Origin of the sequence: Leucobacter japonicus (assembly GCF_001273855.1) — a bacterium.
Classification (GTDB): domain Bacteria; phylum Actinomycetota; class Actinomycetes; order Actinomycetales; family Microbacteriaceae; genus Leucobacter; species Leucobacter japonicus.
The window spans coordinates 1-56599 of record NZ_JHBX01000104.1 but is presented as its reverse complement, the minus strand read 5'-3'; the positions used below and the strand labels follow the sequence as shown (position 1 = coordinate 56599).

The window sequence follows — 56599 nt, the reverse complement described above, 5'->3', positions numbered from 1 at the left end:
GCGATCGTTGCGCCGCAGTTCTTTCACGCTATGACCGACGGAGGCGGGGCGTCCATCAGGCAGCTCCGCATGCCTATTCGGTGAGAGCGATGGATGCGGTGTTGGCCGCGGAGATGTGCGCGTCCTCCTCAGCTTCGGCTGCGGCGCGCTTGCGTGCGACCTCGGCACGGACGAGCGCGCGATCGCGGTGGCGGGCCGCAGCCGAGAACGCGAGTCGGTAGAGCGAGCCGCCGAGCGCGATGATCACCGCACCGCCGAGAATGAGCGGCACGAGCGAGAACCAGTGCTCGTTCGCCAGCATGATCGCGATCGGGGCGCCGCCCGCCGGCGGATGGGTCATGCGCAGGGCAGCCATCGCCGCGAGCGCGACTCCGACCGCGAGGCCCAGGCTCCACGGTGCGACGGGCAGCAGCAGGCTCCCGGCAATGCCGACGACTGCCCCGATGACGTGCCCACCGATCACGTTCACCGGCTGCGAGAGCGGCGAGTCGGGCAGCGTGAACACCAATACGCACGACGAGCCGAATGCCGCGACGAGCAGCGGATGCCCCACCGTGCCGCCGTAGACGCTGATCAGGGTGACGACTGCGGTGCCCGTGAGCGACCCGCACAGGATGCGCAGCCACGACGTGCGAGCTTGGGAGCGCGTGATGAGTGATCTGAGCATGAGCACCCCACACTGTACCGTTCGCTCGCCCCGTGCGTGACATCATCGTGGGGTGATTGACCCGCGACAGACCCCGCTCGAAGCGCAGCAAGCCCCGCCCGATCTCGACTTCGTGCTCGCCTGCGTGCACGACGATGCGGTGGCCGGGCGCTTCGCCGACTGGGGCCGATCGACGGTCATCGATGAGCACACCGGCGTGGCCTCGTTCGACCGAGAACTCTTCGAGGTGCTGCACGCTGCAGCGGGAATTTCGGCGGAGTTCCCGATCGGCAACGCCGGCGTCATGCACGTCTACGGGTACTGGTTCTCGGAGGTGCCGACTCCGTTCGGGTTCAAGCGCGACCGCTGGCTGCACGGCGAGGTGGCGCGGGCATTCGGGCTCGCGCCTGATGCGTTCCATCTCACGCGCGGAGCCGCCGACGGCTCGACCCCGCTGCAGCGCCTGTCGCGGGTCGCGCTGCCGGCGCTGCGCTCGCCCGCTCCGGGGACGCCGGAGGGGAACGCCCTGATCGGTGACGGCGCGAGCCGCGTCGTGTTCGCTCAGGTCGCTGGTGACGTCGAGGAGCCTGGCGGAGCCTCGGGCGGGGCTGGCTTTACGGATGCGGCCGGGGTCATCAGTGGCGGATCGCCGGCGCTCATCTACGGCATCGCGCCGACTGCGGGCGCGCCCCTGCAACTCATCACGGCGTTTCCGTTCGGGGGCGAGGTCGAGGCGCTGATCGCCGAATTCGAGGGCGAACCCACCGCGCGTTGGAATGCCGCCATCGACTCGTAACGGTCTGTTCATGTGCTGATGGCCATTTCGTCCATATCGCTCCGTAACTTTGGATGCATCGTCCAAACACTCAAGGAGCGCACATGGCACCGAGCATCGTATTCGACTTCGACGGCACCCTCGCCGTCGGCCACGGCCCGGTGCGCGCGTATGCGCACTGCGTCGCCGCGGCCGCCGCAGCCGGGTACCTCGATCGGGTCGAAGCCGAGCTCGCTCGCTACGACGCGGGTGACAGCGCCTTCCGTGACGGGTACGACATCGTCGGATCGCTCGCAGTCGCTGACGGCGTCACCGCAGAGGCAGCGCAGCGCGCGTACGCCGAGAGCCGGGAACTGCTCGGTACCGCGAGCGCACCCGTCGACGCCGTTGACGGACTCGATGACATGCTCGAAACACTGGGGCGTTCGGCGCGTCTGATTCTCGCGACGAATGCTCCCGAGCCGGGCATCGACCGCGTGCTCGCGTCGTGGGGCGTGCAGCACCGTTTCGACGAGCGCCACTTCACCGTCGGCAAGCCTGCCGGGCTCGCGCCGCTCGTCGAGCGACTCCTCGCTCACGGCCCGGTGCTCGCGATCGGTGACATCGCCGAATACGACCTCGTTCCGGCGATCACCCTCGGCGCGGATACCGCGCTGGTGGGCGCGACCGCGGCGACCTCCACTGTTCCGGTGACGATGCGCGGAGCCTCGCTCGCGCAGCTGCGCACCGAGATCGAAACCTGGGCCGCGCTCGCGGCTTCCAGCACCTCCGCGCCGCTCGGCGCGGGATCCGGCATCGAAAGGTAACCCCACCCATGCGTTCATCCGTTCTCGCAATCGGCGCCCTCACCGTCGCCGCGCTCGGTCTCGCGGGCTGCAGTGCCAGCGACTCCTCGGCGTCGGCCACCGACGAAGCGCAGGCCTGGCCCGACTCCATCACGGTGTCGCTCGTTCCCTCGGTCGAGGGCGAAGACCTCGCCGAGGCGCTCGACCCGCTGACGACGTACCTCTCCGACGGTCTCGGCATCGAGGTCGAAGGCGTTGTCGCGAGCGACTACGCCGCGACGGTCGAGGCGCTCGGCGCCGACCAGGCACAGGTCGTCATCACCGACGCCGGCTCGCTCTACCAGGCCATGAACCAGTATGACGCTCAACTCGTGCTGCGCGACGTGCGCTTCGGGGCGACCTCGTACTCCTCGGTCGCGTACACCAACAACCCCGACAAGTACTGCGAGACCGCCCCGGTCAAGGCGACGTACGCCGCGAGCGACATCGAGCTCTCGTACTGCAACGGCATCGAAGAAGCCGGGAAGAATGCGACCGGCCAGGGCGAAGCCGGCATCGACGCGCTGAAGAAGATCTCGAAGGGCACGAAGGTCGCACTGCAGGCTGCGACGTCTCCCGCCGGCTACCAGTACCCGGTCGTCGCCATGCGCGACGCGGGCATCGACACCGACGCCGACATCTCCCAGGTGCCGGTCGAGGGCAACAACAACGCCGTGCTCGCAGTGGCGAACGGTGACGCCGAGGTCAGCTTCGGCTACTGGGACGCGCGCACCACGGTCACCGCCGAGGCTCCCGACGTCGCCGACAAGGTGACCGCGTTCGCGTACACCGAGATGATCCCGAACGGTGGCGTCGCGGTCTCGAACACCCTCCCGGCTGACCTCGTCGAGCAGCTGACGAAGCTGATGGACGACTACGCCGACTCCTCGGACGAGGCGAAGACCGTGATGTTCGACCTCGTCGGTCTCTCGGACTGGACCAGCGAGACGGCTGACGACGAGATCTCGCGCTACGGCGAGATCCTCACGCAGTTCGCGAAGTGACGTCGCGGCAGCGCGGCACACCACCACACGCAGGAGCACGAAGCACTTCGATGACACACTCACTCGATGAGCACCGCGGGGCGAGCGGTCGGCAGACGCCGGCCGCCGCCTCGTGGCGCATCGCCCTCGACGGGGTCTCCGTCACCTATCCGAACGGTACCCGTGCCCTGCACGATGTGTCGTTGACCATCGAGCCCGGCGAGATGGTCTCGATCGTCGGGCTCTCGGGATCGGGCAAGTCCACACTGATTCGCACCATCAACGGTCTCGTCGGCGCTGCCGGCGGCACCGCGACCGCCGGCAGCGTCACCGTTGGCCCGCACCGCATCTCCGAGCTGCGCGGTCGCGCGCTGCGCGAGGCGCGCGGACACATCGGCATGATCTTCCAGGCGTTCAATCTCGCCGAGCGCACGAGCGTGTACCGCAACACCCTCGTCGGCCGTTTTGCGCACTCGCCCGCCTATCGCACGCTGCTCGGGCTGCCGAGCGCCGAGGATCGCGACATCGCGCTGCGGGCGCTCGACTCGGTCGGCATCCTCGACAAGGTGTGGGTGCGCGCCGGTTCGCTCTCGGGTGGGCAGAAGCAGCGCGTCGCGATCGCCCGCGCGCTGTCGCAGCAGCCGAGCGTCATGCTCGCCGACGAACCCGTTGCGAGTCTCGACCCGCCCACCGCGCACGCCGTGATGGCCGACCTCGAGCGCATCAACGCCGAGCGCGGCCTGACCGTGCTCGTGAACATCCACCTCATGGATCTCGCCCGCCAGTACACGACCCGCATGATCGGGCTGCGCGACGGCCGCGTCGTCTACGACGGGCCCGCGGCATCGGCGACCGACGCCGACTTCGAACAGATCTACGGCCGACCGATTCAACCTCGCGACCGACTGGGGTCGCAGGCATGACGAGCGCGGCTCACACCGAGATCAAGACCGAGCTCGAGGCCCCGCTCGAGGTGCCGCCGCGCCCGCGCCACACGCTCCGCACGGCGCTGATCATCGCGGCGGTGGTCGGCTTCACCGTGCTCACCTGTCTGCCGGCGATTGGCGGCATCGAGCTCGACCTCGCCGCGATTGCGAAGAACTGGCGCAACGGCGTGACGAAGCTCGTGCAGCTGGCGCAGCCCAACTTCGCCTTCCTACCGCGCACCTGGGCGCCGCTCGTCGAGACGCTGCAGATGGCCCTGGTGGGAGCGGCCGCTGCGGCGGTGTGCTCGATCCCGCTCACCCTCTGGGCTGCGGCCCCCACGAACCCGAACCGTGTCACTCGCGGGCTCGTGCGCACCCTCAACAACATCAATCGCGCGGTGCCCGACCTCGTCTTCGCGACTGTGCTCGTGGCGATGGTCGGGGTCGGCGCACTGCCCGGTGTGGTGACGCTCTTCCTGTTCAACATCGGCATCGTCGTGAAGCTCGTCTCTGAGGCGATCGATGCGGCGGATCACCGCTACATGGAGGCCGGCCGCGCCGCGGGTGGCACGCAGTTTCAGATCAACCGCGCCACGGCACTTCCGCAGGCGTGGCCGCTGTTCGCGAACCAGTGGCTCTACGCGCTCGAACTCAACGTGCGCATCTCGGCCATTCTCGGCATCGTCGGCGCGGGCGGCATCGGGCGGCTGCTCGACGAGCGCCGCGGGTTCTACGCCTACTCCGATGTCTCGGTCATCATCCTCGAGATCCTCGTCGTCGTGATCGCCATCGAAGTGCTCTCCAACGTCATCCGCCGGAGGCTCGTATGAGCGCATCGCTCGACACTCGGCCCAAGGCAAGCCCTGCCATGCAGGCGTACGCGCCACTGCAGTTGCCGGCTCGGCCGTCGCGTCTCGCACCCACGGCGTGGGCGGTGGTCGCGGCGCTGGTGATCCTCGTCGCCGGAGGCACGCTGCAGATCACCTGGAGCGACCTCCCCGCCGTGCCGGGGCAGATCGCGCACTACCTCGAACTCATGTTCGCGTCGCCCAACTGGGAGAAGCTGCCGCGGGCGCTCTTCGAGACCTGGCGGTCGATCTCGATGGCGTGGATGGGAGCCATGCTCTGCGTCATCGTGTCGGTGCCGCTCGGCATGCTCGCCGCGCGCTCCGTCGGCCCGGCGTGGCTGCGCGCGCTGCTGCGCGGGGTGTTCGCCGTGATCCGTGCGGTGCCCGAGGTGATCATCGCCCTCGTGCTGCTTACGGTGACCGGCCTCACACCGCTCACCGGTGCCCTCGCGCTCGGCATCGCCGGCATCGGCACCCAGGGTAAGTGGGTGTACGAGACGGTCGAGTCGGCGCACGAAGGGGCATCCGAAGCGGTGCGCGCCGCGGGCGGGTCGACCGCCGAGGTGACCCGCTGGGCGATCTGGCCCGCCGTCGCGCCGGCGCTGCTCTCGTTCGCGCTGTACCGCTTCGAGATCAACATCCGCACCTCCGCCGTGCTCGGTCTTGTCGGGGCGGGCGGCATCGGAAGTATGCTGTCGAACTACACCAACTATCGGCAGTGGGACACGCTGGGAATGCTCTTGATCGTCGTCATCGTGGCGACGATGCTCATGGATACGATCTCGGGCGCGATTCGTCGCCGGATCATGAACGGAAGCAGGTAACGGTGGCCTGGCACGGAGCCCCCGACGCGCGCCCCAGCGCACGCATCGCCTCACTCGCCCCTTCACTGCAGCGCACCGAGCGCCGAGTCGTCGAGGCGATCGCCGCCGACCGCGAGCGCGCCGTCGCCTGCACCGCCCAGTCGCTCGCGGAGTGGGTGGAGGTGGGGCGCACCACCGTGATCCGCGCCGCGCAATCGCTCGGCTACGAGGGGTACCCGCAGCTGCGCGTCGCGCTCGTGCAAGAGCTCGCGCTCGAGGGCGCGGCGGCCGAGGCCGCGGGTGGTTTCGGCGGCGGCTCGGGCGGGGGAGATGGCGCCGGATCGGCGGCGGGCGACGCCACGATCCTCGGCGCGCTGCGCTCGCGCATCGGCCGCCTCGCCGCACGGCTCGACGACACCCTGGCGGCCCTCACCGTCGAGGGGGTCGACGCCTTCGTGCACGCCCTCGACCGCGCCGACCGACTGCTGGTGATCGCGAACGGGCTCTCGAGCCCGCTCGGGCTCGACTTCGCCATGCGCCTGAACTCGGCGGGCCGCTCGGTCGAGCAGTTCGCCGACCCCATGGCGCAGCAGATCGCCGCCCGCCAGCTCGGCACGGGCTCCGTCTGCGTCGTATTCTCGGGGTCGGGTGCGAACCGCGCCACCCTCGAGTCGATGGATGCCGCGAAACGGAGCGGCGCCCAGGTGCTCGCCATCACCTCGTTCGCGCGCTCCGCCGTCGACCGCCGCGCCGACGTCTCGCTCGTCGTGCCGCCCGTGGGGGGCAGCTTCCACGACGAGCTCATCCACACCTCGCGCGCCGCGCTCATGCTTCTCACCGAGCACCTCGTCGACGCGTTCGTCGAGCTGCGGGGCGAACGCGGGCAGGCGGCGCGGTCGGCGGTGCTCGACGTGCTCGCGGGCGCGCTCGAGGAGTAGTTGAGCGCGGGGAGCGCGGACTGACCCCTGGCGCGTACCGCTACCCGCCGAGGTGATCCCGCAGCGTGACGCCGGAGTACTCGCTGCGGAAGATGCCGCGCCGCTGCAGCTCAGGGACCACACCGTTCACGAAGTCCTCGAACGACGAGTGATAGAGCGCCGGCATGATGATGAAGCCGTCGGCCGCCTCGCTCTCGAACAGGTGCTGCAGCTCGTCGGCGATCGTTGCGGGCGAGCCGACAAGCTGCGGGTGCAGCTGATTCAGCGCCTGCTCGATCGCGAGATCCGCCACCGTGAACCCGCGCCGCTCGCTGACCGCGGCGAGCATGTCTTCGAACCCGACGCTGCCGGTCGCCCCGCGGTGGGCGGCGAGCACCTCGGTCGCCCGGGCCGCGGGGTCGAGCGACTCCGCATGCAGCAGTCGACCGAGCTTTTCGAGTGCGCCGGGCAGGTCGATCTGGGCGACGAGGGCCGCGAGCTTCGCCTGCGCCTCGGCATCGGTCCACCCGACCACCGGCTGCACGCCCTGCAGCACGCGGATCGCGTCAGGGTCTCTGCCGTGGTCGAGGCGCGCGCGATCCCGAATCTCGGTGCGCAGCTCACGCATCGCCTCGGGGGAGTCGCCGATCGCGAACACCACCTCGGCCCACCGAGCCGCGAACGCCCGGCCGCGCGGCGACGACCCCGCCTGCATGAGCACCGGAAACCCCTGTGGGCTCTGCGGCAGGGTCAGCGGACCGCGTGAGAGCGACCCCGCGACGCGGTGCACACGGGTGGCATCGGCGAACTCGCCGGTCGCCTGGTCGTGCACCAGCGCTCCAGGCTCCCAACTGCGCCAGAGCTCGACCACGGTGTCGACCACCGCGTCGGCGCGATCGTAGCGATCGGCCGGGGGAGCGATGCCCTCGTGCCCCTGGTTGCGCGCCTCGGCGTCGGTGGTCGAGGTGACGATGTTCCAGGCGGCACGGCCGTTCGAGAGGTGATCGACGGAGAGCAACTGCCGGGCGATCGTGTACGGCGGCACGAAACTCGTCGACACCGTCGCCCCCAGGCCGATGCGCGAGGTGGCCCCCGCGACGAGCGACACCTTCGTGATCGGGTCGAGATAGATGGCGCCCTTGCCCGCGGTTCGCAGCGTCGTTGCGAACCCACCCGCACCGTCTTCGGGCACCGCCAATGCATCCGCGAAGAAGATCATGTCGAAGCAGCCGCGCTCCAGCGTGCGCCCGAGGTCGGCGTAGAACGCCCCGCTCAGCCAGTCGGTGCGTCCGAGCGGGTTGCGCCAGTTCTCGGAGTACTGGCTCGTCGGCGGGTTCACCATGCCGACCAGGTGCATGCCGCGGCCGGTGCTGGTGCTGGTCATACCGTGAGCTCGGGAGCCGGGATGCCCGCGATCGACGGGCTATTGATCGAGACCGTGAGGTGCGTCACGACGTGCTGCACCGTGGCGCCCACGCCGATCCACGCGTTTGCGGCCGTCTCGAGCACCGCCGAGAGGTCGCCGTCGAGCCGGGTGGCGTAGTGATCGGAGCCGGAGTAGACGCCCTCGTGCTTCGCCTGCTCGATCGCCGCGTAGATCGGGGTCATGTGGTCGGCGGGCGCGGAGTCGGCACGCGAGCCGTGCGCTCCGTCGGCGCCGTGCGCGTCGAGCAGCGGGTAGAGCGACCAGTGCGCTCGGGCGCGCACCCCGGTAGGCGACAACGCGATGGGCGACGCAGCGAGCGCGTACACGCCGGGCGGCAGCGCGCACTGCAGCTCGCCGGGGCAGCCGCGCGACAGCAGAATCGCGGCCGAGAGATGCGCGCCGCTCTCCGCAGCCGCCGAGATCACGTCGCGCACGTACTCGAGCACCCGCTGTTCACTGCCGGTGATGAACGTCGAGATGTCGTTCGTCTCGACGGTGAGCCCATCAGCCGAGGCGCTTGCGAGGGCACCCAAGATGATCCGGACGTACTCGGAGTCGTACACGGAGAGTGTGAAGCGCGCCCCGACACCGTACTCCACGGGCGTCATCGGCTCGGTTGCGGCCTGAGCACCGGGTGCGGGTTGAGTGCCTGATGCGGGCTGAGGGATCGGTGCGGGCTGCGTGCTCGGTGAGGTCTGCGTCACGCAGCCCACCCTAGGGGACGAAGCGCGCCACTTGCGCGAATGTTGCTAGGGTGAGTGCCACACGGGAGTCCGGTAGGCCGGGCTGAGAGGAAAGTACTCAACTTTCGACCGTCGAACCTGATCTGGATCATGCCAGCGCAGGGAGACACTCTACGAACCCGTGCCCCATTCACCACAGAAGGGCACGCTTTCATGCGCAACCACCCCACCCATCCACGCCGCAATATGCGCCGGATCGCCACAGGTCTCATCGCCGCGGCGCTCGCCGCAGGGCTCGCGAGCTGCTCCACCGCAGCCGACGCGAACGACTCGGCGAACTCTGGCTCCGACGGAGCGACCCCGGTCACCTTCGCGCTCGACTGGGCGCCGAACACCAACCACATCGGGATCTACGTCGCCGACGAACTCGACTACTTCGACGATGCCGGGCTCGACGTCGAGATTCTGCCCTACGGCACGACGTCGGCGACGCAGCTCGTCTCCGCGGGCGAGGCCGACTTCGGCATCGGCGGGCAGCCGGGCGTGCAGACGGCGCGCACCGCTGGCCTCGACCTCGTGTCGGTGTACCGCGTCACGCAGATCGACTCCGGTCGCATCGTCGCGCTCGCCGGCCGAGACGATATCACCCGACCGAAAGACCTCGACGGCAAGACGTTCGGCGGCTTCGGGGCCCCCTTGTACTCGGCACTCGCATCGTCCACGATCGCGGGTGACGGTGGCACCGGCGACTTCACCGAGGTCACGCTCGACACCGGTGCCTACGAGGCGCTGTCGCAGGGCCGCATCGACTTCACTCTGTCGGTGGCGACCTGGGAAGATCTGCAGGCGAAGATCGACGGGCACCCGTACCGCGAGTTCAGCTACCAGGATTTCGGGGTGCCCGAGCAGCAGTCGACGGGCATCGTCTCGAGCGAGGCCTACCTCGATGCGCACCCCGACGAAGCCCGCGCGTTCGTGCAGGCGGTCGCCCGCGGGTACGCCTACGCTGCCGAGCATCCGGAGGAATCCGCCGATCTGCTCATCGAGGCGAACCCCGACACGCTCGGCACCGCGACCGAGCTCGTGCACCAGAGTGCGAAACTGCTCGCCGACGAGTACTTCACGTCGCCCGACCGCGAGATCGGTGCGGCGAACCCTGAGGCATGGAACGCATTCGGCGCGTTTCTGGTCGATGGCGGCTTCCTGACCGACGCCGACGGCTCGACGGTGACCGAGGCGCCCGACTGGAGCGACTACTACACCGACGAGTACCTCGAGTGACCTTCGCCCGAGACGCGGTGAGCGTGACGGTGCGGCGGGTGCTCCCGCCCGCCGTCGCGCTCGTCGCGCTGCTCGGTCTCTGGCAGTGGGTCTCGGTCTCGGGCATCGTTCCCTCCGAACTGCTGCCGTCGCCTACCCGTGTCGCGTCGTCCGGGGCCACCGAACGCGGCGCGCTTCTGCACCATGCCCTGCCGACGCTGCTGGCGACGCTCACCGGGTTCAGCCTCTCGGTCGTGGTGGCAGCGCTCACCGCAACGGTGCTCGACTTCTCACGGGTGCTCCGATCAGCGTTGCTGCCGTTGTTGATCGTCAGCCAGACTCTTCCCCTCATCGCGATCGCGCCCCTGGTGGTGCTCTGGTTCGGGTTCGGGCTGGTGCCGAAGATTCTGCTCGTCGCATTCGTCACCTACTTTCCGATGGTCGTGGGTTTGCTGCGCGGTTTCGCGTCCGCCGACCCCGACGCCGAGCAGCTCCTGCGGTCGATGGGGGCGTCGCGCGTTTCGGTCTTCCGTCTCGTGCGGCTGCCCTCGGCCATGCCGTCCTTCTTCTCGGCGCTGCGCATCTCGATCACCTATGCCGTGGTCGGCGCGATCTTCGCCGAGTACGCCGGGGCCGTCGCGGGGCTCGGCGTGTACATGCAGTCGGCGAAGAATGTCTTCCGCACCGACCTCGTGCTCGCCGCCGTGGGCGTCAGCACCGCGCTGACGCTGGCGCTCTTCGGGCTCGTCGTGCTCGTCGAGCGCGTCGCGCTGCCGTGGATGCGCATCGACCGTGGCGAGCCGGCGGGTGCGCGATGACGGCGGGTTCCGGCACGGCGACGCTCGAGCTCGCGTCCGTCGAGAAGCGCTTCGGCGAGCGCCGCGTGCTGGCCGACGTCTCGTTCACGCTCGACCCGGGTGAGATCGTCGCACTGGTCGGTGCCAGCGGCAGCGGCAAGTCGACACTCCTCTCGCTGCTCACGGGCGCGCTCCCGCTCGACGGCGGCGAGATCAGGTACGACGGATCCCCACTGCCGTCACCGCGCCCGTTCGCGTTCATGCCGCAGCGCGACGCCCTGCTGCCGTGGCGGCGCGTGGTCGCGAATGCCGCGATCGGGCTCGAAGTGCAGGGAGTATCTCGCTCCGAGGCCCGACAGCGGGTGACGGCGCTCCTCGCACCGTTCGGGCTTGCCGACGCGGCCGATCGGTATCCGCGGCAGCTCTCGGGTGGCATGCGGCAGCGGGTGTCGTTTCTGCGTGCGGTCGTGCAGGATCGCCCGATCCTGCTGCTCGACGAACCCTTCGGGGCGCTCGACGCCATCACGCGCGATGAGCTGCAGCGCTGGTTGCTCGACATGTGGGACGTGCACCGCTGGAGCATCCTGTTCGTGACGCACGACATTCGGGAGGCGGTGCGATTGGCCGACCGGGTGATCGTATTTGCCAACCGGCCCGCGCCCATCGCGGGGTCGGTCGAAGTCAGTCGAGACATTCCGCGCGACGAACGGTTTCTCGTCGACCCTCGGGTGCCCGCGCTCGAAGCGGAACTCCATGCGCTCTTGCGGGCTCAGGCGTCGCGATCGAACCCCATGGCATAGGCGCGTTCGGGCAGTCGCACGAGCGGAGTGCGCATCGCCGTGCGCATCGCAGCGGCGATCGTGCCCGTGACCGGCCGGGGCCACGGGCGCCCGAGCGCGGTGTTGAGCCCGGCGAGTCGCCCGGCCGTGCGTGCCGACGCGAGTCGGTTGCGCTCCCAGTGCGCAAGCGCGTGCGGTTCGTCGACCAGAGCGTGCGCGTGGAGGCGCGCGAGCACCGGGGCGAGGGTCACCGCATCGAGCAGACCGAGGTTCATGCCCTGACCCCCGATCGGGCTGACTTCGTGGGCCGCGTCACCGATGGCGATGACGTAGCCGGATCCGGCGCCGTGCTGCGCCCACGGCCCCGAGACCATGCGCGAGAGCAGCACGCGCCGGATGCCGAACCCGGTTGCCGCCGTGACCCGCGATGCCAGCTCGGCACGCCCGATCCGCTCGAGCACGGCAGCCGCCAGTCGATCGACATCGGCGGCTTGCGCGGCGCGCGCCAGTGGCCCGGCGAGATCGACCTCGCCGGTGCGGTCACCGATCTCAGCGTCTCCGATATCAGCGCCAGCGCTCGTCAGACGCCCGCGTCGTTCCCGCGCCTCGTGCGGGCCGGCGGCGGTGACGCGCGCGACCAGTCGCCGACCGCCGTTCGGCAACGGGAACGATTCGGCGACACCGCTCGCCCCCAGCGTGATGACCGCCGTGTGCTCGGGTTCTCCCGGAGCATCGGCGAGGTCGGTCATGAGATATCGGTCAGCGTAGGCGTGCGCGCGCACGGGGAGAAACCCGCTCAGCAGTTGCCGTCCGCGGGCGCCCGCCGCGACCACGACCGTGCGCGCGGCCCACACGGTGGTGTCGCCCGCGGCGTCTTCGGCGCGCACCCGCATGAGGTCGCCCGCGGCGTGCACCCCGATGACCCGCATTCCGCGGAGGGGCTCAGGGGCGATCGCCGCGAGCGCCGCCTCCGTGACCTGCTGCGGAGCCGCGGCGATGAACGGGAAGCGCGGGTGCCGACGATCGAATCGCACCGTCGCGATCGTGCGCCCGGCTGCGCGGGCCATGCCCCGAGGAATGCGGGCGGCACCCTCGAGAATGCGTGCGGTCGCCCCGCTCGGCTCGAGCGCTGCGAGCACGGGCGGATGCACCCCGATCGCCCGGCTGCCCGGCGCTGAGTCGGTGCGACGCTCGATGAGCAGCGCTTCCACGCCGAGCCGCCGCAGTTCGGCGGCCAGGAGCGTGCCGCTCGGCCCCGCACCGATGATCAGCACCTCGTGCACCCCGGGGGCCTCGCGTTCGGCACTCATGGGTTCACGCCCGCGCCGTCTCGAGCCGGGCCATCGCCCGCTTCGGCCGATGCACGGCGAGCAGCCGGAACGGTCCGACTCGCTCCATGTGCCAGTTCGCGGGCAGTGCTTCCGAGAGCTCAGCGGGCCGGTAACTCCGCCGAATGCTACGCAGGCCGTCGACGCGCAGCAGCGTGCCGGGTGACACCGGCGCAACGCCTACGGAGAACGCGGCGTAGGCGAACCGCCCGCGTGCGATGTCGGAGTGCACGGCGAGGCGATCCGCCAACCGCTCGGAGTCGGCGAGCAGCGCCTCGAGCGCCGGCGTCTCAAGGTGGTGCAGCAGATGATTCGAGACCACCACGTCGAAGCGCGCCCCCGATGCTGCGAGTTCGTCGCTGAAGCACTCCCGGTAGCGCACGCCGTCGAGCGGCGCTGCGGCGCGAGCGACGGCGATGGCACGCGGGTCGGGATCGATGCCCAGGCCTGAGACGCGGTAGCCGTCGCGTCGCGCCCAGCGCACCAGGCGGCGCAGCACATCACCGCCTCCGCAGCCGATATCGAGCAGACGCTGCTCCGCCCCGCCCGTGGCGCGCGCAGCCGAGAACGCGGGGCGGATGTGTGTGCGGTACACCCGACCCCAACGCGCGACGGCGGAGTTCACGATGCCGAAACGCTCGAGCGTGCGCCGCAATTGCGCCGGCTCGCACTCGGGGTCGTCCATGATCTCGCGCAGCTGCGTGTTTCGCCGGTCGAGCTCGGAGAGCTTCATGTCGAACGCGCCGCCCGCCGGGTGAACCGTGCGGTTTCGACGGTCAGCCCTGGGCCGAAACACAGCCCAGCGATGCTCGCGCCATCGTGCAGCGCGTCGTCGGCGAGGATGCGCTGCAGAATGAACAGGATCGTCGCGCTCGACATATTGCCGTAGTCGCGCAGCACGCCGCGTGAGACCTGCATCGCCGATTCCGGGAGGTCCAGCCCGCTCTCCACGCGATCGAGCACGCTGCGCCCGCCGGGGTGCACGGCCCACGCGTCGACGCCGTGCGGCTCGGCGCTCTCCGCGCCCGCAGCGTCATCGGCGAGCATCGGCCCGACGACGCCGGCGATCTCGCGCCCGATGATGCGCGGCACGTTCGCCGTGAGTCGCATCTCGAACCCGTGGTCGCCGATGGTCCAGTCCATGTCGGCCTCGCCCTCCGACGTAATCGCCGTCGAGAATGCGCCGACCTCGAGCGTGGGCGTCGCGCGGTGGTGCGGGAATGGGTCTGACGCGACCACCGCAGCGCCCGATCCATCGCCGAACACGGCCGAGGCGACGATCTGCTCGGGATCGCGTGACGAGCGGATATGCAGCGAGCAGAGCTCGGTGCAGACGACGAGGATCACCGAACCGGGCTGGGCGTCGGCGATGCGGGTTGCGGCGCGCAATGCCGGGAACGCCGCAGCGCAGCCCATGAAACCGATGTGGGTGCGTTCCGCGCTCGTCGGAATGCCGAGGTTGCGCACGAGCAGGTAGTCGGGGCCCGGTGCGAAGAATCCGGTGCACGACGCCGTGACCACGTGCGTCACGTCGGCTGCGGCAACGCCGGCCCGGTCCAGTGCGTCGCGGGCGGCGCGCTCCGAGAGCGGGGGCGCCTCCCGGCGATACACGAGATTCCGCTCGCCGGTCGACGGGGCCCGCAGCACCTCGCGATCCTCCGTGAACAGCTCGGCGTGCGAAAACGAACCATCATCGTCATCGAGCCCGCCGATAACCGAGTAGCGCGACTCGATCGCCGATTGATCGAAGGCGGCCGAGATGAGTCTGGCGGCGAGCCGATCGACCCCGGGCTGGGCGGCGAAGAAATCCCGGGCGCGGGATTGGGCCAGACGAGCGCGCGGCACTGCGGTGCCGATTCCGAGAATCTGCGTGACCATGGGGACAACCTAGCCCCGAGCACTGACTTTGCCCAGGCCTTGACGTGGGGTGCACGGGCCGGCGGACACTGGCTGCGGCGCGCATTGCGGAGAAAGCTGGGAACTTACTGCACGTTCGCGGTGTCCCGCAACCCACTATCGCTTCCGCTCCGAACGATCAACACTGGGGAAACCAGGTGATGCGCGCGGCGTCGACACGTCAGTCCCACGGCGAACATCACCGCAACAATGAAGGAGAACGTCGTGAAGAACTCACCCAACCGCATTCTCGGAGTGATCTTCGGTGCGGTCTATGTATTGGTCGGTCTGCTGGGCTTTGCCGTGACCGGGGGCGTTGGATTCATCGCTACCGAGGGCGGACTGCTGCTCGGCATCTTCGAGGTCAATCCGCTGCACAATATCGCCCACCTGTTGATCGGTGCCGTGCTGCTGCTCGCCGGTCTCGCGAACGTGCGCGCGGCGAAGGGCGTCAATGGCACCGTCGGTGCGGTCTACCTGCTGCTCGGTATCGTCGGCTTCTTCATCGCGAACACCGCGGCGAATATTCTGGCGCTGAACACGGCTGACCACATTCTCCACCTCGGCAGCGCGTTGGTGCTGCTCGCCGTCGCGTTCGGCGCCGATAAGCAGGTGGCTCCCGCTGCGCCTCGCGCGGCAATCTGATCGTCGCTCCGTTCTGAACGGTGCGGTGTACCACCGCACCGTTCATCACCGTCGAATGATTCGAGGTTTCTGATGATTCGCGCACTGTGGCCGGCTCTGGCATCGTTCGGAGCCGGCCTCGTGTGGTTCGCGACCGCGGCCGGGTCACCCCTCGCCGTCGCGATCCCCGTCGGCGCCCTGGGGGCACTGCATCTCGTGTGGGCCTTCGCGGTGCTGCGCGCCGAACGCGTGGTGATGCCCCGCGCTTCAATTGCCGGAGGGCTCGTCGGCCTGGTGGCCGCTGCGTTCCTCCTACTCACCGGGCCTCTGGCGCTCGTGCCGTTTCTCGCGCTCTTCATTTTTCAGTGGTCGATCGCGATCGCCGCGGTGATCGAGGTGCGGCGGGGGAGTGCGGCACGCGAGGGGAATCGCGGAACGCGCCGCGCGGGCGTGTTCGCCCTCGCGCTCGTCATTCAGGCCATGTTGGTCGCGGCCATCGCGACGCCGGCCCTCGCCGCGAGCGAAGCCGGCGAGTTCGCGGTGCCGCACGGCACCTTCCACCACGGCGGGCACTGACGAGTCGGTGAGGCTCGCGCACCCCCGGTCTCGCTCTGGTGTGCGCCCTCGGTGCGCGTCCTCGGTCTCAGCCGACGGTGACGCCGGGCAGCTGCGCCAGCTGTTCCGTGCGTAGCACGGCGCTCATCGGCACGGCCCCGAGGCGGGGCTGCTCAGCCGCCGCGATCGCGGCGTGTGCGGCGATAATGCCCGTCGCCCGTGACTGGCCTGATCCGGTGGCGAGGCGGTGCTTTCCGGTAGCGCGGTCGATCGCACGAATCTCCCAGCGCTCATCGCCGATATGGGGAGCGCGGGCCACGAGCGAACGCAGCGCGGGCACCCGCCCGACCAACCCGAGTGCCGCCGTTGCGAGACGGCTGCCCGTCGAGAGGTAGCTGCGAATTGCGGGGGTCGCACCGGTGGGGGGTGGGGTCGCCAGCAGCACCTGGTCCGGGAAATCGGCCCGCAGGAAGCGGCGCGGCCCGATCGCTGTGGGCAGCGTGCGCGACTCGATGAAGTTCTGCACGGGGTGCGGTTCTGGTGCCCCGTAGACCGCGCGACCGGCCAAGCCCGCGGTCCATGCGAGGGCCGCGGGCCCGTGCACCTCGCCGGCACCCAGGGTCACGGCGACGTCGATCTCGGGTGCGCTGACCGTCAGCGCGGTCGCCCTCGAACGGGCGTGCGCCTCCAGCAGATCGGCGACGAGCGCGGTGCTGAGCCCGGGCGCGATGCCTGCCCCGAGCACCACGGTGGGCCCGGGCTCGGGTGCTGCTGCGCTGGATGCTGCGGCGCGGGTCCCTGCTCTGCTCGCCGCGGCAAGCTCGTACAGGTAGGCGCCCGTCGCCGAGATGTCGACGAAGGGCGTGCCTGCAGCGGCGAGCACGCCGGCGATCTCGGCGCGCTCGATGCCCGAGGCATTGATGACGACGTCGTGCTGCCTCGCGGCCGTGCTGAGGGCGGTGAGGCCGTGCGTCGCTCCGAGGTCGATGCGTGCCGCCGGGTCGTCTGCGCGTCGGCTCGCTGCGGTGAATCGGTGACCGGTGCGGGTGAGTTCCTCGGTGATGGCTCGGCCGACGGCTCCGCTCGCGCCGATGACGAGCGCGGAGACGGTGCGCCGAGGGGAGTCGAGACGTGCGTGATCGGCGGATGGGGTGGGGTGCTGAGACACGTGGCTGCTGCCTTTCCTGCGCCGCGATCGGGGCGCTTCGCTGATCCAAATGATTATTTGCAAACGGATCGTTGGGGAAACGGTACCTCCCCAACGGTCCGTTTGCAAATGCTCGTTTGCAGATTCAGGCGCGCGCTGGATAGAGTGGTCGCATGGCGTGGGATACGCAGGCGACACAGCGCAAACTGCTCGAGGCGGGGGTGCGCCAGTTCGCGCTGAACGGGTTCGCCGGTACGACCATGGACGCGATCGGGCGCGACTCGGGCGTCAACAAAGAGCGGGTGTACCAGTACTTCGGCAGCAAACGGGCGTTCTTCTCCGCAGTGCTCACCGACCGGTTGGATCACCTGCTCGACAGCGCCCCGATCGAGGGCAGCGGCCCCGACGCGGCCGCGAACTACGCGATCGCACTATTTGATCGCTATCGCGAGTCGCCCGAGCTCGCCCGATTGCTCGCCTGGGAGAGTCTGGAGCTCGAAGAGCCCGCGGCTCCGAGCGATCGACGACTGTCGTGCGAGGCGCAGGCGGCGTCGCTGGTGCGGGCGATCCCGACGCTCGACGCTGCCGGTGCCGAGCAACTGCTCCTCACCATCGTCACCCTCGTGACGGGGTGGTGGACGCTCGAGCGACTCGCCGAACTCGTGCTCGGGCCCGGCAGCAGCGCCGAAGACCGGCGCGAGGCACTGCGGCGACAGGTTGCCGTGCTCGCCGAGGCATCGACCGCGTAGGGTGGGGGCAGACCCGCCTGCACGGGGCGCGGCCGAAAGGAGTGCACCATGACTGGCATCGACGAACTGGCCCAGACCGGCGGCGCGAGTACGCTCCCGTGGGTCATCACCGCGATCGTCGTCATCGCTCTCGCGGCGGCGCTGCTGATCTTCGGTGCGGTGCGCAAGCGGCGAGCGGCGGCGCTCGCCGAGGCGGCTGCGGGATCACCGGGCGTCGTGAGCACCGCGGGTGGTGCGGTGGATGCCGCGGACCCGCTCGGGCTGCACAGTCCGGCTGATCCGACGACCCCGAGCGATCTGACGACGCCGAGTGATCCGGCGGATCCGACTGACCCGAGCGGCTCCACCCGGTAGTCGTCGCTTGCGGCTTCGCTGCATACGCAGCCTTGAGTGCACTCACAGAAACTGTATTGCTGTCGTAACATGCCTTCGCTAGCGTGAGGTCGTGGTCCACTTGGGCCACGACCTCGACCTGACGAGCGCACCGCAGCGCTGCCCTGCGCTCGTCGAGAAAGCGTGACCCATGCAGCTCACCTCTCTGTGGCGTGCTCCCCAGCGCGCCCATCTCCGAACGCGGAGGCGTACCCGCGCGATCGCCCTGGCCGCCAGCCTGGCACTGACAGCTCCACTGGGCCTTGTGCTCGGTTCCTCCGCGGTGCAGGCGGCGGAGCCCATTGACGGCGGGCAATCCATCGGCGATTCGCTCTTTACGGGCATCGGCAATACGGGCTATGACGTCAGCCACTACGACGTGCAGTTGCGCTACGTGGCCGACGGGTCCATCACCGCGACCACGACGATCACGGCGCAGGCGCCCGAGGCGCTGCGATCCTTCTCGCTCGACTTCGAGGGACTCACTGTCGATTCGGTACTGGTCAACGGCAACGCTGCGACGTTCACGCGTACCGAGGATCCGGCGACGAGCGCGTACAAGTTGATCATCACGCCGACGGCACCCGTCGTTGCGGGAGAATTCACCGTCGCGGTGTCGTACTCGGGCACCCCGGTCACGCACACTGACCCCGACGGGTCACCGGAGGGCTGGGTGCCGACATCAGACGGAGCCACTGCGCTCGGCCAGCCAGTCGGCACGATGACCTGGATTCCGAGCAACAACACCCCGGCGGACAAGGCGACGTTCGACTTCGCGATCACGATCCCGACGCAGATCGGCGGCAAGGACGCCGCGGCCGCGAGTAACGGCGAATTGATATCGCGTACTCCGTCAGGTGACGGCAGCGAGACGACGTGGGTGTGGCAGCAGCAGAAGCAGATGGCCACGATGGTCACCATGCTGTCGATCGGCAACTACGACGTGCACGAATCGTCGGTGACCCTGACCGATGGTCGCGTGATTCCGGAGTGGTCGTTCGTCGATTCGTCGGTGCGGCAGTCGCTGAAAGACACGATCGCGACCCGGCGCGGGCAGATCCAGGGCATGATCCAGTTCCTGGAAACGAAGTACGGGCCGTACCCCGGCAACAGCACCGGCCTCGTATTCGACGTGACCAGTCTCGGCTATGCGCTCGAGACGCAGGATCGCTCATACTTCGAAGGCGGCGTCAGTGTCAGCACACTGGTGCACGAACTCGCGCACCAGTGGTTCGGCGATGAAGTGAGCCCCGCCGACTGGAACAGCATCTGGATCAGCGAGGGCATGGCCACGTACTCGTCGGCGATGTACGCCGAAGAGGTGCAGGGTTCCGCGACCACGACGGCGACCAGGTACTTCAACTCATGGAACGCGACTGATGCCGCGAATTCCGACTGGGCGACACCTCCGGGTGGCATGACCGACCCGGCCGATCTCTTCGGGTGGCAGGTCTACAACCGCGGCGCGATGACGTTCGAGGCCCTGAAGCAGGCGCTCACTCCGCCCGTGTACAACGAACTCATCAAGACCTGGATCGCCGACAACGCCGGAACCAGCCAGACGACGACGGAGTTCCGCGCACTCGCCGAAGAACTTTCGGGGCGCGACCTGGGCGGGTTCTTCCAGGACTGGATCTTCGACGCCGACAAGCCGGCCTGGCAAGAAACGCTCGATCTTGCGCTCGCGAGTGACCCCGCTGGGAGCCAGGTACCCGTGGGGTCCGACGTGAGCTATACGCTCACCGCGCTGAACACCGGCAAGGTACCCGCGGTCGGGAGCGTCGTCTCCGTCGATCTGAGCGCGCTTCCCACTGGCGTCGTCGTCGATGCGGCGACGCTGCCGGCCGAGCTGTCGCTCGCGGGGGATCACCTGACGTGGACGGTGCCCGAGACCGGACTGGGGGCGACGGCTACGGTGTCGTTCGTCGTCCACATCGGCGAGCGGGCACACGGTGCAGCGTTCGAGGTGGCGGCGCGTGCGGACACGCTGGGTGTGACGTGCACCTCGTGCTCGGTCGCGCACTCGACTGCTGCACTTCCCCCGATCACCGAGGACGACCTCACGGAAGAGACCCGCGGCGGGGTCGAACCCCCGGCGACCGCGAACCCGGGGCAGACGATTACGGTGACACTGCCGAGCGACGACTACGACGGTGAGACGTTCAGCGCGGTGCTGTTCTCTGATCCGATTGAGCTCGGCAGCGGCCCGGTGACCGGCAACACCTTCGCGGTGACGATTCCGAGCGATGCGGAACTGCGCAGCCACAAGCTCGCCATTCGGTCTGCGGTCGGCGAATTGATCGGTTGGGGCGACGTCGAAGTCGCTGCCGCTCCGAGCGCAGTTGATGCTGCTGCGGATGCCGATGGCGGAGCCACCGCCGGAGCGACAGCGGGAGCGACCGCGACCGCCACTGCCACGGGAACCGCGGACGCGGGTGCCGGTGCCGGTGCCGGTGCAGATTCGGGAGCGGGTGCCACGGGCGGGGCCACTGGCGCCGCAGCTGCAGGCAGTGATGCTGGCGCGGCCGGATCGGGTGCGGCGGGCTCGGGCACCGCTGGTTCGAACGCCACGAGTGCTTCCGGCGCGAAGAACGGTCTCTCGGTGACGGGGTCGTCGGGAATGCTGCCGTGGGTGCTCGGGGCAGGCGCCATCGTGGTTCTTGCGGCGGGTGCGCTCCTCGTTGCCGCGGGGCGTCGGCGACGGTCAGCCGTGACTGGCGACGCGGCAGGAGTCGATGACCTCCTGGGGTCGGCTTCGGAGAACTCACGACCGTAGCCCTCGGGGTGGGAGCGCCGCGGTTGATGTGTCGGTGCTCCCACCTGTCCGAGGTGAGCTCGGGTACGCGCTTACGCTGCGGCCGCCCGCATCACCGCGGCGGTCGTGGCGGCGAGTATCGAGGTGTCGATGCCGCCTGCCCAGCGCACGTCGCCGTGTGCACCGCGATACTCCACGAGGGTGAGCGCGCGACTGCCGTTGCCCGAGCCGACGCTCGTCTGGTGCAGTGAGAGCACCTCAACCGTGACCCCGTGTTCGGCGAGCGCGGCAGTGAGTGCCTCGACGGGGCCGAGGCCCGGGAGCACGCGCGGCTCGATGCGCATGGTCGCGTCGTCGACCGGCACCGGTGCGATGAACTCCCGTTCCAGTACGTTCCAGAGCTCGTGAGCGGTCGCCTCGATGCCGCTGCGGTCGGTGTGTACTTGTACCCTCCGCGCCAGCTCGATCTGGAATCGGCGGGGCAACTCGATGCCATAGGCCGACTCGAGCAGGTACGCGATGCCGCCCTTGCCCGACTGAGAGTTGACGCGGATCACCGCATCGTAGCCCCGCCCCAGGTCGGCAGGGTCGATGGGCAGGTAGGGCACGCGCCACTCGGCCTCGTGCTCGGGGACTCCAGAGGCTGCGGCCCGGGCGCGGTGTTCGGCGAAGCCCTTCTTGATGGCATCCTGGTGCGTACCACTGAAGGCCGTGTGCACGAGGTCGCCGACATAGGGGTGCCGGGGGTGTACCTCGATGCGGTTGCAGTACTCCACCGTGCGGCGTACCTCGTCGATGTCTGAGAAGTCGATCATCGGGTCGATGCCCTGCGCGTGCAGGTTGAGGGCGAGCGTCGCGATATCGACGTTGCCGGTGCGCTCGCCGTTGCCGAAGATGCACCCCTCGACGCGCTGCGCCCCCGCGAGCACCGCCAGTTCTGCGCACGCGATGCCGGTGCCGCGGTCATTGTGAGGGTGCACTGAGAGGATGACGCCGTCGCGCCGGGCGAGCGTGCGGTGCATGTACTCGATCTGGTCGGCGTACACGTTGGGGGTCGCGATCTCGACGGTGGCGGGAAGGTTCAGGATCACCGGGCGTTCGGGGCGCGCATCCCACAGTTCGGTGATCGCGTTGCAGATCTCGACCACGTAGTCGGGTTCGGTCAGGTTGAAGACCTCGGGGGAGAACTGGAAGCGCACGTTCGGGAGGTGGCCCGCCAGTTCCAGCAGGTCGCGACCGCCATCGAGAATCAGTTCGCGCAGCGCCGTGCGATCCCGACCCAGTACCGTGTCGCGCCAGGTGGGAGCGGTCGCCGTGTACATGTGGATCACGACGTCGTTCGTGATTCCCGCGATGGAGGCGACGGTGCGCTCGATGAGGTCGCGCCGCGCGGGGGTGAAGACCACAATCGTCACGTTGTCGGGTGCGATATCGGTCTCGGCGATCAGGCGCACGAAGTCGTAGTCCGTCTGCGAGGCCGACGGGTAGCCGACCTCGATCTCGCGGTACCCCATCCGCACCATGAGCTCGAAGAACCGGCGCTTGCGCTCCGGGTCCATGGGTTCGGCGAGTGCCTGGTTGCCGTCGCGCAGGTCGACGGGCACCCAGAGCGGTGCCTCGGTGAGGCGGGCGTCGGGCCAGGCGCGGGTTGCGCCCGGCGCGGGGTGCGGGATCGCCACACGTGCGAAGGCGTCGCGGTACCGATGCGAGGGCATCGTCGAGGGGGTCTGCCGGTTCCAGTGATTTCTGGCCGTCGGCTGCGCGGCGTCAGTGGGGCGAGTGATGAGAGACATGCGGGGCTCCGTTCGGTTCGATCGTGCGGGCCGGCACGAATGCCACCACGACGAGGAGCCGGCCGGGCTAGGTCTCGTCGTGGCGTCGAAGCAGGAGCAGCGTGGTGGGGCGCATGGCGACGAGCGTAGCACAACTCCTCAGACAAGTAGCGGAGTGGTAGGCTGAAGTGCATGTCAGCCCCGACCCCCTCCCACGTCGAGCGCCGCGCACCGCTGGCCGACCAGGCCGCCGACCTGCTCCTCGCGCGCATCCGCAGCGGTGAATGGGAACTGGGGCAGAAGCTCCCGGGGGAGACGACGCTCGCGCCCCAGCTTGGTGTCGGTCGCTCCACGGTCCGCGAGGCCATCCGCCAGCTCGCCGGTCGCGGCGTGCTCGCCACCCGGCAGGGCGCCGGCGTCTTCGTCACCGCCCTCGACGCCCGCGAAGACTGGGACGCCGTGCTGCTGCGCGCCGACATCGTCTCCGTCATCGAAGCTCGCAGCGGCATCGAGACCGAGGCCGCCGCGCTCGCCGCAGGGAGGCGCACCGCCGCTGAGGTGCGCGCCATCCGAGCCGCGCTCGCCGCTCGCGACGCGCAGCGCGCCGACCTCGAGGCTCATGTCGACGCCGACACTGCGCTGCACCGCGCGATCGTTGCCGCGTCGCACAATCCGATCCTGCTCGAACTCTTCGACGGCTTCACCCCGCGCACCCGTCGCGCCATGATCGAGATGCTCCGTATTCGCGGGGTGTTCGGCGGCGATGCGGATCACCGAGCACACACCGAGCTCGCCGAGGCGGTGGTGTCGCGCGATGCCGACGCCGCACGTTCGCTCAGTCGCGCCCACCTCGAGGCACTGAAGGAGGCCCTCGCATGACCCCGCCCCCCGCTCCCGACCTGGCGCCGCCGGTGCTCGAACTCCGCGACATCGTCTTCCGCCGCAATGGATCCGACATCCTGCACGGAGTCGATCTCACGGTGCGACGTGGAGAGCGTTGGGCGCTTCTCGGGCCCAACGGCGCGGGCAAGAGTACGATCCTCGGGTTCTGCGGCGCGCAGACGCATCCGACGTCGGGCAGCGTGGACATCCTCGGGCGCCGGTTGGGTCGGGTCGACCTCTCCGAGCTGCGTCGGCACATCGGGCACGTGAACCCGCGGCATCCGGTGCGGTCGGCGCTGACGGCGCGGGAGGTCGTGCTCACTGGTATTACGGGCACCATCGAGTTGCCGATGCGCTGGGCAGCGTCGACCGACGACATCGCCCGTGCCGATGCGGGGCTCGAGGCCGTGGGTCTCGCACACCGGCGCGATGCGATCTGGCCGGTCATGTCGCAGGGGGAGCGCGGTCGTGCGCTGATCGCTCGGGCCCTGATCGCGCAGCCCGAGCTGCTGCTGCTCGACGAACCGACCACGGGCCTCGATGTCGCTGCGCGCGAGCAGTTCCTCGAAACCGTCGACGGGCTCGCGGTGGATTCGCCCGAACTCACCACGATCCTGGTGACGCACCATCTCGAGGAGCTTCCCGAGACCACCACGCACGCGGTCGCGATCGCGGAGGGTGCAGTCGTCGCGGCTGGCCCGGTCGGCGACGTCGTCACCACCGAGATCATCTCCCGAGCGTTTGCCTACCCCATCGAGGTGACGCACGCCGACGGTCGCTGGGGTGCGCGTGCTGCACGCTCGGCCTAGATGATGTCGGGCGCGGTCGCCGTGCCGGCAGCTTCGACGGGCTGGCGCAGAATCGTGCGCAGCCGGGAGGGTGCGGTGCGCCTCGGATCCGACAGATAGATCTCGTGATGCGTTCCACGCGGGCGCAGGCCCTGCGCCGGCATGAACACGTCGTGCATTCGCGCGAGCACCGGCGCCTCATCGTCGTACGAGCCGACGTGCAGCGTCTGCACGCAGCGGCCCTCCGAGACCGTCTCGAACCGCACGTCCGCGAGTCGGGTCGGAGCCTCGGGTTTTGCCGCGACCCGCGTTCGGGCGGTCTCGACGAGGTCGGGATCGATCCAATCGGGCTGCACGATCAGCAGCGTCCATCGCCACTGGCTCTTGTCGCGAGCGGTCGTGAACGAGGCGTGGTCGTCGGCCCACCAGAGACCCTCGAGCGGCATCACGGTGTAATCGCGACCGAGTTCCCGTTTGCTCGCGAACTTCACCGTATAGGCGAGCGGGTAGAGCGCGGCGACGGCGGCCGCATACGCCGGGTCGACGTTCGGATCGCCGTGCCCGTCGATCATCAGGGCACGCTGGGGCGGCACCTCGAGCACCCGAAACTCGCCCACCTTCGCCCGATACGCATCGAGCTCGCGCTTCAGGTCGCGCTTCGGAATCGCGGGCAGATCGTCTGGCGTATGTGTATTGACCAAGTGCGCGTCGTTCTGGTGTGCTTCGGTCACGAGCGCACCGCGCCATCCGAGTCGACCAGTTCGAACGCCGCGCGATCCTGCACCACGCCGTTCACCTGCAATGCGACCCACGCCACGCCCGGATAATAGCGCCGCGTCGTGAGCGGGCGAAAGGACTGCGTCCCGCTGACGGTCACGGACTCCCCGGGGGCGAGCTCGCGCTGCACGAGCTTGAACACCTTGCGCCGCTCGCCGCCACGCGCATCCGGGAAGCCGAGCACGTAATCGACGATGACGTGAGCGACCGCATCGCCGACGTTCGTGAGCTCGCCCGCGAACCCGATCTCTCCGCCGAGCGGCACCTGCTCCGATGTCAGCACGAGCGGCGCGACCGAGATATTGACGGCACCGAACCCGAGAAATGTGAGCGCACCGACATCCCCGCGCTTCACGAGCGTGCGGAGGGCGTGGCGAGCGGTGCGCTCGACATGCGCGCCGCCGCTCGTGCGCCACCCGGTGACGGCCTCGACGACGTGCGCCGCGTGCGCGCGGCTGTGATCGTTGAGGTGGTTCGCGACGGATCGGCGCACCGACTCCTCGGGGTCGTCGTAGAGCGCGTCGAGGATCGCCCGGCTGCGCACCGGGTCGGCAACGAGGGCGGGGATGCGCTCGGCCCAGGGGAGCAGCGGGCGGCTGCCCTCGGAGGCGAGCCGGCGCACGTTCCAGTCGTCGTGCTGCGTCCACTCGAGCAGTTGCGGCAGCGCGCGGTCGAGGTCGTGCAGCAGCAGCGGGCGGATGGCGAACTCGGAGGTCATGCGCGGAGTGAGTTCGCGGAGCACCGCGAGCGCTTCGTCGAACGCGTGCACGTCATCTCGGGCGACGGCCGTGCGTGCGACGGCGAGGCCCGCGGGCCAGAGCATCCAGCCGGTGAACTCGTCATCGGCGAGCGCGTCCCGAGTGAGCGCCGCGATGCGCACCGGATCGCTGCCGAAGTCGATTTCGATGGCGCCCGCGAGCGCTCGTGCGCGTTCGCTGAGCCCGAGACCGGTGAGAGACTGAGCGGCGGCTGACATCTCCGGGGCTGCGGCTGAGGCCGCGATTGCTACGCCTCCGGAGCCGAGCTGACCTGCGTGCGCGGCGCCGAGGATCCGGGCGAGTGTCGTGGCCTGGCTCGTGCCGAGCAGGTCGTCGGTCATCGACATGGCGGGCTCCGTCTCGCGAGGTGTGGCGGGCCTGAGCGCGAGGCGTCACGGCGACCCGCAGGGTACGGCTGGAGTGTACGGTACCCGGTTCGCGTGCGGAAACCCGGTTGTCGCCCCCGCGCGCGCCGGATACCGTCGGCGGTACGGTGAACCGGTCGACCCGGCAGGGGCCGCCGCCGATCATCAGAAGGGACGCACCATGAGCACGCACGCAGCGCCAAGCGCCTCGGCATCGCCTCCGGCCTCGTCTGCGGCAGGCGCAGCGAGCGACCTCGGCGGGGCTCCGCCCGTCGAGGAGCGCGGGTTCATTCCGAAGCTCATTGCGCGTGCGCTCCGCCTGCGACTCGTGCGCGCGTTCCTGCGGTACAGCGAGCACCGGGGGTCGATGCTCGCCGACAGCATCACCTATCGCGCGCTGTTCAGCGTGTTCGCCGGCATTCTGCTGGGCTTCTCGATTGCCGCGCTCTGGCTAGGGTCGAACCCCGACGCAATGGCATCGCTGGTCGGCACCCTCGATCGCGTCATTCCCGGCATCGGCGGTCTCGTCGACACGACCGAGATCGCTCCCGTCGGGTTCACGATCGCCGGAATCATCTCGCTGCTCGGTCTCGTGGGGGCAGCGATCAGCGCGATCGGCAGCCTGCGCACGGCACTTCGCACGCTGGCCGACGAAATCCACGACGACGTCTTCGTGGTGTGGGTGATCCTGCGCAACCTGCTCGTCGCGGTCGTCTTCGGCGGTCTGCTCGCGGGCGCCGCGGTGCTGAGCGTCGTCGGGTCCGTCGGCATTTCGGCGGTGCTGTCGTGGATCGGGATCGGCGACGGACCCGTCGCAGAGACGGTGACGCGCATCTTCGGCGTGCTCATCGTCTTCGTCATCGACACGATCGCGATCGCGCTCGTGTTCCGGGTGCTCTCGGGCGTGCGCGCACCGGCGCGAGCGCTGTGGAGCGGAGCGGTCATCGGCGGCGTCGGCCTCGTCGTGCTGCAAGAGCTTTCGGGGCTCTTCGTGCGCGGCGCGACGTCGAACCCGCTGCTCGGTTCGTTCGCGGCGCTCATCGCACTGCTCCTCTGGATCAACCTGTCGGTGCAGGTGATCCTCATCGCCAGCAGTGTCATCATCACGGCTGCCGCCGAAGATCGCGATCGCGTGCGCGAAAAGTTCGGTGCCGAGACGCTCGCGCAGCACCGTCGCCGTCGCGCCGAGGAGCTCGTGCAGGCCGCGACCCGAGAACTGCGCGACGCCCAAGACGCGGAGCAGCAGGAGCTTGCGAAGGCGGCGCGCTCCGCCGCGGCCTCAGAAGCCGGAGCCGACGCAGTGGACGCTTCCGGAAAAGTTGACGCCGACCCGAACCGCGAGCCGGAGTCGCGCTAAGCCGCGTCGCCTCCGAGCTTCGCGATTACCGCGGCGACCCGGCGCTCACGGGTCTCGTCGCCCTTCGCCTCGGTCACCGAGCGCGCGTGCTCCTTACGGTGGGTGAACGCGAGCGCATCGAACGCACCGCGCAGACCGGCGCCCTCGAGCGCCGTCGCGAGATCCTCGGGTACCTCCACCTCGCGCTCCGCGGTGTCGAGCTCGATCGTCGCCGACACCGCGTCGCCGATCTCGACGCCGAGCTCCGCGCGCGAGGCCTTCGACAGGCCGATCAGGTTGCGCCCGCCCATGCGCCCGAGCCGCAACCTGGCGGTGCGATCCGCGATGGTGACGCGCACCGCAGCGCGACCTCCACCGCCCAGCGCCTCGACCTGGGCGTCCGTGAGTTCGATGGCCGTTGCCGGGCCCTGCGCTTCGAGCACGGTGTCGATCTGGAGTGTCATGGCGTCATGCTACTGCGGGCCGGTGAGGTGTGGGCGAGAAACTGCATCAGCGGGAAGGCCCGGAGCTCGTGGGTCGGGGACCTCGGGGATAGGGTGGATTCGCGGCCCGAATCGACGGGTCATCGCATCGATATCCCATCGCGGGCGACCCCCGCGGGAAGGCAGGCGCACATGACCGACCAGCAGCAGTCCACCTTCGAGACGGCCATTCGCGCCGCGGCGACGGCGGGGCACGAGCGCACGCTCGACGACCTGCAGCGCCTCGTGCGCATTCCGTCCGTCTCCTGGCCGGCGTTCGACCCGGCGCACGTCGCCGCGAGCGCCGAGGCCATCGCCGAACTGCTGCGCGAGGTCGGCGTCTTCGACGTCGTCGACGTCCGTCGCGCGCCGATCGAGGGCGGCACCGAGCTCGGTCATCCCGCCGTTGTGGCGCGGCGCGAGGCAAAGAATGGTCGCCCGACCGTGCTGCTGTACGCGCACCACGATGTGCAGCCCCCGGGCAAAGACGCCGATTGGGAGTCCCCGGCATTCGAACCGACCTTCCGCAACGGCCGTCTCTACGGTCGCGGTGCCGCCGACGACAAGGCCGGTGTGATGGCGCACATCGGCGCGATCCGGGCCCTCGCGGCTGCTGCGGAAGCCGAGGGTCGCGAGCTCGACCTCGGCATCGCCTTGTTCATCGAGGGCGAAGAAGAGTGGGCGTCGCAGTCATTCGGCAACTTCCTGCGCGAGAACCGCGAGCTGCTCGCAGCCGATGCTATCATCGTCGCCGACTCGAGCAACTGGGACGAGGTGACGCCCGCGCTCACCGTCGCGCTGCGCGGCGCCGTCGCGTTCAACGTGCGCATCGAGACCCTCGACCGCGCCTCGCACTCCGGCATGTTCGGCGGAGCCGTGCCCGACGCGATGCTCGCGGCGGTGCGTCTGCTCGACACGCTCTGGGACGCGGATGGCGCGGTCGCCGTCGAGGGGCTCGCTTCCTCGGAACTCGACGTGCCGGCGTACGACGAGGATCGCCTGCGCCTCGAAACCGGACTGCTCGAGGGCGTGAGCCCCATCGGTCGCGGGGAGATCCTCTCGCGCCTCTGGGCGCAGCCCGCGATCTCGATCACCGGCATCGACGTGCCCGACGTCGCCAACGCGTCGAACACGCTGATTCCGAGTGTGCGGGTGCGCATCAGCGCCCGCATCGCGCCGGGGCAGGATCCGAGCGCGGCATACGCCGCACTCACGCAGCACCTCGAGCAGCGCGCGCCGTTCGGTGCGAAGCTCACCTTCGAAGATCCGGGGCTCGGCCAAGCCTTCCAGGTCGACACCAGTGGCTGGGCCGTCGCCGACGTGCGCGGCGCGATGGCTGACGCCTGGGAGCGCGAGCCCGTCGATATTGGTGTCGGGGGCTCGATCCCGTTCATCGCCGAGCTCGTCGAGGAGTTCCCGGCCGCGCAGATCCTGGTGACTGGCGTCGAAGACCCCGACGGCCGTGCGCACAGCCCGAACGAGTCGCTGCACCTCGAGTCGTTCCGCAAGGCGCTGCTGACCGAGGCGCTGTTCCTCGCCCGGGTGAACGTGCACGACGCCTGACAGCCGGCGCAAACACACGAATCGGTGTCACATTCGGCGCGACGCGAAGGGGGATTCGCGCAGAATGTGACACCGATTCACGGTGTGGTGCCTGACAGCTGTGGTGCAGTGCGGTGCGGTGCAGCTCAGTGCTTGTGCGCGGGGCCTCCGGTTGCGTCATCGGCGTTCGTCGCCGTCGCAGGAGCCGGTGCCGTGGGAGCCGAGGCCTCGAGCGACGACGCTGCGGGCGTCGCCGGCACCGGAGCAGCTGCCGCAGCCTGCGCCTTGAGCAGATCGCGGATCTCGCCGAGCAGATCGACGTCGCTCGGGCCGGTCGGCGCCTCGGGCACCTTCGGGCGCAGCTTGTTCATCGGCAGCACGAACACGAAGTACACCACCGCGGCGACGATCACGAAGTTCAGGATCGCGCCGATCACCGCGCCGAACGCGATCTCACTCCCGCTGTCTCCAGGCAGGGGGAGTTTCAAAGCTCCATCAAGGCTGTCCGCCTTGAACACCGCACCGATGATCGGGTTGATGAGCGAATCGACAACCTTCTGCACGACCGCGTTGAATGCGGCGCCGATGACCACGGCGACCGCGAGCTCGATCACGTTGCCGCGCAGAATGAAGTCTCTGAATCCCTTGAACATGTGGGGTCCTTTCGTTCGTTGATGAGTGGCGACCTGAACCTGCAGGCTGCCGACGTGCGGCCTAGTAGCAGCTCACTCCATCGTTGGTGACCGCCTCGGCGAACGCCTCGCCGTCGCCCGAAGTTGCTCCCGCATCGATGCCATTCGTCGTGATCTCGAGGTAGCGCTCGTAGACCTCCTGATTCGGGCTGTCGATCGTCGCGAGCTTCTCGAGCGCGCTGATCCAACCGGGGCGAGCGTCCTCGGTCACGGGTGCTGACACGAAGTCGTTGAAGGCCGCGCAGAACTCGGGCGAACGTTCACCCGCTTCGATGCCGAGCTCGGAGTAGTACTCGTCAAGGCCGTCGGCGGCACCGTCTGACGCACCGTTCGACGCGCCTTCCGAGGCCGCGTTCGCCGAGATATCCGCGGCGGCACTGGCGGCCGCGTCCGACGCGACGTCGGCGGTGAATCCATCGCTGCCGTCGGTCGGCAGCGAGCTCGAATAATCTTCCAAATCGCTGAGCGCGGAGTTCGTCGAGTTGACGGCAGCGCCGATGAAGAACACCCAGAAGATGATCCCGGCGATGGCGATGAGCGTGGCGATGCCGCCCGTGATGATGCCGGTGATCGACATGCCCTTGGACTGCGCCTTCTTGATGGCGAGAATGCCGAGAACCACGGCGGTGATGCCGCCGAGAATGCCGATGGCGTTTCCGATGAAGGGGACGAAGCAGAACAGCAGGCTCACGATGCCGACGATGAGCGCGGAGATCGCGAGCCCCATCTTCTTCGGTGCCGGGTACCCGCCTGCGGCGTAGGCAGGCTGCGGGTACTGCAGGTTCGGCGGCACGGGCGGCGCGCCCGCGGCGGGCGGCACTGCACCGTAGGTCTGCTGAGGCTGAGGCTCGCCGACGGGCGGCACCGGTGCGCCGGCGGCGGGCTGGCCGTACGTCGGAGGCTGCGGAGGAACGACGCCCTGCGCCGCGGCCGGAGCCGGGGGAGCGGCGGGCTCAAACGCGGGTGAAGCCGACGGTGGCACCGGTGCGCCCGGCACGAAGTCGGTCGGCAGCTTCGACGTGGGCTGCGGCTCCGAAATGTTCGGAGGCAGCAGCGGCGTCGTCGGCTGCGCGTCGTTGGCGTCGTTCGGCCGCGATGCGTTCGAGTCGCTCGGCAGATTGGGATCGGACATGAGCGTGTCGCTCCTTCTGAATTGATCGGCTTCCCCTGGGCCGATCCACCGCGTCAACAGACGTGCGGGACCCCGGTTCGCGCAGCTGTTTCCCCGCTGCACGGAGATTATTCTAGACGCAGTCCTGCCTGAACAGTGGTGATCCTGTGGATGAACCCAGTGGGAGGCATCGGTGCTCGAGCACGCCGCTTTCGCGAATGTACTGAGCGAAAATCCGGCACTCCGGGGTGCCGCACGACTCCATGGCCTAGCGTGGAGCACATGGAGTTCCTCGGAGCATTGCCCACGGTCGATCTCACCTACTCGGATGTCTTCCTGGTGCCTCGGCACTCGGACGTGCGCAGCCGACTCGACGTCTCGCTCGCACCGGGGGATGGCACGCCGGCCACGATTCCGCTGGTCGCAGCGAACATGAACTCGGTCACGGGTCCGCGCCTCGCGGCAGTGCTTGCGCGTCGCGGTGGTCTGGCCGTACTGCCGCAAGACCTGTCGCTGCAGCAGACCACCCGGGCGATCGCGCGGGTGAAGGCAGCGCCGGTGTCCGTCGATGCGCCAATCGTGCTCGCTCCCGACGCGACGGCCGCCGACGCACTGAGATGGATCCCGCGCGCCGAGGGGCAGTCGGTCGTCGTGGCCGATGCGCCCGGAGACGCCGAGGGCACATTCGGTGGAGCGATCCCGATCAGCAGCGTGCGGGGCACCCTGAGCGCGAGCCGACTCGCCTCGGTGCCCGCCGATGCGCGTCTCGGTGATCTGCTGCACGCGCAGACCGTCACCCTCGACGAATCGGAACTGGGCGACGCCCGGGCAGCTTTCGACGCAGTGGACGCCGCGCTGGCTGCAAATCCCGGTGGCGCTGCCGACCTCGTGTGCGTGGTGCGCAACGGTGTGCTGCTCGGCACGCTCTCGCGTCGTTCGGCCCTGCGGGCGTCGATCTACGGCCCAGCACTCGACCGCGACGGCCGTCTCGCGGTCGCGGCGGCGGTGGGCATCAACGGCGACGTTGCCGCGAAAGCCCGAGCGCTCGCCGATGCCGGCGCCGATGTGCTCGTCGTCGACACGGCGCACGGGCACCAGAGTGGAATGCTGCGCGCGCTGGATGCGATCGCCGCGCTCGACCTGGGCCTCCCGATCGTCGCGGGCAACATCGTGACCGCCGAAGGCGTGCACGATCTCGTGAACGCGGGCGCAACGATTCTGAAGGTCGGCGTCGGTCCGGGCGCCATGTGCACGACGCGCATGATGACCGCAGTCGGGCGACCCCAGTTCTCGGCGGTGCTCGAATCCGCTCAGGCGGCCCGAGAGCTCGGCGCGCACGTGTGGGCCGACGGAGGGGTGCGGTACCCGCGTGACGTCGCCCTTGCCCTGGCCGCCGGAGCCGCGTCGATCATGATCGGATCGTGGTTCGCCGGCACCGCGGAATCACCCGGTGAGCTGCACGCCGATGCCGACGGCCGCCAGTACAAGGAGTCGTGGGGCATGGCGTCGACGAAGGCAGTGCAGGGGCGCTTTGGCGGTCTCGACGCCTACGAGCTCGCGCGCAAGGAGCTCTTCGCCGAGGGCATCTCGTCGTCGAAGATCTATCTGGACCCGCAGCGTCCGAGCGTCGAAGATCTCGTCGACATGATCACCTCGGGAGTGCGCTCCTCGTTCACCTACGCGGGTGCGGGCAGCGTCGCCGAGTTCCACGTTCGCGCCCGAGTCGGGCTGCAGTCGGCCGCCGGCTATGAGGAGGGGAAGGCCCTGCCCGTCTCCTGGTGACGGTGCGACCCATAGACTGGTGTTTCTACGACCGTAAGGAGCATCGGTGAAGTACATCTCGACCCGCGGCGGCATGGAGCCGGCACCGTACAGCGCGATCTTGCTCGAGGGGCTCGCGACAGATGGCGGTCTCGTCGTTCCGGAGACGCTGCCGCAGGTGACCGCGGCCGAGATCGAGTCATGGCGCTCGTTGAGCTACCCCGAACTCGCCGCTGAGATTTTGAGCCGGTTCGCCACCGATATTCCTCGAGCAGATCTCGATGAGATGATGCGCGCGGCCTACAGCGCTGAAAAGTTCGTCTCCGAGCAGATCGTTCCGCTCACGAAGCTCGATGAAGAGATCACCCTGGTCGGCCTCTCCGAAGGGCCGACGCTGGCGTTCAAAGACATGGCGATGCAGTTCCTCGGTCAGTCACTCGAGTACGTGCTCGCGCGCAGCGATCGCGCGCTCAACATCATCGGCGCGACCTCGGGAGACACCGGCTCGGCAGCCGAGTACGCCCTCCGCGGCAAAGACGGCATCGCGGTGTTCATGCTCTCCCCGCAGGGTCGCATGAGCGACTTCCAGCGTGCGCAGATGTACTCGCTCGACGATGCGAACATCCACAACATCGCGGTCGAGGGCGTCTTCGACGACTGCCAGAATCTCGTCAAGGCGCTCTCGGGTGATCTCGACTTCAAGCGCACGCACGAGCTCGGCACGGTCAACTCCATCAACCTGGGCCGCATCAGCGCGCAGCTCGTCTACTACTTCTGGGCGTGGCTGCGCGCGAGTGACTCGGTTGCCACGGCCGATCGCGCGTCGTTCGAGGTCTCGGTCACGGTGCCGTCGGGCAACTTCGGCAACATCCTGTCGGGGCACCTGGCCAAGTCGATGGGCCTGCCCCTGCGCCGGCTCGTCCTCGCCGCCAACGAGAACAATGTGCTCGACGAGTTCTTCCGTTCGGGGGTCTACGCACCGCGCAGCGCAGCCGACACGCATGCGACGTCGAGCCCGTCCATGGACATCTCGAAAGCATCGAATCTCGAGCGCTTCATCTTCGATCTGCTCGGACGCGACGCCGAGCGCTTGGCAGCGGCCTGGCGTGAACTCGACGAGACGGGTCGCATCGATCTCACCGCCGAACTACCGCGCTTCGAAGCCGAGTTCGGGCTGCAGAGCGGTACGAGCACGCATGCGGATCGCGTCGACACCATTCGATCGGTCTTCGCGGGCAGCGGCATCTTGATCGACCCGCATACGGCCGACGGCGTCAAGGTCGCGCGCGAGCATCTCGAACCCGGAGTGCCCATGCTGGTGCTCGAAACGGCGAAACCCGAAAAGTTCCCCGACATCGTCTTCGAGGCGACCGGGCAGCGTCTCGGCATGCCGGAGCACCTTGCAGGGCTGCTCGAGCTGCCGCAGCGCGTCACGGAGATGGCTGACGATGCTGCGGAGCTTCGTGCCTTCATCGCGGCGCGCGCCGTGCAGCGCTAAGCGCAAGACCCGCCGGGTCGGCGGGTGCAAGACAACTCGATCGACGAAGGGGAGTGCACATGTTCGGCTGGGGTGCGAAACGCGAGATCGAGGATCGACTGACGCGTTTGGAGTACGGTGAGGCCGCCGAGCGGCCCGCGCCGCGCTCCGTGAAACACGCATGGAGCGATGGCTTCGGCCTGATGGCGACGCGATCGCTGCAGATCATCATCGTGCTGCTGCTCACTGCCGCCGTGATCTGGGGGATGCGCTCGCTCACCACGGTGGTCATCCCCATCCTGCTCGCGCTGATCTTCGCGAGCACGTTCTCGCCGGTCACCGCGTGGTTGCGCCGACGTCGCGTTCCCGGGGCTCTTGCGGCCGCCATCGTGCTGCTCGGAATCGTCGTGATGCTGACGGGCATCGGCTGGCTCATCGTCTGGGCGGTGCGCGACCAGTGGGATGATCTGTCGTCGCAGGCGCAAGACGGCTTCGCTCAGGTCGTCGACTGGTCGAAGACGCTTCCGTTCCTTCCCGATCAATCCCAGCTGCACGAGTGGGGCGACCAGATCACCGACTTCCTGACGAGTGCGCAGTTCGGCTCGGGGGCGCTCGCGGGTGTGGGGGCCGTGACCAGCTTCATCACCGGTCTCGTGCTGATGGTCGTCGTGCTCTTCTTCTTCCTCAAGGACGGCCCCAGTATCTGGCGCTTCCTCCTGCGACCCTTCCAAGGGGAGGGCTTGCGCCGCGCGGAGCGCGCCGGGGCGAAGACGGTCGAGACCCTGGGCTCTTACGTGCGCGGCACGGCTGCGGTAGCCGCTGTCGATGCGCTCGGCATCGGGCTCGGCCTGGTGATCCTGCAGGTGCCGCTCGCGCTGCCGCTCGCCGTACTCGTCTTTGTACTCGCTTTCATTCCGATCGTCGGAGCGACCGTCGCGGGCATCCTCGCAGCCCTGGTCGCACTCGTGGCGAATGGCCCGGTGAATGCGATCATCGTCGTCGGCGTCGTGATCCTGGTGAACCAGCTCGAGGGCAACTTCCTCCAGCCGGTGCTGATGGGTCGCGCGCTCAAGCTGCACTCCCTGGTGATTCTGCTGGCGTTGACCATCGGCACGGTACTCAGCGGAATTCTCGGCGCGATCCTCGCAGTGCCCATCGCCGCAGTCGCGTGGGGAGTCGTCAAGGTGTGGGATGGTCCGGACACGCCGGCGAAGTGGGCACGCCCGCATCGCACCGCTGATTTCTGACCCGCATGATTCCGGGGAGCGCGCGCGACGCGTTCCCCGGAATCATGCGGGACACTCCCGGGCGGCGGGCCCCGATTTGGCTCAGCGGCCCGGCGTGTGTTTATATATATGAGTTGCCAGCGCGGCGGGGAAGCCCGAAGAGCTGGGAATCACGTTCGGCCCCATCGTATAGCGGCCTAGTACGCTGCCCTCTCACGGCGGTAACGCGGGTTCGAATCCCGCTGGGGTCACCGAACGCAGAAGCCTCACCTTCGGGTGGGGCTTCTGCTGTTTTCGGGCTCTCATTGGTGTGCGGCGCAGTCGAATTGTGTGCGAATCTCAGCAGTATGCTGGAGGAGTTCGCACGCAACGAAGGAGCGCCACGTGACCCGTACCATCAAGCTCGCAGTCATTCCGGGTGACGGGATCGGCCCTGAGGTTATCGCCGAGGCGAATCGGGTGCTCGATGCGGTGCTCGACGGCGGCGATGTGGTGCTCGATCGCACGGAGTTCAAACTCGGCGCCGACCGCTTTCTCGAGACGGGCGACACGCTGCCCGAGGCCGAGCAGGCGGCGATCGCCGAGCACGATGCGATTCTGTTCGGTGCCGTCGGGGGAGTACCGGGTGACCCTCGCCTGCGCGACGCGAATATCGAGCGCGGGCTGCTGCTGAAGCTGCGCTTCGACTTCGAGCACTACGCCAACGTGCGGCCCTGCACGCTGTTCCCCGGTGTCGAGTCCACACTTGCGGCACCGGGCGACGTTGATTTCGTCGTGGTGCGCGAGGGCACTGAGGGGCCGTACGCCGGCAATGGCGGGCGTCTGCGCCCGGGCACCCATGCTGAGGTCGCGACCGAAGTCTCGGTCAACACTGCGTTCGGCATCGAGCGCGTCGTGCGCTACGCATTCGAAACGGCTCTGACGCGCCCGCGCAAGAAGCTCACCTGGGTGCACAAGACCAATGTGCTCGTGCACGCCGGTGCCACCTGGCAGCGCATCGTGCAGTCGGTCGCCGCCGAGTACCCCGACATCGCGGTCGATTACATGCACGTCGACGCGGCCACCATCTTCATGGTGCAAGACCCGTCGCGTTTCGACGTCATCGTCACTGATAACCTGTTCGGAGATATCCTCACGGACCTGGCCGGCGCTATCGGCGGCGGCATCGGGCTCGCGGCCTCCGGCAACATCAATCCCGACGGCACGTACCCGAGTATGTTCGAGCCGGTGCATGGCTCTGCGCCCGACATCGCGGGGCAGCAGCAGGCAGACCCGACCGCGGCGATCCTCTCCGCGGGTCTCATGCTCGATCATCTGGGGCTCGTCACCGATGGCGATCGCATCCGCGACGCCGTCCGTGCCGACCTCGCCTCTCGAGGTGCCGGTGCACGCCGCACCTCCGAGATCGGCGACGCCGTGATCGCACAGCTTCCGCAGCGCGGGGCCTGACCCCGCTTCCACTCACGCGAGAAAGAATTTCGATGACCGACCTGCAGTTCACCCGTACCGAAGCTGACCGCCTCTCAGACGCCGAGCGCGAGGCGCTGCTCGCCGATCCCGGCTTCGGCAATCACTTCACCGATCACATGATCTCGATCACGTGGACGAAAGAGGCCGGTTGGCATGATGCCGAGGTGCTGCCCTACGGGCCGATCCCGATGGATCCGGCATCTTCGGTGCTCCACTACGGCCAAGAGATCTTCGAAGGCCTCAAGGCGTACCGCCGCCCCGACGGCTCGGTCGTCACCTTCCGGCCCGAGGCGAACGCGCGCCGGCTGAACGAGTCGGCCCGTCGTCTCGCGCTGCCCGAGATCCCCGAAGAACTGTTCGTTGCGGCGATTCGTGAACTGGTGAGCATCGACGCGGCCTGGGTGCCGAGTGGGGCCGACCAGAGCCTCTACCTGCGCCCGTTCGTGATCGCCGACGAGAGCTTTCTCGGCGTGCGCGCGGCCGAGCGCGCGCGTTTCCTGATCATCGCGAGCCCGGCCGGCCCGTACTTCACCGGGGGCGTGAAGCCGGTCTCGATCTGGCTGTCGGAAGATTTCGCACGCGCGGGTCGCGGCGGTACCGGTGCGGCGAAGTGCGGCGGCAACTACGCGGCCTCCCTGCTGCCGCAGCAGGTCGCGGCTGAGAACGGCTGCCAGCAGGTGCTCTTCACCGATTCGGCGACGGAAGACACCATCGACGAGCTCGGCGGCATGAACCTCTTCCTCGTCCGTTCCGACGGCACACTGGTGACGCCGCAGCTGAACGGCAACATTCTCGATGGCATCACGCGTCGCAGCCTCATCCAGCTCGCCGAAGACCGCGGCCACGCGGTCGAGCAGCGGGAAGTGACGGTGTCGGAGTGGCGCGAGGGCGTCGCGCAGGGCACCATCACCGAGGCGTTCGCCTGCGGCACTGCGGCTGTGATCACCCCGATTCGCCAGCTCAAGGGTGCCGGGTTCGCCATCGACTTCGGCGATGCGGCTCCCGGTGCACTGACGATGTCGCTGCGCGAAGAACTGACCGGGATTCAGTTCGGTACGGTGGAAGATCGCCACGGGTGGCTCAACGTGATCGTCGGTGCAGCGGAGCTCGCACGATGAAGGTCGCACGTTTTCAGATCGACGGCGAGATCGCGTTCGGTGTGCTCGATCACGCCGAACACGGCAGCGGCGTCGAGCTCGTCGAGCTCAGTGGCGACCCGATGGTGGCGGGCTACGACACCACCGGGCGTCGCTTCAAGCTGGAAGACGCTCAGTTGCTCGCACCGGTCATTCCTCGCTCCAAGATCGTCTGCGTCGGCAAGAATTACGCTGACCACGTCGCCGAGATGCAGGGGGTGACCGGCATCGACGGCGGGGCGCCCGAGGAGCCGCTACTCTTCTTGAAGCCGAACACGTCGATCATCGGGCCCGACGATGCGATCGTGCGTCCATCGATCTCGAACCGCGTCGAGCACGAGGGCGAACTCGCTCTCGTCATCGGCGCTGTTGCGAAAGACGTCTCAGAAGACGATGCACTGAAGTACGTGTTCGGCTTCACGTGCGCGAATGATGTCACGGCGCGCGACCTGCAGATCAAGGACGGGCAGTGGGCGCGGGGCAAGGGCTTCGATACGTTCTGCCCGCTCGGGCCGATCATCGAGACCGATCCCGATCTCGCCGACGCCCGCGTGGTCACGCGAGTCAACGGAGAGGTGCGGCAGGACGGCCGCACGTCGCAGCTCATTCACTCGCTCGCGCGCATCGTGTCGTACGCGTCGCAGGCCTTCACACTGCTGCCCGGTGATGTCATTCTCACGGGCACCCCGGCGGGCGTCGGGCTGCTCGAAGCCGGAGACACCGTCGAGGTCGAGATCGAAGGCATCGGCATTCTGAGAAACCGGGTCGTATGAGCCCTGCCCCCGTGCCCGAGGACGAGCACCCGGAAGGAGTAGCCCAGGCCGACTCCGGGACCAGCCGCCGTGCATTCTTGCGCCGGGGCGGCATCCTCGCCGCGGGGGCAGCGCTCGGCGCGGGCGGCGCCGCGACTGCGTGGGGCGTCGCGAGCGAACGCGCAGCTGACACGCATGGTGCGACGTATGTGCCCGAGCGATTCGCGGTGCCGAAGCCGCGCACGAACCCGGGCTTTGATCATCTGGTCGTGCTCATGGGAGAGAACCGCTCCTTCGACAACCTGCTCGGGTACCTGTACACCCCTGAGTCACCTCCGGCCTCGGGGAAATTCGCCGGACTCGCGTTCGGCGACTACCGCAATGCGGCGGCCGACGGTACCGAGGTGCCGGCGCACCGCTATACCGGCCCCACCGACCGCATCATGGGGCAGCCCGACCCTGACCCGGGCGAGGAGTACCCCCACGTCAATACGCAGTTGTTCGGGCGGATCGACCCGCAGAACCGAGGGCGTGACGTTGCCGACATGACGGCGCCGTACAACGCGCCCAGCGACGCCGCGCACCCGCGCATGGACGGTTTCGTGCTCGACTACGAGGCCGATTTCGTCGGCCGCTCGGGGCGTAAGCCGACCGCCACCGAGCGCGATCAGATCATGGGATCCTTCGACCCCGAGATGCTGCCGGTGGTGTCGACACTGGCGCGAGAGTTTGGCGTCTTCGATCACTGGCACTGCGCGGTTCCGAGCCAGACGTTCTGCAACCGCAGTTTCTTTCACGCTTCGACCTCTCACGGCTTCGTGACGAACGCGCTCGGCGGCTTCGACAAGTGGCTGAATGCCGCACCGACCCCGACCATCCTGAATCGTCTTGAGGACGCCGGTCTGACCTGGCGCATCTATTTCGATGAGATGCAGCTCATCTCGTTCACGGGCCTGCTGCACGCTCCGGTGCTCGAGAAGTTCTGGAAGACGGAGCACTTCGCGACGATGCGGCAATTCCATGACGACGTGGCGGCGGGCACGCTGCCGGCCTACGCGTTCATCGAGCCGCGCATGATCTTCAACCACAACGACTTCCACCCGCCGGTCGGCACGTTCGCCGAGAGCACCGTCGATGGCGAAGCGGTGGTCGACGGCGCGGTTTCCGACGTCCGTGCGGGCGATGCACTGGTGCACGAGGTGTACTCGGCGTTGCGGGACGCGATGTCCGAGACCGGCTCGAACTACCTGAACACGGCGCTGCTCATCACCTTCGACGAGCACGGAGGGACTTACGACCACGTGCCGCCGCCAGCCGCGACCCCGCCCGACGACTCGGGTGCCGGGGAAATGGGGTTCACGTTCGATCGCCTGGGCTGCCGCGTCCCCGCGATACTCGTCTCAGCGCACGTCGAGCGGGGGTCCGTGTTTTCGGGAGCGATGCACCACGGGTCCGTGGTTGCGTCACTCTGCGAACGGTTCGGCTTGGAGCCGCTCACACGGCGAGATGCCGATGCGCCGACGCTCGACGCGGCGTTCAACCGGCGAGTGCCGCGCAATATCGCCGACTGGCCGCAGACCTCGGCGGCGTACGTTCCTCCGAGCGGGGAAGCGGGTCCGCATCCGGCCGACGCGCACCCGACGCGGCCGCTCAGCCCGCCGGCGAAGGGCCTCATCGGGCTGTTGCTCTCGCGATACGGCACCCCCGAGGAACGCGCGAATCCGCCCCAGAACTTCGGCGACGCCTATCGCGTGCTCACGCGCCACGGAGCTGGGCTCTTCGGCACCGGGTAGCGGTCGAGCGCGATCGACGCCCGCCGGCGTGGACGCTTCGTGACGCGCCGTGATCCCGGAGCGGATGGCCTGTGCCACACTGGAATCTCCCGACGAAGGAGCAGGTGCTGAGATGGCTGCGACCCCCGCCGCGCCGCCGAGATTCGGCGTCGAAGAAGAGTACCTGCTGCTCGACGCGCAGACCGGTGCGCCCCGCGATGCCGTCGACGAGATGATCGCCGCGCTGCCGGGTCGGCTCGCGGAGCACGAGTACTTTCACTGCCAGCTGGAGACCGCGACGCCGGTATGCGATTCGAACGCGCAGGCGCTGAACGCCCTGAGCGAGTTCCGGGTCGCCGCGGCCGACGCCGCTGACAACGTGGGCGTTGTGCTCGCGGGGTCCGGTCTGCCTCCGCTCGGGGGCGAACGGCACGGTACGCGAGTCGGCAAGCAGCGCTACCACGACATCGAGTCGGCGATGCGCGGCATGGTGACGCGGTACTACTCGACGGGCACCCACGTGCATGTCGAGGTGCCTTCGAGAGACGCCGGCGTGGGTGCGATCGCGCGCATCGCACCGTGGTCGCCGATACTCGTCGCGCTGACCGCGAATTCGCCGATCTGGCTCGGTGAGGAGACCGGCTACGCCGACTGGCGGTTCATGTCGATTCAGCAGTGGCCGACCTCGGGGTACCCGCCGAAGTTCGACGACGCGGCCGAATACGATCGCGTCGTTTCCGGTCTGGTGCGCTCGGGTGCCCTGCTCGACGGAGGGCTCGTGAACTGGCTCGTGCGGCTCTCCGACAAGTATCCGACGATCGAGGCTCGCCTCGCCGATTCCCAGTTGACCGCGGGCGACGCGGTCGCCTACGGCCTGCTCTTCCGAGCCCTGGTCGCTCGGGCGTTGCGCGAGTATGAGCTCGGCGCGGTGGTCGAAGAACCGCAGCGCGATCACCTGCGCGGCGCCCACTGGGTTGCGGCGCGCAACGGGCTCGAGTCGGTGCTGGTTGATCCGGCTTCCGGCGATCCGCGACCGGCCTTCGACGTCGTCGATGCCTTGCTCGACCATGTGGCACCCGAACTCGAACGCGCGGGCGACCTCGCACTGGTGACAGCCTTCGTCGAACGTCGGAAGCAGGGCGGTGGCGCGCGGGCACAACTCGAGCATTGGCGCTCCGGCGGCATCAGCGCGCTCCTGGGGTTGTACCGCGGCGCGCATCGCGAACCGTGAACAGGCGGGCGAACCGGCCCGTTGGGTGGGTCGTTGCGGCCGACGGTGCCGAGGCCGTGCTGCACGTGCGGGCGCTCGCGTTGCCGTTCGGCGTTTTCGTTGCGCTGCTGGTCGGCACCATCGTGTGTGCGGGAACCGCGGCAGTCGCGTTGCTCATCGCACTCACCGGCACTGAGCGAGACTGGCTGCCGCGCTGGCAGGTGGTGTGGATCTCTGCGGTGATCGGCATCGCAGCATTCTTCATGCTGGCCGCCGTGCTCCGCGTGAGTGCCGGCACGCTGTACCTGAGAGTCACGCCCCACGGGCTCACGGCCGCGCTCGGTTCACGAGACATCGACCTGCCCTGGAGTGCGGTCACTCGGCTGATGCTGCGATCCGGCACCGACTATGCCCGCGTGCAGATCGCCGGCGCTGCCCGCCCATTGACGGCCCTCATCGGGGCAGCCGCGCTCGTCGGCTACCGTGCGGGTATCGAAGATGTCAGCCCTCCCGAGTGCGTGCTCACCTGGTACGCGGCGGCGGGATTGCGCAACCGGGCCGACCCGGGGCGTCACCCCGGCATGCTCGATCTGCAGCGAGGCGACGCGTAACGCTCGGCACGATGCAAGCCGAGTCGGGTACGCTCTGAGCATTCGGGACCGCGAGGAGGGGGTCGTGATGTCTCACACCTGGCAGGCGCTGCGGCGCGGGGAATCGGCGCTGGAGCGGCGGCGTCTGCTCGAACGCGCGCACGAACGGTTCGTGGCAGATCGAGGAATCGTGCTCGACTCGGACGGCCGGGCGCAGTTCGCACAGGCCACCGCGGTGCGCCCCCTCGTGCTGGAGTCCTGGCTCAGAGCGCAGCACCACACCGTCGACCCCGACCGCGTGCCCGACCGCCCGGCGATCGATGCCGACGCGCTCGTTGATCTGCAACGGACGCACCCGATCGGCGAGGCGCTGCCGGTGGTGCGCCGCCTGCTGCTCGAGGAGGCGAGCGAGTCGGGATTCATCGTCGCGCTCGGCGACGCGTCCGGTCGGCTGCTCTGGGTCGACGGAGACGCGCGACTGCGCACCCGTGCGGAAGAGATGGGATTTCGTGCGGGCATGGACTGGTCCGAGCGAGCTGTCGGCACGAGCGCTCCCGGGAGCGCGCTCGCGCTCGACCACGCCCTGCAGGTGCTCGGTGCCGAGCACTACTCGCGCGCGGTGCACCCGTGGAGCTGTACCGCGGCGCCGGTGCACGACCCGGTGAGCGGCGCCATCATCGGCGTCATCGACGTGACGGGCGGCGACGGCGCCGCGTCTCCGCACCTGATGCCGCTCATGGATGCGACGGTGGCCGCCGTCGAGGCCGAGTTGCAGCTTGCGTCGCTCAGGCGGCGCATGGAGCAGGATCGCGGCGCACGCACGAGTCCCCGCCGTTCCCGCGCGCCACTCGCCTCCTCAGGACCCGCGCCGCGCCTCGTCGTGCTCGGTCGCGATCCCGCCGTGCTCGAGTGCGGAGGCCGTGCTCTGCCCGTCGCGGGTCGGCACGCCGAGATTCTGCTCGCCCTGGCGGCGTCACCGCGCGGGCTCGGGGCTGCTGCCCTCGCCCGGCAGATCTACGGGCACGACGGAGCAGAGGGCACGCTCCGCCCGGAAATGGTGCGACTGCGCAAGTGGCTCGAGCAGCACGATACGGGTCTCGCACTCGTCTCGCGGCCCTACCGGCTCGAGCCCGGCGTGCGGGTCGATGCCACCGAGAGCCTCGAAGCACTCGGTCGCGGCGCTCACCGCTTGGCGCTCGCGGCCTACGAAGGTCCGGTGCTTCCCGCCTCCAGCGCGCCCGTCGTCGAGGAGCTGCGGGCATCGGTCGATGCGACCCTGCGGGAGTCCATGCTGCAGTCGGCTGCCCCTGACGCACTGTTCGCCTATGCGCAGAACTGGGCATCCGACGATGTGCAGGTCTGGGAGACCCTGTTGCAGGTGCTGCCGCCGATGTCGCCCAAGCGCGCCCGCGTCGTCGCCCGACTCGAACAGCTCGGATAACCGCCGCGAAACACGCGCGCAACGTGCGTGCAACGTCCGCAGACGTACCGTCGTCGCAACCGATCCTCACCGAGTGATCGGCACCGACAACGACGTCAGAGGAGATGCACCATGACCGTGTACGCAGCACCCGGGCACCCGGATTCGCTCGTGACCTTCAAATCGCGCTACGAGCACTACATCGGCGGCGAGTGGGTGGCGCCGGTGAAAGGCCAGTACTTCGAGAACATCACGCCCGTGACGGGCAAAGCATTCTGCGAGGTGGCCCGCGGCACCGCCGAAGACATCGAGGCGGCGCTCGATGCGGCCCACGCCGCAGCACCAGCGTGGGGGCGTACGAGCCCCGCAGAACGTGCTGTGATCCTGAACCGCATTGCGGATCGCATCGAGCAGAACCTCGAGGCCATCGCGGTCGCCGAGACCTGGGACAACGGCAAGGCCGTCCGGGAAACGCTGAACGCCGACATTCCGCTCGCCATCGATCACTTCCGCTACTTTGCCGGCGCGATCCGCGCGCAAGAGGGTGGGGTCTCGCAGATCGACGAGGATCTCGTCGCGTATCACTTCCACGAGCCGCTGGGCGTCGTCGGCCAGATCATCCCCTGGAACTTCCCCATCTTGATGGCGGTCTGGAAGCTCGCCCCCGCATTGGCCGCGGGCAACGCCATCGTGCTGAAGCCCGCGGAGCAGACGCCCACGTCGATCCTGTTCCTGTTCGAACTCATCGGCGACCTGTTGCCCGCCGGCGTCGTGAACATCGTGAACGGGTTCGGTGCCGAAGCCGGCAAGCCGCTCGCATCGAACCCGCGCATCCGCAAGATCGCCTTCACCGGTGAGACGACCACCGGTCGCCTCATCATGCAGTACGCCTCCGACAACATCATCCCGGTCACCCTCGAGCTCGGCGGCAAGAGCCCGAACATCTTCTTCGAGGACGTGCGCGCCCAAGACGACGCGTACTGGGATAAAGCCCAAGAGGGATTCACGATGTTCGCGCTGAACCAGGGAGAGGTGTGCACCTGCCCATCGCGCGCGCTCATTCAGGAGTCGATCGCGGGCGACTTCCTCGACGCGGTCGTCGAGCGCACCGAGCGGATCACTCGCGGCAACCCGCTCGACACCGACACGATGGTCGGTGCACAGGCATCGAACGACCAGTTCGAGAAGATCAAGTCGTATCTCGACATCGGCCGTCAGGAGGGCGCGCAGGTGTTGACCGGCGGCGGCGTCGAAGATCTCGGCGGCGAGTTCTCGGGCGGGTACTACATACAGCCGACCATCTTCCGCGGAGACAACTCGATGCGCATCTTCCAGGAGGAGATCTTCGGGCCCGTCGTCTCGGCCACGACGTTCACGGACTTCGACGACGCGATCCGCATCGCGAACGACACCCTGTACGGCCTTGGCGCCGGCGTCTGGAGCCGCAACGGCACCACCGCGTACCGCGCCGGCCGCGCGATCCAGGCGGGCCGCGTCTGGGTGAACAACTACCACGCCTACCCGGCGCACGCCGCGTTCGGCGGCTACAAGTCGAGCGGCATCGGTCGTGAGAACCACCTGATGATGCTCGACCACTACCAGCAGACGAAGAATCTGCTCGTGAGCTACCGCGAGACGGCCGATGGCTTCTTCTAAGCCGACGAGCCACTCCGCATCCGCACTGAGAAAGGACACCGCACGATGAGTACGACGCTTCCGATTCAGACCACCGCACGATCGGCCGATGGCCGCACAGATGGCGCAAAGATGCGTGGGGCATCCGTGCCCGCCTTCGGCGCCCGCCTCGATGTCGAGGCGCTGGAGATCCCGACGCCCGGGCCGGGCCAGGCGCTCGTTCGCGTGTTGACCACGGGGGTCTGCCACACTGACCTGCACGCCGTTGAGGGGGATTGGCCCGTGCAGCCGAGCCCCCCGTTCGTCCCCGGACACGAAGGCGTCGGCATCGTCGAAGCGATCGGTGAGGGCGTGACGAACGTCGCGGTCGGCGACCTCGTGGGCAATGCGTGGCTCTGGTCCGCCTGCGGTCACTGCGAATTCTGCCGCACCGGGTGGGAGACGCTCTGCGAGCAGCAGCAGAACGGCGGCTACTCCGTCGACGGCTCGTTCGCCGAGTACATGCTCGTCGACGCCGCCTACGCTGCGGTGGTGCCGGCCGGTTCCGACCCCGTCGAGGTCGCACCGGTGCTCTGCGCCGGGGTGACGGTCTACAAAGGGCTGAAGGTGACGGGGGTGCGGCCCGGGCAGTGGGTCGTCATCTCGGGAATCGGTGGGCTCGGGCACATCGCCGTGCAATACGCCGTGGCGATGGGCATGCGCGTCGCCGCGGTCGACATTTCCGACGAGAAGCTTGCGCTCGCGCAGCGCCACGGAGCCGAGGTCGTCGTGAACGCTCGCGAGACCGATCCAGTGGCCGAGATCCAGCGACTCACCGGCGGCACGCACGGGGTGCTCGTCACGGCCGTTCACCCCTCCGCCTTCGGGCAGGCGATCGGCATGACCCGCCGCGGCGGCACCATTGTCTTCAACGGTCTGCCGCCGGGAGACTTCCCCGCCCCGATCTTCGACATCGTGCTCAAGGGCCTCACCATCCGCGGCTCGATCGTGGGCACGCGGCAAGACATGATCGAGGCGCTCGACTTCTATGCGCGCGGCCTGATCCACCCGACCGTCGCCGAGCGCCCGCTCGAGGACGTCAATGAGGTGCTCGACGAGATGCGCGCCGGCAAAATCGATGGTCGCGTCGTGCTCCGCCTCGCGGCGGCGTGAGACCGGATGGGCCCCGAGGCGCACTGTCGCGGGGCCCATCCCCACACCCGGCGTAGGCTGGGGAGCAGCAGCGGCAGTGCGGCCGCGGAGAGGAACGCGCTCATGAGTGCTCCAGAAACAGTTTCGTCGCCGACGGACATCGGTGACGCGTGTACCTTGTCCGGGTCGCCGGCGGCTCCCGCCCCCGCGGGTACGGCGGAGATTCCCGGCACCGTCCCAGCGCGACCCGAGGTCGCGGGGGAGTCGGAGAGCCGACTCGCCTTCACACCGGACGCACTGCACCTGATCGAACAGTTGTGGGCGATGCACGGGCCGCTCATGTTCCACCAGTCAGGCGGTTGCTGCGACGGCAGCTCGCCGATGTGCTACCAGCGCGGCGAGTTTCGCACGGGTGATCAAGACGTGCTGCTCGGCACGCTCGAACTGCCCGCTGCGGCTGCGGAAGCCGCTGCGGGAGGCGATCCCGCACCTGAATCGCGAGAGATTGGCTTCTGGATGTCGCGCGAACAATTCGGCGTCTGGGCACACACCCACCTCACCGTCGACGCGGTGCCCGGGCGCGGCAGCGGGTTCTCCCTCGAAGCGCCGGAAGGTCGTCGCTTCTTGATCCGTTCACGGCTGCTGTGATCGGCCCGCGCCGCGACCTGCGACAATAGACGGTGTGGATCCCAACAAGCTCAACCATGATCGCGCCCCCGAGAGCACGCCGCTGATCAAGACCCGGCCCGCCGCGGCCGGTGCGGCGTCGCGCCCGCAGGTGCGCCCGAAGGCCGAGGGTTGGAAGCAGATCGCCGGCCCCGACGGCCGCCCGACGCTGCAGTTCGCCTCACCCCGCGTGAAGCAGCCCGCCACGCACCTCGCTGACCTGACACTCGAAGAGCGCGAGGCGAAGGTCGTCGAGATGGGCGTGCCCAAGTTCCGTGCGAAGCAGATCTCGAAGCACTACTTCGAGCATCGCACCACCGACCCCGAGCAGATGACCGATTTGCCGAAGGACCGCCGCGAGGAGCTCGCCGAGGCCTTCTTTCCGCCGCTGCTCACCGAGGTGAAGCGCCTCGTCACCGACGACGGCGACACCATCAAGTTCCTGTGGCGCCTGTTCGACGGCGCGCTCGTCGAGTCGGTGCTCATGCGCTACCCGGGTCGTATCACCCTGTGCGTCTCCAGCCAGTGCGGCTGCGGCATGAACTGCCCGTTCTGCGCCACCGGCCAGGCCGGCCTGACGCGCAACATGTCGACGGCCGAGATTCTCGACCAGATCGTGCAGGCTAACCGTGTCATCGCCGAGGGCGGCCTTGGCCGCAAGCGCCGCGAGGGCAACGGTGCCGAACCCGAGCGTGTCAACAACATCGTCTTCATGGGCATGGGTGAGCCGCTCGCCAATTACAAGCGCGTGATGAACGCGGTGCACCGCATGATCGCACCGTCGCCCGAGGGTCTCGGCATGTCGGCTCGCGGCATCACGGTGTCGACGGTGGGGCTCGCCCCCGCCATCCGCAAGCTCGCGGACGAGAACATCCCCATCACGTTCGCGCTGTCGCTCCACGCCCCCGACGACCAGCTGCGCGACGACCTGATCCCGGTGAACAGCCGATGGAAGGTCGAGGAGGTGCTCGACGCGGCGTACCACTACTACGAGACGACGGGTCGACGCGTCTCGATCGAGTATGCACTCATCAAAGACATGAACGACCACGCGTGGCGCGCCGACCTGCTCGCCGAGAAACTCAATGCGCGCGGCCGCGGCTGGGTGCACGTGAACCCGATCCCGCTGAACCCGACGCCGGGTTCCATCTGGACGTCGTCGACCCGTGAGGTCACGCGCGAGTTCGTCGACCGGTTGAATGCTGCCGGCATCCCGACGACGCTGCGCGACACTCGCGGCAAGGAGATCGACGGCGCCTGCGGTCAGCTGGTCGCGACGGAGCAGGACAAGGCCGAAGCCGAAGCCTTCGCCGCCGCCGGCTAATCGCCCCGGTCAGCGCCCGAGCGCTGCGACCAGCAGGTCGACGTCGTCGGTCGTGTTCCAGAGATGGAAAGCGACGCGGGCGTTCCCGGCGCGGCCTGAAGCCACGATGTCGGCGCGCGTCATCGCCGCGAGGTCACGCCCGTCGGGGTCTGCCCAAGTGACGATCGCCGAGGGGCCAGTGACGCCCGGGTCGTGCGCGGCTCCAGCGATCCCGAGCCGCTCACGCGCCAGCGACGCCAGGCCGATCGCGTGCGCGTGCGCCGTTGCCGGGTCGATGCCGACCATCGTGTCGAGCGCGGCCACGGTGCCGCCGATGACTGGCCACGCGGGGGAGGGGTCGAATCGTCCGGCGCCTGCGGCGAGGGGCGTGTGCCCGGCGTAGCACGAAGACCACGGATCATCTGCCGAGCACCATCCCGCGGCGAGCGGCACCAGGTCGTCGTCGAGGCCCTCGCGGACGGTGAGAAACGCGGAGCCGCGCGGAGCATTCAGCCACTTGTACGCGTGGCAGATGGTGAAATCGAAGTCTCCCGCGTCGACAGGGAGCCAGCCGAGCGCCTGGGTGAGATCGACGCACGTACGCGCGCCGGCCGATGCCGCAGCGCGGGCGATCGACGAGGAGTCCGCGATCGATCCGCACGCGGATTGCACGTGCGACCACGCGACGAGGTCAGTCGTCGGGCGCACCGAGGCGGCGAGTTCGGTGAGCGGAGCGTAACGCACCCGCACACCGCGACGGGCCAGCTGTTCGAACGGGTGCGTGAGCGAGGCGAAGTCGCCGGCGACGCAGAGCACCTCCCCGCCGTCGGGCACGGCCGTCGCGACGATCGATGCGAACTGAGAGGCTTGAGTGCCCACGGCAACCCGGTGGGCGGGCACCCCGGCGAGTCGCCCGTAAAGCGCACGGCACTGCTCGACCTGCTCGCTGATCGTGTCGGCGCGCATGCGCCCCGACGCCCACACATCCACGAATGCGCGCACCGCGTCGGTCGTGACGTGTGCGGGGAGGCCGGCGGTGCACGCCGACAGGTATCCGGGAACGCGGGGGAACTGCGCCTGCACGTCGGCGAATGCGGGTTGGGAAGTCATCACGCCAGGCTAGAAGAGTGCAAGGCATAATGAAATGGAATCATTCTTATGTTTTGCTTCGCTTAACGTTATGTCTCGTGTACACTGCTCTCATGAGTACGACGCGCACTGCCGATCCGCTCGGGTCGATCGATTCGACCGAGCTTCGCATTCTCCATGCACTCGCCACTACAGGTTCGCTCACGGCCGCGGCGCAGAGCCTCGGGCTGAGCCAGCCCGCGGTGAGCCAGCGCATCAAGCGCGTGGAGACCCGCTTGGCCGTGCCGCTCATCGAGCGCAACGGCCGCGGAATCCGACTGACGACCGCGGGCCGCATCCTCGCGGATCACGGGCGAACCGTCGTCACCGAAATCGATGCGGCGTTGGCGGCGATCGACGATTTGCGCGGGGAACGTGCCGGCACCCTGCGCCTCGTCGGATTCCCGAGCGCGAGCGCAACCGTCGTTCCCACCCTCATGCGTCAGCTCGCGATCGAAGCGCCCGACGTGGCGCTGCAGTACCGGGAAGCCGAACCGCCGGCGGCCACGGCAATGCTGCGCGACGGCGAGGTCGACTGCGCCCTCATCTTCGACTACGAGGGTGCGGCAGAACTTCCGGCGGGCAGCGCGTTCCTGCCGCTGTGGCGCGAAGAGGTGCACCTGGTCGCCTCTGACGAGCGAGCGGCGGGCGAATCGACCGCACGCCTCGGTGACTTCTCTGCGGAGCACTGGATCGCCGGATGCGAGAAGTGCCGTGGCCACCTGCTCGCTGCAGCCGCCGACGCCGGCTTCGAGCCCGACATCATTCAGGAGACCGACAACGTGCCCGCGATGCTCGCGATGGCCGCGGCCGGTGGCGCGGTCGCGCTGGTTCCGGGCCTGGCACTGGCTGCAGCGCGCATCCTGCCCGAAGACGCGCGCGCCCTGCCGCTCGACCCGCCGCGATACCGCACGATCGGGCTGGTGTCGATGTCGACCGCCAACGAGAGCCCGCAGGTGCGGCTCGCCAAGCGTCTGCTCGCCGCGGTCGACGGGTCGGCCTGGCATCTCGAAGCAGTCGGTCAGCCTGTCTAGGGTGATCGCGCCGCACCGCGTGCAGCGCCGCACGGTCGCGGTGCTCGCAGCCGCCACGGTGCTCGGCGGCCTCGGGGTGGGCGCATCGTTGTCGGCAGGGGCACTGCTGATCTCCGAGGTCACCGGCAATCCGGCACTCTCGGGGTTCGGGTCGACGATGAACGCCGTGGGGGCTGCCCTCGCGGGGATTCCGTTGGCCCGCCTCGCGGCTCGCCGCGGGCGTCGGGTGGCGCTCGCCTCAGGCAATTTAGGCGCTGTCGCCGGTGCGGCGCTCGTCATCATCGCGGCTGGCGCGGAGCTCGGCGGGCTGCTGTTTGTTGGCCTCGCGGTGCTCGGCATCGCGGCCGCTGTGCAACTGCAAGCGCGGTTCGCCGCGACCGACCTTGCGAGCCCGGCGCAGCGCGCACGCGACCTGTCACTCGTCGTGTGGTCGATCACCGTCGGCGCGGTCATCGGACCGAATCTGATCGGCCCGGGTGAGTCCATCGGGCATGCGCTGGGTCTGCATCCGCTCTCGGGGATTTTCCTGTTCACGATCGTCGCGCAGCTCGCGGCGGGGCTCGTCGTCTGGGGTGGTCTGCGACCGGACCCACTGCTTGAAGCGCGGCGCCGCGCGGCAGTCGACGTCGGCCGTGACACCGCCCTCGGGGGTGCGCTCACGGCACCGTCGCGCACCGTGCCGCCGATCGCGCCCGGTGCGCGTACGGCTCAGATCCTCGCCATCGCCGCCGTGGCGATTGGTCATGCGGTCATGGTGGGCATCATGGCGATGACGCCGTTGCACCTGACGCACCACGGCGGCAGCATCGAGCTCGTCGGCATCACGATCAGTCTGCACATCGCCGGCATGTACGCACTGTCGCCCCTGGTCGGCCTGGCCGCTGGGCGCTTCGGTGCCGTGCCCGTGGTGCTCGCAGGTTTCGCGATGCTCGCCCTCGCGGCGATCGGCACCGCACTCGGCGGCGAGTCCGTGCCCGCCGTGCAGATTTCACTGGTGCTGCTCGGCCTCGGGTGGAGCCTGGTGACGGTCGCGGGCGCGGCGCTGGTCACCGCACTCACTCCCGCAGTCGATCGACCGGCGCGCCAAGGGCAGGCCGATACCGCGATGAACGCGGCGGGCGCGCTCTTCGGCGCCGTATCTGGTGTGCTCTTCGCGACCGGAGGATTCCCCGTGCTCTCGAGCGTCGCGGCGGTGCTCATCGGTGCGGGCGTCGTGTGCACCGTTCGCCTGCGGGAGCCCGCACGACGCTAGAATGACGTTGATGTCACACACCGAGAGCCCCCAGTTTTCCACTGCGACCGGAGCCGATGTCCGCGTTCGCTTCTGCCCGTCGCCGACCGGTACGCCGCACGTCGGCATGGTGCGCACCGCACTCTTCAACTGGGCGTACGCCCGGCACACCGGCGGCACCTTCGTCTTCCGCATCGAAGACACTGATGCCGCACGCGACAGTGAAGAAAGCTACGGCCAGATCATCGATTCGCTGCGGTGGCTGGGGCTCGACTGGGACGAGGGCATCGATATTGGTGGCCCGAACGGTCCGTACCGTCAGTCGCAGCGTGGTGACATTTACCAGGGGGTAATCGCCCAGCTCCGCGAGGGCGGGTACCTCTACGAAAGCTACTCCACTGCCGAAGAGATCGATGCGCGCAACATCGCCGCGGGTCGCCCGAAGCAGCTCGGGTACGACAACTTCGATCGCGACCTCACCGACGAGCAGCGTGCCGCCTTCCGTGCCGAGGGCCGCGAGCCCGCCCTGCGGTTCCGCGTGCCCGACACCGATTTGTCGTTCACCGATCTCGTGCGCGGCGACATCACCTTCCCTGCGGGCTCCACCATCGACTTCGTCGTCGTGCGCCCTAACGGTGCTCCGCTGTACACGCTGGTGAATCCGGTCGACGACGCGCTCATGGGCATCACGCACGTGCTCCGCGGCGAAGATCTGCTCTCGTCCACGCCGCGACAGATCGCGCTGCACCGCGCACTGGTCGAGCTCGGCATCGCCCAGGCGATCCCGCAGTTCGGCCACCTTCCCTACGTGCTGGGCGAGGGCAACAAGAAGCTCTCGAAGCGCGACCCCGAGTCGAACCTGCTGCATCACCGCTCGCGCGGCTTCATCCCTGAGGGGCTGCTCAACTACTTGTCTCTGCTGGGCTGGTCGCTGGCGCCGGATCGCGACGTCTTCTCCAGCGACGAGATGGTGGCGGCGTTCGACGTCGCCAACGTCAACCCCAATCCGGCCCGCTTCGATCAGAAGAAGGCCGACTCGATCAACGCCGACCAGATCCGACTGCTGTCGGAGGAGGACTTCGGCCAGCGGATTCTGCCCTACCTCATCGCTGGGGGCGCACTGCAGATCGAACCCACGGAGGCGCAGCGGGAGATCATCCGGCGCGCCGTGCCGCTGGTGCAGAGCCGTGTGACCGTGCTCTCCGACGTCGTCGGAATGCTCGGATTCCTGTTCACGACGACCGAGCATCTCGCCTACGAAGACGACGCGCTCACCTCGCTCAAAGACGATGCACCGCAGGTGCTCGCCGCCAGCATCGCGGCGCTCGATCCCATCGCCGAAGACGAGTGGTCGACGGAACGCATCCAGCAGGCCTTGCAGTCGGCCCTCATTGACGGGCTTGGCATCAAGCCCCGCCTCGCTTTCGGCCCACTGCGAGTCGCGGCCTCCGGGCGTCGCGTTTCGCCGCCGCTGTTCGAGTCGTTCGAACTGCTCGGGCGAGATGAGTCGCTGGCGCGCTTGCGCCGTCTGGAAGCCCAGCTCGCGAGCTGATTCCGAACACGCGGAGCGGGAGTATGACGACGACTGAAGCACCGATCGGTGTGGCAATCATCGGGGGAGGCCCGGCGGGGCTGTCCGCAGGGCTGCAACTCGTGCGTGCGAATCGACGCATCGCGATTATCGACAGCAATCGCCCTCGACATTCGGCGACGCTGCAATCGCACGGTTTTTTGACACGTGATGGTGCGTCACCGCTCGAACTCCGACGACTCGGCCGTGAGGAATTCACGGCCTACCCGACCGCGCTCTATGCGCAGGCAATCGTGCGAGAGGTCGTTCCGCTCGACGAGGCTGATGCGCGTGCCGCAGGTTTCCCCGACGGAATCGGGTTCACGGTCCGCGCTGCCGGAATTCGCGGCGCCGCCGACGTCGAGTACACGGCGCGTCGGGTACTCATCGCCGCCGGGCTGACGGAAGAGCTACCAGCGCTTCCCATGATCCGCGCCTACTACGGCACCGCACTGCATAGTTGCGTCGAATGCGATGGGTTCGAGAAGACCGATAAGCCATTGGCGCTCATCGGAGAGACGACCGATGTCTTCGCGCGAGCGTTGCTGATCAGCCGCTTCAGCTCTGATCTCATCGTGTTCACCAACGGGGCCGACACCGTGCGCTCCGAACAAGAAGCGCAGCTCGGTCGCATCGGTATCCGTGTCGAGCGACGTCCGATCGACGATATCGTCGGCGAACGCGCGGAGATGACCGGAGTGCGACTCGCCGACGGCACCGTGATTCCGCGCGTCGGCGGGTTTGTGCGGCCGCGGTGGCATGCCCCATTAGAGTTCCTCGGCAATCTCGATATCGCTCGAGACGGGTGGGGGCTGCTCGAAGTCGACGATCGCGGTGAGTCGTCGATCCGAGGAATCTACGGCGTCGGTGATATCGTGCCGCCGGGTCCGCAGCAGTTGATCATCGCTGCGGGCGGTGGCGCTCGAGTCGCTGCCAAGCTGAACCTCGACATGATTCGCGGCGCGCTCGGCGTCGGTCGCGTCGACGAATAGCGAACGTCACGCGCTGATGTTCGCCCGACAGGCGCCGCACTCGGCCGCTGTCGGGCGAACTGACCGCATCACTTAACCTTGCGACGCGTACCGGGCCGCCGCTTGCCGCGCGAACTCCACCCCGTACTGCTGTCCGAGCACCTCGTCGCGCAGCTCGGAAAAGGTACCGTCGATGATGCTCGTTCGAATGCGCTCGACGAGACGCACGATGAACCGCTCGTTGTGAATCGTCGCCAGTGTCGAACCGAGCATCTCCTTCGCTTTGAAGAGGTGGTGCAAGTACGCGGCGGTGTAGTTCTCGCAGGTGTAGCAGTCGCATTCCGCGTCGAGTGGTTCGAAGCTGCGGCGTTGACCCGCCGACTTCGCGTTGATGCGGCCGCGCGACGAGTACATTGTGCCGCCTCGCGCCTGGCGCGACGGGGCGACGCAGTCGAAGGTATCTGCACCGGCAGCGATCCCGGCGAACAGATCATCCGGTTCCGAAATGCCGAGCAGGTGTCGCGGCTTCGACTCGGGGAGCTCATCGGAGACCCAGCCGACGATCGTGCCGAGCTCGCTCTTCTCGAGTGCGCCGCCGATACCGAAACCGTCGAATTGCTGTTCCGTCGCGTCGGCTCCAGTCAGGCGAGCGAGCCCGGACGCCGCTTGACGACGCAGATCTTCGTATTGCGCCCCCTGCACGACGCCGAAGAGTGCCTGGTAGGGGCGGTGCGTGCGAGATGAGGTCTGACGCGCGTGCTCGTCCAGGCAACGGACTGCCCAGCGCTCGGTGCGCGCGACGGAATCCTCTTGATAGGCGCGCGTGTTGAGCAGGGTCGTGCACTCGTCGAACGCAAAAATGATGTCAGCGCCGAGCTCGTGCTGAATGCGCATCGAGACCTCGGGGGTGAAGCGATGCTCGTCGCCGTTCAAGAATGACTTGAACGTGACGCCGTCTTCATCGACGTGCGCCAGGCGTTCTTTGTTCTTGGCGATGACCTCGGCATCGGAGTGCATCGTTTCACTCATCGAGATCACCTTCTTGAACCCGACGCCGAGCGACATCACTTGGAATCCCCCTGAGTCGGTGAACGTCGGCCCATCCCAGTTCATGAACTTGCCGAGACCGCCCGCTTCGTCGACGAGGTCGCTGCCCGGCTGCAAGAACAGGTGGTACGCGTTGGCGAGCACGGCCTGGCCACCAAGCTCGGTCACTGTTGCAGGGAGCAGCGACTTGACCGTCGCCTTCGTGCCCACCGGGATGAACGCGGGCGTTTGGATGTCGCCGTGCGGGGTGTGGATCGTGCCGGCACGCCCCAGGGGGGAGCCGTCGCTTCCGGTAGCGCCCCCGGATTCGAGTCGATGCTCGACCGTGAAGCTGAAGTCTGCGGGGGAGGGGAGCGCCGAAGCGATGGAGGGGTCATTCACCCGTCCATCTAAGCACCCGCGAACGCCATGCGATTGGGGAAACGGGAGCCTACGCATCGGTGGTGCGTGGGTTTCGGGTGTGCGGCGCGC

Annotated in this window: 52 protein-coding genes, 1 tRNA gene and 1 riboswitch; of the genes, 38 read left to right on the top strand and 15 right to left on the bottom strand. The window is 68.6% G+C overall.

All coding sequences use genetic code 11. The features are described from left to right. Positions 1–73: 73 nt before the first annotated feature. A complete protein-coding gene (locus AMS67_RS04815) occupies positions 74–667 on the bottom strand; it encodes an HPP family protein (RefSeq protein ID WP_156316545.1) in 594 nt (197 codons plus the stop codon). A gap of 52 nt (positions 668–719) precedes the next feature. On the opposite strand from AMS67_RS04815, the gene AMS67_RS04810 reads away from it, so the two are divergent. From AMS67_RS04810 to AMS67_RS04780, 7 genes are all read left to right on the top strand, one after another. Continuing rightward, the gene (locus tag AMS67_RS04810) at positions 720–1442 is read left to right on the top strand and encodes a hypothetical protein (protein ID WP_053386355.1); all 723 of its coding nucleotides are present in this window, start codon (positions 720–722) and stop codon (positions 1440–1442) included. An 83-nt stretch (positions 1443–1525) separates the two neighbouring features. After that, positions 1526–2227: an HAD family hydrolase gene (locus AMS67_RS04805; RefSeq protein WP_156316544.1), complete on the top strand. Its 702-nt coding sequence runs from the start codon at positions 1526–1528 to the stop codon at positions 2225–2227. Between the two features lie 8 nt (positions 2228–2235). After that, complete coding sequence (gene phnD / locus AMS67_RS04800; protein WP_053386353.1) at positions 2236–3249, top strand: phosphate/phosphite/phosphonate ABC transporter substrate-binding protein; 1014 nt, start codon at positions 2236–2238, stop codon at positions 3247–3249. 50 nt (positions 3250–3299) lie between these two features. Then, positions 3300–4151, top strand: a complete 852-nt coding sequence (gene phnC, locus AMS67_RS04795; protein ID WP_053386352.1) for a phosphonate ABC transporter ATP-binding protein — start codon at positions 3300–3302, stop codon at positions 4149–4151. Continuing rightward, complete coding sequence (gene phnE / locus AMS67_RS04790; RefSeq protein ID WP_053386351.1) at positions 4148–4984, top strand: phosphonate ABC transporter, permease protein PhnE; 837 nt, start codon at positions 4148–4150, stop codon at positions 4982–4984. The genes phnC and phnE (AMS67_RS04790) overlap by 4 nt, the downstream gene beginning before the upstream one ends. After that, positions 4981–5826 carry a phosphonate ABC transporter, permease protein PhnE gene (gene phnE, locus AMS67_RS04785; RefSeq protein ID WP_156316543.1) on the top strand — a complete coding sequence of 282 codons (846 nt, stop codon included), beginning with the start codon at positions 4981–4983 and terminating at the stop codon, positions 5824–5826. The genes phnE (AMS67_RS04790) and phnE (AMS67_RS04785) overlap by 4 nt, the downstream gene beginning before the upstream one ends. Positions 5827–5828: 2 nt before the next feature. Continuing rightward, complete coding sequence (locus tag AMS67_RS04780; protein ID WP_053386350.1) at positions 5829–6743, top strand: MurR/RpiR family transcriptional regulator; 915 nt, start codon at positions 5829–5831, stop codon at positions 6741–6743. Positions 6744–6783: 40 nt separating this feature from the next. Here the strand turns inward: AMS67_RS04780 and AMS67_RS04775 are convergent, their stop codons facing one another. After that, the gene (locus AMS67_RS04775) at positions 6784–8106 is read right to left on the bottom strand and encodes an NtaA/DmoA family FMN-dependent monooxygenase (protein ID WP_241487990.1); all 1323 of its coding nucleotides are present in this window, start codon (positions 8104–8106) and stop codon (positions 6784–6786) included. After that, a complete protein-coding gene (locus tag AMS67_RS04770) occupies positions 8103–8852 on the bottom strand; it encodes a YkoF family thiamine/hydroxymethylpyrimidine-binding protein (protein WP_241487989.1) in 750 nt (249 codons plus the stop codon). The genes AMS67_RS04775 and AMS67_RS04770 overlap by 4 nt, the downstream gene beginning before the upstream one ends. A 51-nt stretch (positions 8853–8903) precedes the next feature. Continuing rightward, positions 8904–9013: riboswitch (TPP riboswitch) on the top strand. 31 nt (positions 9014–9044) lie between these two features. Between AMS67_RS04770 and AMS67_RS04765 the strand changes: the two genes are divergently transcribed. From AMS67_RS04765 to AMS67_RS04755, 3 genes are read left to right on the top strand one after another with little or no spacing between them, the layout of a single operon-like run. After that, positions 9045–10112, top strand: a complete 1068-nt coding sequence (locus AMS67_RS04765) for an ABC transporter substrate-binding protein (RefSeq protein WP_053386348.1) — start codon at positions 9045–9047, stop codon at positions 10110–10112. Then, the gene (locus tag AMS67_RS04760; protein ID WP_241487988.1) at positions 10109–10909 is read left to right on the top strand and encodes an ABC transporter permease; all 801 of its coding nucleotides are present in this window, start codon (positions 10109–10111) and stop codon (positions 10907–10909) included. The genes AMS67_RS04765 and AMS67_RS04760 overlap by 4 nt, the downstream gene beginning before the upstream one ends. Beyond that, positions 10906–11688: an ABC transporter ATP-binding protein gene (locus AMS67_RS04755; protein WP_053386347.1), complete on the top strand. Its 783-nt coding sequence runs from the start codon at positions 10906–10908 to the stop codon at positions 11686–11688. Before AMS67_RS04760 ends, AMS67_RS04755 begins: the two co-directional genes overlap by 4 nt. On the opposite strand, the gene AMS67_RS04750 is transcribed toward AMS67_RS04755, so the two are convergent. From AMS67_RS04750 to AMS67_RS04740, 3 genes are read right to left on the bottom strand one after another with little or no spacing between them, the layout of a single operon-like run. Continuing rightward, positions 11658–12977 (bottom strand): FAD-dependent oxidoreductase, encoded by a 1320-nt coding sequence (locus tag AMS67_RS04750; protein ID WP_053386346.1) that lies wholly within the window; start codon positions 12975–12977, stop codon positions 11658–11660. The two genes, AMS67_RS04755 and AMS67_RS04750, sit on opposite strands and share 31 nt — an antisense overlap. A gap of 4 nt (positions 12978–12981) precedes the next feature. After that, positions 12982–13728, bottom strand: coding sequence for a methyltransferase domain-containing protein (locus AMS67_RS04745; protein WP_053386345.1), 747 nt, complete (start codon positions 13726–13728; stop codon positions 12982–12984). Beyond that, the gene (locus AMS67_RS04740; RefSeq protein WP_053386344.1) at positions 13725–14873 is read right to left on the bottom strand and encodes a type III polyketide synthase; all 1149 of its coding nucleotides are present in this window, start codon (positions 14871–14873) and stop codon (positions 13725–13727) included. Before AMS67_RS04740 ends, AMS67_RS04745 begins: the two co-directional genes overlap by 4 nt. A gap of 243 nt (positions 14874–15116) precedes the next feature. Here AMS67_RS04740 and AMS67_RS04735 point away from each other — a divergent pair, with 243 nt between their 5' ends. Both AMS67_RS04735 and AMS67_RS04730 read left to right on the top strand, forming a co-directional pair. Beyond that, a complete protein-coding gene (locus AMS67_RS04735; RefSeq protein ID WP_053352458.1) occupies positions 15117–15536 on the top strand; it encodes a DUF4383 domain-containing protein in 420 nt (139 codons plus the stop codon). Positions 15537–15608: 72 nt separating this feature from the next. Next, the gene (locus AMS67_RS04730) at positions 15609–16091 is read left to right on the top strand and encodes a hypothetical protein (RefSeq protein WP_053386343.1); all 483 of its coding nucleotides are present in this window, start codon (positions 15609–15611) and stop codon (positions 16089–16091) included. 67 nt (positions 16092–16158) lie between these two features. Here the strand turns inward: AMS67_RS04730 and AMS67_RS04725 are convergent, their stop codons facing one another. Then, positions 16159–17238: an NAD-dependent epimerase/dehydratase family protein gene (locus tag AMS67_RS04725; protein ID WP_053386342.1), complete on the bottom strand. Its 1080-nt coding sequence runs from the start codon at positions 17236–17238 to the stop codon at positions 16159–16161. A gap of 152 nt (positions 17239–17390) precedes the next feature. On the opposite strand from AMS67_RS04725, the gene AMS67_RS04720 reads away from it, so the two are divergent. The 3 genes from AMS67_RS04720 (at position 17391) to AMS67_RS04710 (ending at position 21114) form a co-directional block, all read left to right on the top strand. Further along, positions 17391–17966, top strand: a complete 576-nt coding sequence (locus AMS67_RS04720) for a TetR/AcrR family transcriptional regulator (protein WP_053386341.1) — start codon at positions 17391–17393, stop codon at positions 17964–17966. Positions 17967–18014: 48 nt separating this feature from the next. Continuing rightward, positions 18015–18320, top strand: a complete 306-nt coding sequence (locus AMS67_RS04715) for an LPXTG cell wall anchor domain-containing protein (RefSeq protein ID WP_053386340.1) — start codon at positions 18015–18017, stop codon at positions 18318–18320. Between the two features lie 169 nt (positions 18321–18489). Further along, positions 18490–21114, top strand: a complete 2625-nt coding sequence (locus AMS67_RS04710; RefSeq protein ID WP_082305299.1) for a M1 family metallopeptidase — start codon at positions 18490–18492, stop codon at positions 21112–21114. 71 nt (positions 21115–21185) lie between these two features. On the opposite strand, the gene AMS67_RS04705 is transcribed toward AMS67_RS04710, so the two are convergent. Then, a complete protein-coding gene (locus AMS67_RS04705) occupies positions 21186–22886 on the bottom strand; it encodes a 2-isopropylmalate synthase (RefSeq protein WP_370726584.1) in 1701 nt (566 codons plus the stop codon). Between the two features lie 171 nt (positions 22887–23057). Between AMS67_RS04705 and AMS67_RS04700 the strand changes: the two genes are divergently transcribed. Together AMS67_RS04700 and AMS67_RS04695 are read left to right on the top strand one after the other, a co-directional pair. Continuing rightward, positions 23058–23744 (top strand): FadR/GntR family transcriptional regulator, encoded by a 687-nt coding sequence (locus AMS67_RS04700; RefSeq protein ID WP_053386338.1) that lies wholly within the window; start codon positions 23058–23060, stop codon positions 23742–23744. Continuing rightward, on the top strand, positions 23741–24556 hold the full coding sequence (locus AMS67_RS04695) for an ABC transporter ATP-binding protein (protein ID WP_053386337.1): 816 nt from the start codon (positions 23741–23743) through the stop codon (positions 24554–24556). The genes AMS67_RS04700 and AMS67_RS04695 overlap by 4 nt, the downstream gene beginning before the upstream one ends. On the opposite strand, the gene AMS67_RS04690 is transcribed toward AMS67_RS04695, so the two are convergent. Together AMS67_RS04690 and AMS67_RS04685 are read right to left on the bottom strand one after the other, a co-directional pair. After that, positions 24553–25200: a GyrI-like domain-containing protein gene (locus tag AMS67_RS04690; RefSeq protein WP_082305351.1), complete on the bottom strand. Its 648-nt coding sequence runs from the start codon at positions 25198–25200 to the stop codon at positions 24553–24555. The genes AMS67_RS04695 and AMS67_RS04690 overlap by 4 nt on opposite strands. A gap of 62 nt (positions 25201–25262) precedes the next feature. Then, positions 25263–26417 carry a DNA alkylation repair protein gene (locus AMS67_RS04685; RefSeq protein ID WP_053386336.1) on the bottom strand — a complete coding sequence of 385 codons (1155 nt, stop codon included), beginning with the start codon at positions 26415–26417 and terminating at the stop codon, positions 25263–25265. A gap of 199 nt (positions 26418–26616) precedes the next feature. Between AMS67_RS04685 and AMS67_RS04680 the strand changes: the two genes are divergently transcribed. After that, the gene (locus AMS67_RS04680) at positions 26617–27792 is read left to right on the top strand and encodes a YihY/virulence factor BrkB family protein (protein WP_082305350.1); all 1176 of its coding nucleotides are present in this window, start codon (positions 26617–26619) and stop codon (positions 27790–27792) included. Here AMS67_RS04680 and AMS67_RS04675 read toward each other — a convergent pair. Continuing rightward, the gene (locus tag AMS67_RS04675) at positions 27789–28235 is read right to left on the bottom strand and encodes a YdeI/OmpD-associated family protein (RefSeq protein WP_053386335.1); all 447 of its coding nucleotides are present in this window, start codon (positions 28233–28235) and stop codon (positions 27789–27791) included. The genes AMS67_RS04680 and AMS67_RS04675 overlap by 4 nt on opposite strands. 171 nt (positions 28236–28406) lie before the next feature. Between AMS67_RS04675 and AMS67_RS04670 the strand changes: the two genes are divergently transcribed. Beyond that, positions 28407–29816 (top strand): dipeptidase, encoded by a 1410-nt coding sequence (locus AMS67_RS04670; RefSeq protein WP_053386334.1) that lies wholly within the window; start codon positions 28407–28409, stop codon positions 29814–29816. A 125-nt stretch (positions 29817–29941) separates the two neighbouring features. Here AMS67_RS04670 and mscL read toward each other — a convergent pair whose 3' ends face one another. Continuing rightward, entirely contained in the window at positions 29942–30448 is a 507-nt protein-coding gene (mscL, locus tag AMS67_RS04665; protein ID WP_053386333.1) for a large conductance mechanosensitive channel protein MscL, read from the bottom strand. Between the two features lie 61 nt (positions 30449–30509). Next, positions 30510–31619, bottom strand: coding sequence for a DUF4190 domain-containing protein (locus tag AMS67_RS04660; RefSeq protein WP_053386332.1), 1110 nt, complete (start codon positions 31617–31619; stop codon positions 30510–30512). A 261-nt stretch (positions 31620–31880) separates the two neighbouring features. Here AMS67_RS04660 and guaB1 point away from each other — a divergent pair, with 261 nt between their 5' ends. The 15 genes from guaB1 (at position 31881) to rlmN (ending at position 49168) form a co-directional block, all read left to right on the top strand. After that, positions 31881–33380 carry a GMP reductase gene (guaB1, locus tag AMS67_RS04655; protein WP_053386331.1) on the top strand — a complete coding sequence of 500 codons (1500 nt, stop codon included), beginning with the start codon at positions 31881–31883 and terminating at the stop codon, positions 33378–33380. 46 nt (positions 33381–33426) lie between these two features. Then, the gene (gene thrC / locus AMS67_RS04650; protein WP_053386330.1) at positions 33427–34857 is read left to right on the top strand and encodes a threonine synthase; all 1431 of its coding nucleotides are present in this window, start codon (positions 33427–33429) and stop codon (positions 34855–34857) included. 59 nt (positions 34858–34916) lie between these two features. Then, positions 34917–36083: an AI-2E family transporter gene (locus AMS67_RS04645; protein WP_053386329.1), complete on the top strand. Its 1167-nt coding sequence runs from the start codon at positions 34917–34919 to the stop codon at positions 36081–36083. 157 nt (positions 36084–36240) lie between these two features. Beyond that, positions 36241–36313, top strand: a tRNA-Glu gene (locus tag AMS67_RS04640). A gap of 133 nt (positions 36314–36446) precedes the next feature. Continuing rightward, positions 36447–37511: a 3-isopropylmalate dehydrogenase gene (locus AMS67_RS04635; protein WP_053386328.1), complete on the top strand. Its 1065-nt coding sequence runs from the start codon at positions 36447–36449 to the stop codon at positions 37509–37511. Positions 37512–37543: 32 nt separating this feature from the next. Beyond that, complete coding sequence (locus AMS67_RS04630) at positions 37544–38650, top strand: branched-chain amino acid aminotransferase (RefSeq protein WP_053386327.1); 1107 nt, start codon at positions 37544–37546, stop codon at positions 38648–38650. Beyond that, positions 38647–39441, top strand: a complete 795-nt coding sequence (locus tag AMS67_RS04625) for a fumarylacetoacetate hydrolase family protein (protein WP_053386326.1) — start codon at positions 38647–38649, stop codon at positions 39439–39441. Before AMS67_RS04630 ends, AMS67_RS04625 begins: the two co-directional genes overlap by 4 nt. Further along, positions 39438–41213, top strand: coding sequence for an alkaline phosphatase family protein (locus AMS67_RS04620; RefSeq protein ID WP_053386325.1), 1776 nt, complete (start codon positions 39438–39440; stop codon positions 41211–41213). Before AMS67_RS04625 ends, AMS67_RS04620 begins: the two co-directional genes overlap by 4 nt. A gap of 112 nt (positions 41214–41325) precedes the next feature. Continuing rightward, entirely contained in the window at positions 41326–42423 is a 1098-nt protein-coding gene (locus tag AMS67_RS04615) for a carboxylate-amine ligase (protein WP_053386324.1), read from the top strand. Then, positions 42420–43013, top strand: a complete 594-nt coding sequence (locus tag AMS67_RS04610; protein WP_053386323.1) for a hypothetical protein — start codon at positions 42420–42422, stop codon at positions 43011–43013. Before AMS67_RS04615 ends, AMS67_RS04610 begins: the two co-directional genes overlap by 4 nt. A gap of 67 nt (positions 43014–43080) precedes the next feature. After that, complete coding sequence (locus AMS67_RS04605; RefSeq protein WP_053386322.1) at positions 43081–44433, top strand: sigma-54-dependent transcriptional regulator family protein; 1353 nt, start codon at positions 43081–43083, stop codon at positions 44431–44433. Between the two features lie 111 nt (positions 44434–44544). Beyond that, on the top strand, positions 44545–46068 hold the full coding sequence (gene exaC, locus AMS67_RS04600) for an acetaldehyde dehydrogenase ExaC (protein ID WP_053386321.1): 1524 nt from the start codon (positions 44545–44547) through the stop codon (positions 46066–46068). A 111-nt stretch (positions 46069–46179) separates the two neighbouring features. Then, positions 46180–47199: an alcohol dehydrogenase AdhP gene (gene adhP, locus AMS67_RS04595; RefSeq protein WP_053386699.1), complete on the top strand. Its 1020-nt coding sequence runs from the start codon at positions 46180–46182 to the stop codon at positions 47197–47199. A 102-nt stretch (positions 47200–47301) separates the two neighbouring features. After that, the gene (locus tag AMS67_RS04590; RefSeq protein WP_082305298.1) at positions 47302–47826 is read left to right on the top strand and encodes a DUF779 domain-containing protein; all 525 of its coding nucleotides are present in this window, start codon (positions 47302–47304) and stop codon (positions 47824–47826) included. Between the two features lie 34 nt (positions 47827–47860). After that, positions 47861–49168 (top strand): dual-specificity RNA methyltransferase RlmN, encoded by a 1308-nt coding sequence (gene rlmN, locus AMS67_RS04585; protein ID WP_053386320.1) that lies wholly within the window; start codon positions 47861–47863, stop codon positions 49166–49168. A 9-nt stretch (positions 49169–49177) separates the two neighbouring features. On the opposite strand, the gene AMS67_RS04580 is transcribed toward rlmN, so the two are convergent. Next, on the bottom strand, positions 49178–50257 hold the full coding sequence (locus AMS67_RS04580) for an aminotransferase class V-fold PLP-dependent enzyme (protein ID WP_053386319.1): 1080 nt from the start codon (positions 50255–50257) through the stop codon (positions 49178–49180). A gap of 92 nt (positions 50258–50349) precedes the next feature. On the opposite strand from AMS67_RS04580, the gene AMS67_RS04575 reads away from it, so the two are divergent. The 4 genes from AMS67_RS04575 to AMS67_RS04560 are packed head-to-tail and all read left to right on the top strand — an operon-like array spanning position 50350 to position 55102. After that, positions 50350–51309, top strand: coding sequence for a LysR family transcriptional regulator (locus AMS67_RS04575; protein WP_053352437.1), 960 nt, complete (start codon positions 50350–50352; stop codon positions 51307–51309). A 1-nt stretch (position 51310) separates the two neighbouring features. Then, positions 51311–52561, top strand: a complete 1251-nt coding sequence (locus AMS67_RS04570) for an MFS transporter (protein ID WP_053386318.1) — start codon at positions 51311–51313, stop codon at positions 52559–52561. A 10-nt stretch (positions 52562–52571) separates the two neighbouring features. Further along, positions 52572–54092: a glutamate--tRNA ligase gene (gene gltX / locus AMS67_RS04565; protein WP_053386697.1), complete on the top strand. Its 1521-nt coding sequence runs from the start codon at positions 52572–52574 to the stop codon at positions 54090–54092. Positions 54093–54115: 23 nt separating this feature from the next. After that, the gene (locus tag AMS67_RS04560; protein ID WP_053386317.1) at positions 54116–55102 is read left to right on the top strand and encodes an NAD(P)/FAD-dependent oxidoreductase; all 987 of its coding nucleotides are present in this window, start codon (positions 54116–54118) and stop codon (positions 55100–55102) included. A 72-nt stretch (positions 55103–55174) separates the two neighbouring features. Here the strand turns inward: AMS67_RS04560 and tgt are convergent, their stop codons facing one another. Continuing rightward, a complete protein-coding gene (tgt, locus tag AMS67_RS04555) occupies positions 55175–56509 on the bottom strand; it encodes a tRNA guanosine(34) transglycosylase Tgt (RefSeq protein ID WP_053386316.1) in 1335 nt (444 codons plus the stop codon). Positions 56510–56599 lie beyond the last annotated feature (90 nt).

Bases quoted from the DNA above. Each gene is read 5' to 3' on its own strand.
- AMS67_RS04580 (WP_053386319.1), bottom strand. From the start codon at position 50,257: ATGACTTCCCAACCCGCATTCGCCGACGTGCAGGCGCAGTTCCCCCGC.
- guaB1 (WP_053386331.1), top strand. From the start codon at position 31,881: ATGGAGTTCCTCGGAGCATTGCCCACGGTCGATCTCACCTACTCGGAT.
- gltX (WP_053386697.1), top strand. From the start codon at position 52,572: ATGTCACACACCGAGAGCCCCCAGTTTTCCACTGCGACCGGAGCCGAT.
- AMS67_RS04745 (WP_053386345.1), bottom strand. From the start codon at position 13,728: ATGAAGCTCTCCGAGCTCGACCGGCGAAACACGCAGCTGCGCGAGATC.
- AMS67_RS04615 (WP_053386324.1), top strand. From the start codon at position 41,326: ATGGCTGCGACCCCCGCCGCGCCGCCGAGATTCGGCGTCGAAGAAGAG.
- AMS67_RS04605 (WP_053386322.1), top strand. From the start codon at position 43,081: ATGTCTCACACCTGGCAGGCGCTGCGGCGCGGGGAATCGGCGCTGGAG.
- AMS67_RS04715 (WP_053386340.1), top strand. From the start codon at position 18,015: ATGACTGGCATCGACGAACTGGCCCAGACCGGCGGCGCGAGTACGCTC.
- AMS67_RS04560 (WP_053386317.1), top strand. From the start codon at position 54,116: ATGACGACGACTGAAGCACCGATCGGTGTGGCAATCATCGGGGGAGGC.
- AMS67_RS04695 (WP_053386337.1), top strand. From the start codon at position 23,741: ATGACCCCGCCCCCCGCTCCCGACCTGGCGCCGCCGGTGCTCGAACTC.
- AMS67_RS04815 (WP_156316545.1), bottom strand. From the start codon at position 667: ATGCTCAGATCACTCATCACGCGCTCCCAAGCTCGCACGTCGTGGCTG.
- AMS67_RS04750 (WP_053386346.1), bottom strand. From the start codon at position 12,977: ATGAGTGCCGAACGCGAGGCCCCCGGGGTGCACGAGGTGCTGATCATC.
- AMS67_RS04620 (WP_053386325.1), top strand. From the start codon at position 39,438: ATGAGCCCTGCCCCCGTGCCCGAGGACGAGCACCCGGAAGGAGTAGCC.
- AMS67_RS04805 (WP_156316544.1), top strand. From the start codon at position 1,526: ATGGCACCGAGCATCGTATTCGACTTCGACGGCACCCTCGCCGTCGGC.
- AMS67_RS04645 (WP_053386329.1), top strand. From the start codon at position 34,917: ATGTTCGGCTGGGGTGCGAAACGCGAGATCGAGGATCGACTGACGCGT.
- phnC (WP_053386352.1), top strand. From the start codon at position 3,300: ATGACACACTCACTCGATGAGCACCGCGGGGCGAGCGGTCGGCAGACG.
- AMS67_RS04710 (WP_082305299.1), top strand. From the start codon at position 18,490: ATGCAGCTCACCTCTCTGTGGCGTGCTCCCCAGCGCGCCCATCTCCGA.
- AMS67_RS04755 (WP_053386347.1), top strand. From the start codon at position 10,906: ATGACGGCGGGTTCCGGCACGGCGACGCTCGAGCTCGCGTCCGTCGAG.
- AMS67_RS04685 (WP_053386336.1), bottom strand. From the start codon at position 26,417: ATGTCGATGACCGACGACCTGCTCGGCACGAGCCAGGCCACGACACTC.
- AMS67_RS04775 (WP_241487990.1), bottom strand. From the start codon at position 8,106: ATGACCAGCACCAGCACCGGCCGCGGCATGCACCTGGTCGGCATGGTG.
- phnD (WP_053386353.1), top strand. From the start codon at position 2,236: ATGCGTTCATCCGTTCTCGCAATCGGCGCCCTCACCGTCGCCGCGCTC.
- adhP (WP_053386699.1), top strand. From the start codon at position 46,180: ATGCGTGGGGCATCCGTGCCCGCCTTCGGCGCCCGCCTCGATGTCGAG.
- AMS67_RS04630 (WP_053386327.1), top strand. From the start codon at position 37,544: ATGACCGACCTGCAGTTCACCCGTACCGAAGCTGACCGCCTCTCAGAC.
- AMS67_RS04625 (WP_053386326.1), top strand. From the start codon at position 38,647: ATGAAGGTCGCACGTTTTCAGATCGACGGCGAGATCGCGTTCGGTGTG.
- AMS67_RS04660 (WP_053386332.1), bottom strand. From the start codon at position 31,619: ATGTCCGATCCCAATCTGCCGAGCGACTCGAACGCATCGCGGCCGAAC.
- AMS67_RS04740 (WP_053386344.1), bottom strand. From the start codon at position 14,873: ATGGTCACGCAGATTCTCGGAATCGGCACCGCAGTGCCGCGCGCTCGT.
- mscL (WP_053386333.1), bottom strand. From the start codon at position 30,448: ATGTTCAAGGGATTCAGAGACTTCATTCTGCGCGGCAACGTGATCGAG.
- AMS67_RS04705 (WP_370726584.1), bottom strand. From the start codon at position 22,886: ATGTCTCTCATCACTCGCCCCACTGACGCCGCGCAGCCGACGGCCAGA.
- AMS67_RS04720 (WP_053386341.1), top strand. From the start codon at position 17,391: ATGGCGTGGGATACGCAGGCGACACAGCGCAAACTGCTCGAGGCGGGG.
- AMS67_RS04730 (WP_053386343.1), top strand. From the start codon at position 15,609: ATGATTCGCGCACTGTGGCCGGCTCTGGCATCGTTCGGAGCCGGCCTC.
- phnE (WP_053386351.1), top strand. From the start codon at position 4,148: ATGACGAGCGCGGCTCACACCGAGATCAAGACCGAGCTCGAGGCCCCG.
- phnE (WP_156316543.1), top strand. From the start codon at position 4,981: ATGAGCGCATCGCTCGACACTCGGCCCAAGGCAAGCCCTGCCATGCAG.
- AMS67_RS04670 (WP_053386334.1), top strand. From the start codon at position 28,407: ATGACCGACCAGCAGCAGTCCACCTTCGAGACGGCCATTCGCGCCGCG.
- AMS67_RS04700 (WP_053386338.1), top strand. From the start codon at position 23,058: ATGTCAGCCCCGACCCCCTCCCACGTCGAGCGCCGCGCACCGCTGGCC.
- AMS67_RS04675 (WP_053386335.1), bottom strand. From the start codon at position 28,235: ATGACACTCCAGATCGACACCGTGCTCGAAGCGCAGGGCCCGGCAACG.
- exaC (WP_053386321.1), top strand. From the start codon at position 44,545: ATGACCGTGTACGCAGCACCCGGGCACCCGGATTCGCTCGTGACCTTC.
- AMS67_RS04590 (WP_082305298.1), top strand. From the start codon at position 47,302: ATGAGTGCTCCAGAAACAGTTTCGTCGCCGACGGACATCGGTGACGCG.
- AMS67_RS04680 (WP_082305350.1), top strand. From the start codon at position 26,617: ATGAGCACGCACGCAGCGCCAAGCGCCTCGGCATCGCCTCCGGCCTCG.
- AMS67_RS04575 (WP_053352437.1), top strand. From the start codon at position 50,350: ATGAGTACGACGCGCACTGCCGATCCGCTCGGGTCGATCGATTCGACC.
- AMS67_RS04765 (WP_053386348.1), top strand. From the start codon at position 9,045: ATGCGCAACCACCCCACCCATCCACGCCGCAATATGCGCCGGATCGCC.